Origin of the sequence: Fibrella rubiginis (genome assembly GCF_017353185.1) — a bacterium.
Taxonomy (GTDB): Bacteria; Bacteroidota; Bacteroidia; order Cytophagales; family Spirosomataceae; genus Fibrella; species Fibrella rubiginis.
This window is the reverse complement of sequence record NZ_JAFMYV010000006.1, coordinates 230,687-288,002: the sequence shown is the minus strand read 5'-3', so window position 1 is coordinate 288,002 and position 57,316 is coordinate 230,687. Positions and strand designations below refer to the sequence as shown.

At 52.9% G+C, this 57,316-nt stretch carries 51 protein-coding genes; 26 read left to right on the top strand and 25 right to left on the bottom strand.

Annotation, left to right across the window (positions count from 1 at the left end):
• The first annotated feature begins 181 nt into the window (after positions 1 to 181).
• Entirely contained in the window at positions 182 to 1,471 is a 1,290-nt protein-coding gene (locus J2I47_RS13805; protein ID WP_207365169.1) for an anthranilate phosphoribosyltransferase, read from the top strand.
• A 23-nt stretch (positions 1,472 to 1,494) separates the two neighbouring features.
• Here J2I47_RS13805 and J2I47_RS26880 read toward each other — a convergent pair whose 3' ends face one another.
• On the bottom strand, positions 1,495 to 3,627 hold the full coding sequence (locus J2I47_RS26880; protein WP_207365168.1) for a LysM peptidoglycan-binding domain-containing protein: 2,133 nt from the start codon (positions 3,625 to 3,627) through the stop codon (positions 1,495 to 1,497).
• A 298-nt stretch (positions 3,628 to 3,925) separates the two neighbouring features.
• On the opposite strand from J2I47_RS26880, the gene J2I47_RS13795 reads away from it, so the two are divergent.
• Entirely contained in the window at positions 3,926 to 4,948 is a 1,023-nt protein-coding gene (locus J2I47_RS13795) for a phosphotransferase (RefSeq protein ID WP_207365167.1), read from the top strand.
• A gap of 33 nt (positions 4,949 to 4,981) precedes the next feature.
• Positions 4,982 to 5,947: a nucleoside hydrolase gene (locus tag J2I47_RS13790; RefSeq protein WP_207365166.1), complete on the top strand. Its 966-nt coding sequence runs from the start codon at positions 4,982 to 4,984 to the stop codon at positions 5,945 to 5,947.
• Positions 5,948 to 6,045: 98 nt separating this feature from the next.
• Here the strand turns inward: J2I47_RS13790 and J2I47_RS13785 are convergent, their stop codons facing one another.
• Positions 6,046 to 7,722, bottom strand: coding sequence for a hypothetical protein (locus J2I47_RS13785; RefSeq protein WP_207365165.1), 1,677 nt, complete (start codon positions 7,720 to 7,722; stop codon positions 6,046 to 6,048).
• Positions 7,719 to 8,489 (bottom strand): ABC transporter ATP-binding protein, encoded by a 771-nt coding sequence (locus J2I47_RS13780; protein WP_207365164.1) that lies wholly within the window; start codon positions 8,487 to 8,489, stop codon positions 7,719 to 7,721. The genes J2I47_RS13785 and J2I47_RS13780 overlap by 4 nt, the downstream gene beginning before the upstream one ends.
• A 152-nt stretch (positions 8,490 to 8,641) precedes the next feature.
• Here J2I47_RS13780 and J2I47_RS13775 point away from each other — a divergent pair, with 152 nt between their 5' ends.
• Positions 8,642 to 9,778, top strand: coding sequence for an acyltransferase family protein (locus J2I47_RS13775; RefSeq protein ID WP_207365163.1), 1,137 nt, complete (start codon positions 8,642 to 8,644; stop codon positions 9,776 to 9,778).
• A 166-nt stretch (positions 9,779 to 9,944) separates the two neighbouring features.
• On the opposite strand, the gene J2I47_RS13770 is transcribed toward J2I47_RS13775, so the two are convergent.
• The 7 genes from J2I47_RS13770 to J2I47_RS13740 form a co-directional block, all read right to left on the bottom strand.
• Positions 9,945 to 11,090, bottom strand: a complete 1,146-nt coding sequence (locus J2I47_RS13770; protein WP_207365162.1) for a pyridoxal phosphate-dependent aminotransferase — start codon at positions 11,088 to 11,090, stop codon at positions 9,945 to 9,947.
• 255 nt (positions 11,091 to 11,345) lie between these two features.
• Positions 11,346 to 12,131: an ion transporter gene (locus J2I47_RS13765; RefSeq protein WP_374759908.1), complete on the bottom strand. Its 786-nt coding sequence runs from the start codon at positions 12,129 to 12,131 to the stop codon at positions 11,346 to 11,348.
• A gap of 312 nt (positions 12,132 to 12,443) precedes the next feature.
• Positions 12,444 to 13,175, bottom strand: coding sequence for an RluA family pseudouridine synthase (locus J2I47_RS13760; RefSeq protein ID WP_207365160.1), 732 nt, complete (start codon positions 13,173 to 13,175; stop codon positions 12,444 to 12,446).
• A 113-nt stretch (positions 13,176 to 13,288) separates the two neighbouring features.
• The gene (panB, locus tag J2I47_RS13755) at positions 13,289 to 14,107 is read right to left on the bottom strand and encodes a 3-methyl-2-oxobutanoate hydroxymethyltransferase (RefSeq protein ID WP_207365159.1); all 819 of its coding nucleotides are present in this window, start codon (positions 14,105 to 14,107) and stop codon (positions 13,289 to 13,291) included.
• Between the two features lie 122 nt (positions 14,108 to 14,229).
• Positions 14,230 to 15,594 (bottom strand): murein hydrolase activator EnvC family protein, encoded by a 1,365-nt coding sequence (locus J2I47_RS13750; protein ID WP_207365158.1) that lies wholly within the window; start codon positions 15,592 to 15,594, stop codon positions 14,230 to 14,232.
• Positions 15,595 to 15,600: 6 nt separating this feature from the next.
• On the bottom strand, positions 15,601 to 16,500 hold the full coding sequence (gene lolB1, locus J2I47_RS13745) for a lipoprotein insertase outer membrane protein LolB1 (RefSeq protein ID WP_207365157.1): 900 nt from the start codon (positions 16,498 to 16,500) through the stop codon (positions 15,601 to 15,603).
• Positions 16,493 to 18,325, bottom strand: coding sequence for a tetratricopeptide repeat protein (locus J2I47_RS13740; RefSeq protein ID WP_207365156.1), 1,833 nt, complete (start codon positions 18,323 to 18,325; stop codon positions 16,493 to 16,495). The genes lolB1 and J2I47_RS13740 overlap by 8 nt, the downstream gene beginning before the upstream one ends.
• A 179-nt stretch (positions 18,326 to 18,504) precedes the next feature.
• On the opposite strand from J2I47_RS13740, the gene J2I47_RS13735 reads away from it, so the two are divergent.
• Positions 18,505 to 18,918: an Ohr family peroxiredoxin gene (locus J2I47_RS13735; protein WP_207365155.1), complete on the top strand. Its 414-nt coding sequence runs from the start codon at positions 18,505 to 18,507 to the stop codon at positions 18,916 to 18,918.
• 165 nt (positions 18,919 to 19,083) lie between these two features.
• Here J2I47_RS13735 and mog read toward each other — a convergent pair whose 3' ends face one another.
• On the bottom strand, positions 19,084 to 19,629 hold the full coding sequence (gene mog, locus J2I47_RS13730; RefSeq protein WP_207365154.1) for a molybdopterin adenylyltransferase: 546 nt from the start codon (positions 19,627 to 19,629) through the stop codon (positions 19,084 to 19,086).
• 235 nt (positions 19,630 to 19,864) lie between these two features.
• Here mog and J2I47_RS13725 point away from each other — a divergent pair, with 235 nt between their 5' ends.
• Positions 19,865 to 21,334, top strand: a complete 1,470-nt coding sequence (locus J2I47_RS13725) for an ATP-binding protein (RefSeq protein ID WP_207365153.1) — start codon at positions 19,865 to 19,867, stop codon at positions 21,332 to 21,334.
• Between the two features lie 44 nt (positions 21,335 to 21,378).
• Here the strand turns inward: J2I47_RS13725 and J2I47_RS13720 are convergent, their stop codons facing one another.
• The 3 genes from J2I47_RS13720 to J2I47_RS13710 form a co-directional block, all read right to left on the bottom strand.
• Complete coding sequence (locus tag J2I47_RS13720) at positions 21,379 to 22,611, bottom strand: NADH-quinone oxidoreductase subunit D (protein ID WP_207365152.1); 1,233 nt, start codon at positions 22,609 to 22,611, stop codon at positions 21,379 to 21,381.
• Between the two features lie 103 nt (positions 22,612 to 22,714).
• Positions 22,715 to 23,437, bottom strand: a complete 723-nt coding sequence (locus J2I47_RS13715) for an outer membrane lipoprotein-sorting protein (RefSeq protein ID WP_207365151.1) — start codon at positions 23,435 to 23,437, stop codon at positions 22,715 to 22,717.
• Positions 23,438 to 23,474: 37 nt separating this feature from the next.
• Positions 23,475 to 26,048: a TonB-dependent receptor gene (locus J2I47_RS13710; protein ID WP_207365150.1), complete on the bottom strand. Its 2,574-nt coding sequence runs from the start codon at positions 26,046 to 26,048 to the stop codon at positions 23,475 to 23,477.
• A 187-nt stretch (positions 26,049 to 26,235) separates the two neighbouring features.
• On the opposite strand from J2I47_RS13710, the gene J2I47_RS13705 reads away from it, so the two are divergent.
• The gene (locus J2I47_RS13705; protein ID WP_207365149.1) at positions 26,236 to 26,979 is read left to right on the top strand and encodes a class I SAM-dependent methyltransferase; all 744 of its coding nucleotides are present in this window, start codon (positions 26,236 to 26,238) and stop codon (positions 26,977 to 26,979) included.
• Positions 26,980 to 27,093: 114 nt separating this feature from the next.
• Here J2I47_RS13705 and J2I47_RS13700 read toward each other — a convergent pair whose 3' ends face one another.
• The 3 genes from J2I47_RS13700 to J2I47_RS26875 form a co-directional block, all read right to left on the bottom strand.
• Entirely contained in the window at positions 27,094 to 28,104 is a 1,011-nt protein-coding gene (locus J2I47_RS13700; RefSeq protein WP_207365148.1) for a glycosyltransferase family 2 protein, read from the bottom strand.
• A gap of 95 nt (positions 28,105 to 28,199) precedes the next feature.
• The gene (locus tag J2I47_RS13695) at positions 28,200 to 28,562 is read right to left on the bottom strand and encodes a YbaB/EbfC family nucleoid-associated protein (RefSeq protein ID WP_207365147.1); all 363 of its coding nucleotides are present in this window, start codon (positions 28,560 to 28,562) and stop codon (positions 28,200 to 28,202) included.
• Between the two features lie 51 nt (positions 28,563 to 28,613).
• Positions 28,614 to 30,581, bottom strand: a complete 1,968-nt coding sequence (locus J2I47_RS26875; RefSeq protein ID WP_207365146.1) for a T9SS type B sorting domain-containing protein — start codon at positions 30,579 to 30,581, stop codon at positions 28,614 to 28,616.
• 191 nt (positions 30,582 to 30,772) lie between these two features.
• On the opposite strand from J2I47_RS26875, the gene J2I47_RS13685 reads away from it, so the two are divergent.
• Positions 30,773 to 32,011, top strand: a complete 1,239-nt coding sequence (locus J2I47_RS13685; RefSeq protein WP_207365145.1) for a bifunctional 3,4-dihydroxy-2-butanone-4-phosphate synthase/GTP cyclohydrolase II — start codon at positions 30,773 to 30,775, stop codon at positions 32,009 to 32,011.
• 165 nt (positions 32,012 to 32,176) lie between these two features.
• Here the strand turns inward: J2I47_RS13685 and J2I47_RS13680 are convergent, their stop codons facing one another.
• The gene (locus J2I47_RS13680) at positions 32,177 to 32,398 is read right to left on the bottom strand and encodes a DUF2795 domain-containing protein (RefSeq protein ID WP_207336174.1); all 222 of its coding nucleotides are present in this window, start codon (positions 32,396 to 32,398) and stop codon (positions 32,177 to 32,179) included.
• Positions 32,399 to 32,611: 213 nt separating this feature from the next.
• Between J2I47_RS13680 and J2I47_RS13675 the strand changes: the two genes are divergently transcribed.
• Entirely contained in the window at positions 32,612 to 33,484 is an 873-nt protein-coding gene (locus J2I47_RS13675) for an aldose 1-epimerase family protein (RefSeq protein ID WP_207365144.1), read from the top strand.
• Positions 33,485 to 33,541: 57 nt separating this feature from the next.
• Here J2I47_RS13675 and gldA read toward each other — a convergent pair whose 3' ends face one another.
• Complete coding sequence (gene gldA / locus J2I47_RS13670; RefSeq protein ID WP_207365143.1) at positions 33,542 to 34,456, bottom strand: gliding motility-associated ABC transporter ATP-binding subunit GldA; 915 nt, start codon at positions 34,454 to 34,456, stop codon at positions 33,542 to 33,544.
• A gap of 143 nt (positions 34,457 to 34,599) precedes the next feature.
• Here gldA and J2I47_RS13665 point away from each other — a divergent pair, with 143 nt between their 5' ends.
• The 4 genes from J2I47_RS13665 (at position 34,600) to J2I47_RS13650 (ending at position 38,141) form a co-directional block, all read left to right on the top strand.
• The gene (locus tag J2I47_RS13665; protein ID WP_207365142.1) at positions 34,600 to 36,264 is read left to right on the top strand and encodes an amino acid permease; all 1,665 of its coding nucleotides are present in this window, start codon (positions 34,600 to 34,602) and stop codon (positions 36,262 to 36,264) included.
• A gap of 37 nt (positions 36,265 to 36,301) precedes the next feature.
• Positions 36,302 to 36,517 (top strand): hypothetical protein, encoded by a 216-nt coding sequence (locus J2I47_RS13660; RefSeq protein ID WP_207365141.1) that lies wholly within the window; start codon positions 36,302 to 36,304, stop codon positions 36,515 to 36,517.
• A gap of 41 nt (positions 36,518 to 36,558) precedes the next feature.
• Positions 36,559 to 37,503 (top strand): polysaccharide deacetylase family protein, encoded by a 945-nt coding sequence (locus tag J2I47_RS13655; RefSeq protein ID WP_229374597.1) that lies wholly within the window; start codon positions 36,559 to 36,561, stop codon positions 37,501 to 37,503.
• A 122-nt stretch (positions 37,504 to 37,625) separates the two neighbouring features.
• Positions 37,626 to 38,141 (top strand): dihydrofolate reductase, encoded by a 516-nt coding sequence (locus J2I47_RS13650; RefSeq protein ID WP_207365139.1) that lies wholly within the window; start codon positions 37,626 to 37,628, stop codon positions 38,139 to 38,141.
• Positions 38,142 to 38,315: 174 nt separating this feature from the next.
• Here J2I47_RS13650 and greA read toward each other — a convergent pair whose 3' ends face one another.
• The gene (gene greA, locus J2I47_RS13645) at positions 38,316 to 38,789 is read right to left on the bottom strand and encodes a transcription elongation factor GreA (RefSeq protein ID WP_207365138.1); all 474 of its coding nucleotides are present in this window, start codon (positions 38,787 to 38,789) and stop codon (positions 38,316 to 38,318) included.
• 261 nt (positions 38,790 to 39,050) lie between these two features.
• Here greA and fmt point away from each other — a divergent pair, with 261 nt between their 5' ends.
• From fmt to J2I47_RS13630, 3 genes are all read left to right on the top strand, one after another.
• Positions 39,051 to 39,974, top strand: coding sequence for a methionyl-tRNA formyltransferase (gene fmt, locus J2I47_RS13640; protein WP_229374595.1), 924 nt, complete (start codon positions 39,051 to 39,053; stop codon positions 39,972 to 39,974).
• 204 nt (positions 39,975 to 40,178) lie between these two features.
• Positions 40,179 to 41,171 (top strand): NAD-dependent epimerase/dehydratase family protein, encoded by a 993-nt coding sequence (locus tag J2I47_RS13635; RefSeq protein WP_207365137.1) that lies wholly within the window; start codon positions 40,179 to 40,181, stop codon positions 41,169 to 41,171.
• Positions 41,155 to 42,039 carry an SDR family NAD(P)-dependent oxidoreductase gene (locus tag J2I47_RS13630; protein ID WP_207365136.1) on the top strand — a complete coding sequence of 295 codons (885 nt, stop codon included), beginning with the start codon at positions 41,155 to 41,157 and terminating at the stop codon, positions 42,037 to 42,039. The genes J2I47_RS13635 and J2I47_RS13630 overlap by 17 nt, the downstream gene beginning before the upstream one ends.
• Positions 42,040 to 42,140: 101 nt before the next feature.
• Here J2I47_RS13630 and J2I47_RS13625 read toward each other — a convergent pair whose 3' ends face one another.
• The gene (locus tag J2I47_RS13625) at positions 42,141 to 43,388 is read right to left on the bottom strand and encodes a TCR/Tet family MFS transporter (RefSeq protein WP_207365135.1); all 1,248 of its coding nucleotides are present in this window, start codon (positions 43,386 to 43,388) and stop codon (positions 42,141 to 42,143) included.
• A 190-nt stretch (positions 43,389 to 43,578) separates the two neighbouring features.
• Between J2I47_RS13625 and J2I47_RS13620 the strand changes: the two genes are divergently transcribed.
• The 3 genes from J2I47_RS13620 (at position 43,579) to J2I47_RS13610 (ending at position 45,771) form a co-directional block, all read left to right on the top strand.
• Positions 43,579 to 44,040 (top strand): DUF2721 domain-containing protein, encoded by a 462-nt coding sequence (locus J2I47_RS13620; RefSeq protein ID WP_207365134.1) that lies wholly within the window; start codon positions 43,579 to 43,581, stop codon positions 44,038 to 44,040.
• A 55-nt stretch (positions 44,041 to 44,095) separates the two neighbouring features.
• Positions 44,096 to 44,836 (top strand): proteasome-type protease, encoded by a 741-nt coding sequence (locus J2I47_RS13615; RefSeq protein WP_207365133.1) that lies wholly within the window; start codon positions 44,096 to 44,098, stop codon positions 44,834 to 44,836.
• Positions 44,837 to 44,925: 89 nt separating this feature from the next.
• Positions 44,926 to 45,771 (top strand): transglutaminase family protein, encoded by an 846-nt coding sequence (locus J2I47_RS13610; protein WP_207365132.1) that lies wholly within the window; start codon positions 44,926 to 44,928, stop codon positions 45,769 to 45,771.
• Positions 45,772 to 45,872: 101 nt separating this feature from the next.
• Here J2I47_RS13610 and J2I47_RS13605 read toward each other — a convergent pair whose 3' ends face one another.
• Both J2I47_RS13605 and J2I47_RS13600 read right to left on the bottom strand, forming a co-directional pair.
• Positions 45,873 to 46,208: a translation initiation factor gene (locus tag J2I47_RS13605; RefSeq protein ID WP_207365131.1), complete on the bottom strand. Its 336-nt coding sequence runs from the start codon at positions 46,206 to 46,208 to the stop codon at positions 45,873 to 45,875.
• A gap of 14 nt (positions 46,209 to 46,222) precedes the next feature.
• Complete coding sequence (locus J2I47_RS13600) at positions 46,223 to 47,101, bottom strand: diacylglycerol/lipid kinase family protein (RefSeq protein WP_310587668.1); 879 nt, start codon at positions 47,099 to 47,101, stop codon at positions 46,223 to 46,225.
• 138 nt (positions 47,102 to 47,239) lie between these two features.
• Here J2I47_RS13600 and J2I47_RS13595 point away from each other — a divergent pair, with 138 nt between their 5' ends.
• From J2I47_RS13595 to J2I47_RS13565, 7 genes are all read left to right on the top strand, one after another.
• Positions 47,240 to 47,671 (top strand): YybH family protein, encoded by a 432-nt coding sequence (locus tag J2I47_RS13595; RefSeq protein WP_207365130.1) that lies wholly within the window; start codon positions 47,240 to 47,242, stop codon positions 47,669 to 47,671.
• 36 nt (positions 47,672 to 47,707) lie between these two features.
• Entirely contained in the window at positions 47,708 to 49,819 is a 2,112-nt protein-coding gene (locus J2I47_RS13590; protein ID WP_207365129.1) for a BatA domain-containing protein, read from the top strand.
• 217 nt (positions 49,820 to 50,036) lie between these two features.
• A complete protein-coding gene (locus J2I47_RS13585; protein ID WP_207365128.1) occupies positions 50,037 to 50,855 on the top strand; it encodes a hypothetical protein in 819 nt (272 codons plus the stop codon).
• A gap of 48 nt (positions 50,856 to 50,903) precedes the next feature.
• Positions 50,904 to 51,887, top strand: coding sequence for a glycosyltransferase family 2 protein (locus J2I47_RS13580; protein WP_207365252.1), 984 nt, complete (start codon positions 50,904 to 50,906; stop codon positions 51,885 to 51,887).
• A gap of 56 nt (positions 51,888 to 51,943) precedes the next feature.
• Positions 51,944 to 52,750 (top strand): TauD/TfdA family dioxygenase, encoded by an 807-nt coding sequence (locus tag J2I47_RS13575; RefSeq protein ID WP_207365127.1) that lies wholly within the window; start codon positions 51,944 to 51,946, stop codon positions 52,748 to 52,750.
• Positions 52,747 to 53,721 carry an aldo/keto reductase gene (locus tag J2I47_RS13570; protein ID WP_207365126.1) on the top strand — a complete coding sequence of 325 codons (975 nt, stop codon included), beginning with the start codon at positions 52,747 to 52,749 and terminating at the stop codon, positions 53,719 to 53,721. Before J2I47_RS13575 ends, J2I47_RS13570 begins: the two co-directional genes overlap by 4 nt.
• An 11-nt stretch (positions 53,722 to 53,732) precedes the next feature.
• On the top strand, positions 53,733 to 54,497 hold the full coding sequence (locus J2I47_RS13565) for a glycosyltransferase family 2 protein (protein ID WP_207365125.1): 765 nt from the start codon (positions 53,733 to 53,735) through the stop codon (positions 54,495 to 54,497).
• Positions 54,498 to 54,810: 313 nt separating this feature from the next.
• On the opposite strand, the gene J2I47_RS27005 is transcribed toward J2I47_RS13565, so the two are convergent.
• Together J2I47_RS27005 and J2I47_RS26580 are read right to left on the bottom strand one after the other, a co-directional pair.
• Complete coding sequence (locus J2I47_RS27005; RefSeq protein WP_207365124.1) at positions 54,811 to 55,914, bottom strand: acyltransferase family protein; 1,104 nt, start codon at positions 55,912 to 55,914, stop codon at positions 54,811 to 54,813.
• 1,181 nt (positions 55,915 to 57,095) lie between these two features.
• Positions 57,096 to 57,191, bottom strand: a complete 96-nt coding sequence (locus J2I47_RS26580; protein WP_229374593.1) for a transposase — start codon at positions 57,189 to 57,191, stop codon at positions 57,096 to 57,098.
• Positions 57,192 to 57,316 lie beyond the last annotated feature (125 nt).

The window sequence follows — 57,316 nt, the reverse complement described above, 5'->3', positions numbered from 1 at the left end:
ATAACGGTGAAAAGAAGTTTCTGGACAAAAGAACTAAATAGGTCAATTTATCAAAATAAAATTCGGAAATACTGAGAAAAGCATTGTTAAAAGTTTGATATTTAATCAATAAGCCATTTTTTATGTAAGTTTCACGGTCAGTATCGCTTCCCTTTTAAACCACTCAACCTAACAGCCAGCCATGCAAACAGCCAACCTTCTTTCTCTTGCTCCAGGCGATACTCCACTTGGCCGCGGTATCAAGCTTATTGGGATTGGTAAGTATGGCAGTAAACCCCTACCGCCCGACCTGCTGGAAGAATGTCGAGTGTCATTGCTATCGGGTGAAGCAAACCCGCTTCAGGTGGGGGCGTTTATTGGTGCGTTGCTGACTAAGGGCCCTACCGACGCCGAGCGGACATTAGAGACTTGCTTTGGTCGTGATGCGTTTTCACATCCTACTTTTCTGGTCAATAAACTTTGCCCTGAACTACCCACGATCTTCCTGCCCATTGCTACTAAACTCATCCGGGGGCATCACCTGCAGATCAGCGAAGCCCGGCAGCTGGGCGATTACCTCTTTGGCGAACAAACCCGCGAAACCAGCTGCGAGACGTTTCGCGGACTGGCGGTAAGCATTCTGCGGGTACGCCACGAGTCGAACGATGAGTACCAGGGATTGTATCAGGCTGCTATGGCTACGCTGGCTCCTGGTTTTCAGAAAGCCCCGCCCGCTGTTGAGCAGCCTATTGTGCAGCTGGCCGAACCTTTCGATGGAGTGGAGCATTCGTACCTGATCACGCCCTTGCTGGCCCATTTTTTTCAACAGCGAAGCTACCAGCCGCTTTCGATGGTGGGGCGCACACCGGGGCCAAAACAGACGCTTAATGCCCACGATCTTTATCTGCATCTGGGCTGTTCGTTTTTGCAAAGCGCCCACGAGCTGGCCGAACCGCTGACACCCTACGGCTGGGTGCTGGACCAAAAAGCCCTGTCGCCCGCTCTCGACCGGTGGGTAGACCGGCGGCGGGTATTGCTGAAACGCCCCTTTTTGTCGACGCTGGAAAAGGTGTTAAATCCGGCCCGTGCCCATATCCTGGTGACGTCGGTGTTTCATATCACTTACCAGATGAAAATGGCTGAACTGGCACTGATGGCGGGTTTCGACGGGGCCATAGTGCTCAAACGGGGCCTGGAAGGCTCATTAGCTCCTGCCACGTCGCGGGCTACGGGTGTGCTCTGCGCCGTGCGTACAGCTACCAACCACCTGGCGTTCCAGAATTTCGACGCTGACCGGCCCGATTTTGCCAGGTTCCGCACCGAGAGTGAGGTTGACGTGCTGCAACCTCAGGCCGCTGACAATGCCCGGTTAGTGCGGCAGTTTTTAAGTTCAGGGCAAACCCCCAGTGCTGATTTTGATAACCGCGTCCAGTTCGCGCAGGCTCTCTACGGCCGTGGCCTGGATTGGATCGAGGGGCAGTTGGGGAAGTGAGTAGCAGTACTGCCTACTGCTACTCACTTTTTGATCAGGATCCGCTGGCCGATTTCAATTGTGTAGTTGCTAAGGTTGTTCCAGCGCATCACGTCGGCGACGCTGACTTTGTTGATCAGGGCAACCCGGTAAACCGTCTGGCCTGCCTGCACAATATGGTAGTAAGAATTGCCATTGACTTTAGGTGTTTCAACCCGCGCTTCGTTGACCAGCCGCTGACCTGGTTTGGTAGTAGTCGTAGCTGGTGACGTGGCAACGGGGGTTGGCCGTGTTGGCAACACAGGCCGGGGCGTATTATTTCTGGCTACTGTACCTGGATAAACTGTGGCAGGCTTTGTCGTGTTCGGGTTAGCTGGAGCAACGGGCTTCCGCTCAACGTCGACCACCGATTCTGCATATTCGCGGCTCTTGGCGGCTGGCCGGCCGGTATTAGCCGACGGCGACGATGGCGGCCCGGCCAAACGCGGCGGCGCGGCAGCACTGGTAGCAGCGGCCGGTGGCGTTGCTGCCGGTTCGGCACCAACAACTAACTGTTGGCCTACCACCAGGGGTTTGCTTGGCTGCCAGTTGTTCAACCGCAATAATTCGGGCACGGTAAGTCGATACCGTTGTGCAATGATGGTAAATGTGTCGCCGGGGCGCACCTCGTGCAAAAACGTACCCTTCACAGGCTCTGGTTCCTCTAGCGAAGGCACCGTGGGCTGAGGAGGCGTGGCCCTGATCGTGTCGGGTTTAGCCAGCACAGCGGTTGTGTTCGAGGTGGGCATATCGATCTGGGTTTCGTCGTCTTCGCGATTAAGCCCACGCTGGGCTACGCTGAGCTCAGGTTCGGGTAACAGATCGGGCATTTTCCGGTATTCAATAGGCTGGCTGGCGGGCCGTTTTTTTTGCATCCATAGAATCCGTCCCGACTGCACACGCTGGTTTGGCTCCATGTGGTTATAGTGCAACAAACGCTCGAGCCGTATTCCGTAAATAGACGATACGTCGCGCATGGTTTGGCCGTATTGCACCACATGAAAAGGTATTTTTGCCTTTTTCGCTTTGCGCTCCAGGTAATAAATCTCGCCGGGACGGACTGGATCACGCTCATTCAGATCGTTATAATCCAGAAATGATTTTACCGAAATCTTGCCGTAGTAAGCCAGTGTCACGGCGTTGTCGCAGGGTTGTGCCTGAATACCCTTTTGCTCGTTGATTTCGTAAAACTGAGCCGACACGCGGGTTAGTGCATCACGTGAGGTAGCAGCGGGCAACTTTTTCAGAATGGGAAAGCCCATGTCGGTTCGCTGAACAGCCTGGTTAGTTTGCCCCAGCTGACTAGACTGCACAATGCCATTTAGCTGACTTTTCACCCCCAGAAACTCACCCGGTGTAAGCCGCACCAGCACCGGATAAGCTTTGTCGAGGGGAATAACCCGGCCGCGCAACCATTCGTTGAACGGTACGAACCGGCTCTGGTCAATGCCCAGTTCGCGGGCAATGGTAGCCAGTGATTTGCCCTGGCTTTGCCGATAGTCGTAGAGTAGATAAGGCTCAATGGGCCGCACAAGAGGAGCTTCGCGTTCGTAAACAACCTTGCGGGCCAGCGTTGCCCACACAGCAACCGGCACGTCGGGTGTGAGGGTAATCTGTGTAGGAGCGGTATTGGCCGCCGTTGTGCCGCTACGGTAACCGCCATACTGCAACAGGGCCATTACCCAGTTAGGTTGGGTGGCGTGTAGCTGCGCCAATTCGGTCAGCACTGCTTCTGACGCAGAGGAAACGTTTAGTCGTTCGTCGATCTGATCATCTACGCGCAGGCCGAGTGATTTTGCTTTGGTAGCATTGTCGATCTGCCAGTAGCCACCGCCGGGTTGCGTGAGGGGCAGGCATAAATACCGGAAATCGTTGGGTACGTTGTGTTCTTCCAGCAGCGGTTCAATCACCGACTGCACATAACGCATCTGTTCGAGGGCATTGCGCAGGCTGGTACGGTCAGCATAGATCCGGGCTACTTCCTGCTGAAGGCGTTGTTGCGCTGGAGGCGTGAGCGATACGGAGACACCGGCAAATTCAAGCTCTGGCCCAACCACCGGAACACCTTGAGCAACACCGTAAAAAGGTATAAGCCAGACTAAAGAAAACAGTATCTGACAACAACGAATTATAGACACGGGCAATGATGATGAGAAATTGGTTGAGGTGTCACCTCTTGTAGACCAACATTTAAAGGTAAGGACTAAACCGAAACCATATGGTCCTACTAGTTAGACGTACACCATCTGTGGGCTGATATTGTTAGTGAACGGGGGTCACCCTTCGGTCAGTATACGGCTTGGTTTGGTTGCCAGGCTGTATATCAGGCATCCAGGTAACGTTGTTTGCCGTATTTTTTTGGTACTTCCTTTATCAAAAGAGTTATCGTTGCGGTGTTGTAACACGCCGAAACCTCACAATATAAATGCTTTTTGAATGCAATTCAATGCAAACCAGCCGCAAGACCTTCAAGTGTATCTGGCCCGCAACGGCTGGATAAGCACTGACGAAATACTGCTTTCGCTCACCAAACCGGGTGAGGGCAATATGAACTTTACCCTCCGTGTACGAACCAATGCCCGTTCGCTGATTGTAAAACAGGCTCGCCCCTACGTTGAAAAATACCCTTCCATCGCCGCGCCCGTTGAACGGGCTGTTATTGAAGGGCAATTCTACCGACGTATTGCCCGCAACCCAACCCTGCGTGCAGCCATGCCCGAATTGTTGGGTGCTGACAGTGACGAAGCCGTGCTTGTGTTGGAAGACCTGGGTGAGTCGAGTGACTACACGTATCTCTATCAGGGCAGCGCGGGCCATCCTGATCACACACTTAGCCCCGACGAGTTGCAGGAGTTAGTCCGGTTTATATCGTTGCTACACAATCAGTTTCGCACTGCTCTGCCTGATCCTGCCTTTGCCAATCAGGCTATGCGTACGCTCAACGCAGAACATTTATTCAACTACCCGTTTTTGGTCGACAATGGATTTGATCTGGACACCGTTCAGCCTGGTTTGCAGGCTCTGGCTTTGACCTACAAACAGGACATTGCCTTAAAAAGAATTGTTGCCAGGCTTGCTGACCAGTATACCAGCAATAACCATGCTGGATTATACTCACTGTTGCATGGCGATTATTATCCGGGTAGTTGGCTGCGTACACAGGCAGGTACACGCGTAATCGACCCCGAATTTTGTTTCTATGGTCCACCCGAATTTGACCTTGGAGTCATGCTGGCACACCTGCATATGGCCCGGCAGCCTGAGACCGTTTTGGCGCAGGTTATGCAGCTTTATGACCGGCCCGACGGGTTCAGCGAAAACCTGCTTCGGCAGTTTACGGGTGTTGAAATCATGCGTCGGCTGATTGGGTTGGCGCAGTTACCACTTAGCCTGTCGCTCGCTGAAAAGGAAACCCTGCTGGCCCATGCCGCCCAACTAGTAGTGTCGGCAGCAGACTAAGCCGAATAGCCTGATTTTTCTGTTTACCAACGAATGAAACAAGTCCTCCTATTCGTGCTGCTTCCGCTGTTGGGGGTAGCCCAATCCACTTCGCCAGCACCCAAGCGCATCTGGCTCGACACCGACATCATGGTGGGTATGCCCGACAAGCAGGGTGCCCGCGAAGTGGATGATGCCATTGCGCTGATGATGGCCCTGCGCCACAGCGACAAAGTTCAGCTGGTGGGGATCAGCACCGTTACCTACGTCAACTATGGCCACGACGTAACCCAAAAGCTGCTGGGTTACTATAACAAGACGGGTCGCACCATTCCCGTTTACCGCGGGTCTGATACCCTCCGCGACGCGGGACGTGAAACTGACGCCAGCCGCGCTATGGCCGAGGCACTCCGGAAAGAACGAATGCCGATCCTGGCCATTGGCCCCCTTACCAACGTGGCCACGGTGCTGAAAAACCATCCCGAACTGGCTAAACAGATCGAATCGGTCATTGTCTGTGCCGGACGTACGCCGGGTTTACCCTTTCGGCCGGGCCTGGAGAAAATCACCGTCGGTGATTATAACTTCGAGATGGACCCTGCAGCCTTTCGCATTCTGTTCGATTCGGGCGTGAAGGTGGTACTGTCTGGTTACGAGTGCAGCGTCTATACTTTTCTGGGCCGCACGGACCTCGATTTTCTGGCGCAGGGTTCGGCAGGAGACCAGTGGCTGAGCAAGACACTCCGCCCTTGGCAGTTGCTCAATAAGACGCTTTTTGGCGTCGACGGTTTTGTGCCCTGGGACACTACACCGCTGGGCTATCTGACTCACCCCAATTATTTCAAGTACTACGAAAACATCCCCGTACGCATCAACACCCGCAAGGCCGACACGGGCGGTACAGGTCAAAAGCCCTATCTCGAAGTCTCCTACGACTACAAAGACACGCCCTGGCGGGCTACCTACGCCTACAAAACCTTGCCGGGTTTTGAAGAAATTGTGCTGGAAAGCATGAAGTAGCAGAAATAAGAAGTGAGAGATAAGAGCCAAGAAGCAAGAACTATGGATGCGTCAACCTCTTGCTTCTTGGCTCTTATCTCTCACTTCTTGTCTCCCCTCTAACTGATCTCTCCCCATGCGGTTTGGCGGAAAGCGCGGAAGAGAAGCCAGACAAAGCCGGCCATGACCGGAAGCGCTACGATGGTGCCGTAGGGGATGTAGGTGGTGAGGCCCCAATGCAGAAAACCAATCAGGCCGAAGACGGGGAGGATAATGAAACTGCGGGCGGTCATGTTCCGCTTCAGCGCATCCTGCGAAGCAGAAAAAGGCAATGAACGCTTCTGAAAAAACTCACTGATAAGCAGCAGAGCCAGCGAATTGACGAAGGCTAAAATCACGTCCAGCACCACGCCGGGGCCTTTTAGGTAAAAAACGTAGGCCGTCAGTAAGGTATAGTAAGGCAGCATCAACTTCACCACGACGGCTTTGAACCGCCCCGCCAGCAGGTCGCCGGGGCGGGTGACGGGGGCAGACGTGTATACCCACGCGGCTTTAAACTGATCCGATACGGCGGTCAGGCTCATGGCGGCCATCATGAAGAGCACGCCCATATACAGAATCAACAGGTGGTTAGTTGCCGCACCCTGGCTGCCCGACTCGAAAATACCTCGCCTGGTCAGGGTCGTGAAGAGTACAAAGGCCAGTCCGTAGCCCAGTTGAGGGTATGCCCGCAGCTTAAACTGCCGGTCGCGGTCGCTGATGTGCCAGACAAACGAGAAGGCGGCCCGTTCCAGTGCGCTGGTGGAGAGCCACGTGCCCAACCGGTCGGCCAGCGATGAGGCAGGGATTGCTGACTTGGCCGAGACAGCCTGCTCCGGGGCATTGGCTTCGGCATCGAGGCCGCCCAACTTGCGGTTAAAGGCCGGGGCCAGCACCCGCGCCATGAGCCACAGCCCGGCAAAGGGCATGGTGGTAATCAGCCCAAAAACAAGCAGGTGCGGGCCATCTATCCGATGGTTGATCACCATATCGAGGCTTCCCGCGCTCCAATAGGGCGGCAGCAGATAATGCCACCATGTCCAGGTAAATGGTTGTGCCGCAAAACTGCCTTTGTCAATCAGCCGGGGCATGATCTGGAAGCCGGCGTAGAAAACGATGGCCGTAATGATCTGTACGTAGTTGATCAGTTCGCGGAGTTTGCTTTCGCTCGTAAACTGCATCAGGCCCAGGTACAACACGTTGGTAATGAACACCATCAGTATGGCCGTCAGCAGGCTCAGCAGCAGCGTCAGCAGCCCCGCCCCCACACCAAACCGGACGCCGATAACCAGGATGCCAGTAATGGATATAGCCAGCGTGAGCGTGAACAAGTAGCTGACAACGTGTACGATGCGGGCAATCAGCGTGGTGCGCCCGTCGACGGGTCGGAACAGCATGATCTGGTTGTCAGACGTGTCGAGTATTACCGACGAGAAATCGTTGATGAGCGTGAGCGCGCAAATGACCATCACATAGCCAAAGAAGAACACCCCCGCTGGCACAATGGCGGGGGGCGGTACCAGCGCCAGCATAACGGCGGCAAAAATGCCCATGAACGCATAGATGCCCAAGCTGACGTAAAAGCTGTAGTTGCTCTCGGTCTCTTTCTGGTTCCAGCGTTGAAAAGCCGTGGCCGGACGGCGATTGTCGAGCGTGAGTTTTACACCCAAAATAGCCCGCAACTGGGGGTAGTTAACGCCCAGTGCCCGCCACAAAAATGGCAGCCGGTCAATAAGCCAGAGGGTAGTGGTTTTCATTGATTTAGGGCCTGAATAAATGCCTCGGCGGTGGCGGTTTGGGTGTCGTTGCCGGTGAGCCGACCGAAAAGCTGCTCCAGCGATGTGTCGCGGGTGGCTTGTAATTCGGCGAAGGTGCCGTCGGCAATGATCTGGCCGCCGTTGATAATGATGATCCGGTCCGAAAGCTTTTCCACCACGTCCATGATGTGTGAACTGTAGAAGACGGTCTTACCCGAATCGGCCAGTTGGCGAATAATCTGCTTGACCAATACCACCGTGTTGGCGTCGAGACCCGACAGCGGTTCGTCGAGGAAAACCAGGTCGGGGTTGTGCAACAGGCCCGAAATGAGCAGCACTTTCTGGCGCATTCCCTTCGAAAAGGTGCTCATGCGGTTGTTGGCGTGCTGCGTCAGGTCGAACAGGTGGAGCAGATCGGCGGCTTTTTTATCGACCAGCGTAGCGTCGAGTTCGTAGAGCTGACCTACAAAGCGGAGGTATTCCGTGGGGGTGAGCAGGTCGTAGAGCACCGCGTTTTCGGGCACGTAGCCAATGCGCCGCTTCACATCCATGGCCTGCGTGCGGAGGTCAAGCCCCAACACCGATACCTCGCCCTGAAAGTCGGGGAGGAGGCCAATAAGGGTTTTGATGGTGGTCGATTTGCCCGCGCCGTTGGGGCCGATGTAGCCCACCACCTGGCCGGGGGCTACGGTGAGATTAATACCTTTCAGAATTTCGGTGGCACCGTAGAACTGATGAAGGTTGTGGATAGCAATGACAGGTGTCATCTGGTTTTCTGGGGTAAGCGGGTGCAAAAGGCACTGGTCAACTTTGTAGTAAACCAATTAAAACTACACACAGTCCGAAGGAAAGGTTTGTATTTTTGGACAATTGGCAATGCGTCACCATGAGTGGCTATTCCTGAACCTTACCCATACGTATGCGCCTTCGTTCGCTCGATGCTTTTCGCGGTATTACCGTCGCCGCCATGATCCTGGTCAATAACCCCGGCGATTGGGCACACATTTACGCGCCGCTGGAACACGCCCCCTGGAACGGCTGGACCCCCACCGACCTTATTTTTCCGTTTTTCCTCTTTATTGTGGGCGTGTCCATCACCTTTGCGCTACGTGGTCATGAACCGTGGGGAAGGCAACCTGTAGCGTCGGCACCGGGAATTCAGGGCAAAATCATTCGCCGCGGGCTTACGCTGTTTGCCCTGGGCTTTTTCCTGAACCTGTTTCCCCGCTTCGACTTCGCCAACGTGCGCATTCCCGGCGTGTTGCAACGCATCGGGCTGGTCTACATCGCCTGTTCGCTGTTGTTTTTGCACACCACCCCCCGCCGACAGATGGGACTGACTGCCCTGATTTTGCTGGGCTATTACCTGCTGATGACCCTGGTGCCGGTACCTGGCATTGGCTACGCCAACCTGGAACCCGAAACGAATTTTGCCGCCTGGTTCGACTACACGTTGCTCACGCCCCCGCACCTATACCGGGCTACGCGCGTCTGGGATCCGGAAGGTATCCTGAGCACCCTGCCCGCCGTGGGAACAGGGTTACTGGGCCTTCTCACGGGCCGTTGGTTGCAGGACAGCACCTACGGGTCGGTGGCGCGGCAGAGCTATAAAGCCCTGTTTTTATTCCTGGCCGGGGCCTGGCTGGCCGTGGTGGGTACACTACTCAGCGGCGTTTTTCCCATTAATAAAGGCTTGTGGACCAGCACGTTCGTGTTGCTGGCTGGTGGGCTGGCCATGTGTGGTTTAGCCATCTGCTACTACCTGATTGACGTGCGGCAACACCGAAGCTGGAGCGGCCTGTTTGTGGCGTTTGGCGTCAATGCCATCACCGTCTTTTTCCTGTCGGGTCTCATTCCGCGCATCATGAACATGATCACGCTGCCCAAACCCGACGGCGGCACCTGGGGCCTGAAAGAATACCTTTACCAGTCGTTTATTGTCCCGTTCGTACCCGATCCTACGCTGGCATCGCTGGTTGGCGCGCTCACCTTTGTCGGCATCTGGGCCGTGATCTTGTGGGTGATGTATAAACGGAAGGTGATTATTAAGGTGTAAGACGAGTTTAACGTTGTATCTGGCGTGGCTTCGCGCTTGTGGCCCTTCGACAGGCTCAGGGTGACACTAAACTTGAATCAACTCAAGAACCTGTCTTATTTGCCTGTCACCCTGAGCCTGTCGAAGGGCCACAAGCGCGAAGCCACGCCAGATACAACCTCAACCTTTATGAAATCGTTTTCAGCCCGTCGGCGAAGGCTTGCATCTGGGGCATGGTGCCCAGGCTGACGCGGCACCAGTATTGCCCGTCGAATTTCCACTGGCGGATACCCACTCCCTGATCCATCATTTTGGCAACGAAATCTTCGCCCTTCATCCGGATCGGGAACATCACAAAATTAGCCGATGAGGGCAGGGGCGTGTAGCCGTTGGCTTTTAGTGTTTTGTCCAGAAATGCCTTCGACTCCGCCGTTTTGCCCAGCGACCATTCAATGAAGGCTTTGTCGGGCATGCTGACCAGCGCGGCGCGTAACGAGGTCATACTCAGGCCCCCGCCGTTGGGCGAGAAGGGCGCGATCTGGGCAATCAACTCTGGTTTGGCCAGCAGGTAGCCAATGCGCAGGCCCGCAAAACCATGTACTTTCGAAAACGTCCGGCTGATGATCACGTTCTGCCCCTGCCGTACCAGATCAACCATGCTTGCCGCTTTCGGATCGGCCACGTAGTCGATATAGGCTTCGTCGACGAAGACGGGGGTTTTGGTGGCCGTGGCCGAAATAAACTGCCGCAACTTGGCCGGATCGGTCAGGATGGCCGTGGGGTTGTTGGGATTGCAGAGGTAGACAAGGCTGGTTTTGCCCGTAACCCGGTCGCTGAGTTTCTGGAGGTTCTGATCGTAGCCATCGGCCGCCACCAGAGGTACTTTTTCGGCAATCATGCCGTGCTTGATGGCCGCGCGGGGCAGGGCATCAAACGTAGGATCGGGGTAAACGAAATTGTTGCCAGCGGGGGTTTTGTAGGCGAAATACATGGCCGTAGCGTTGAGCAACTCCCCCGAACCGGCACCCAGCAACACGCACTCTTCGGGGACACCCTCTTCCTTGGCCACCATTGCCTTGAAGGCTTTGGCGTATTCCATGGCGTAGAGATAGCCATCGGGCGCAGCCTCGTTGATGGTTTTCAGCACGGCGGGCGAAGGGCCATAGGGGTTTTCGTTGGCCAGCAGACGGGCTTTCAGAGCCGATTTTTTGGTTGGGTCATCCGGGCGAAGTGGCTTATCGAGCCACGGTTCACAGTAGGCGGCGGGGGCAGTGGCGGCGCCAACACCCGCAAGCAGACCAGCCCGGAGCCAGTCACGACGGTTGAGTTGCATAAGGTAACGTTGTTATCAGGTTGTATTCCGTTTATAGCAAACTCACAGGCACTGGTAGAACGTGGTCTTGTTGTTAAACAAATATAAGGATTACGCTAATTTTTGCCGAATGGTAATTGGCAAAAAGCTGATTTCTGGCAATTATATTCTGTTGAATTTCACGGCGACAGAATATTATCTATTGTAGTCTTCACATAATACAATGCGTCGTAACACGGACTTCAGTCCGTTTTTGCATACGGACTGAAGTCCGTGTTACGACAGTTCCTTGCCACAATGCGGACAGCGGCGAGGGGCTTTCTGATAACGGATATGTTCAGTGAAACCAGAGACGAGAATACCGGTTGGCAGTGCAAAGAGGGCAATGCCCAACACCGCCGATAGACCCGCCAGTAGTTTGCCCAGGGGCGTGATGGGGTGAATGTCGCCATAGCCCACGGTAGCCATCGCGTTGATGCCCCACCACATTGTGGCCGGAATGCTCGAAAACACTGTGGGTTGGGCGGGGTGCTCCACGTAATACATAACGCTGGAAATAATGATGAGCATGAAACCCACCATCGTGAGGCTCAAAATTAGTTCCTCTTTCTTGTCGCGCACCACCTGCAAAATCATCCGATACGCATGTGAATACCGCGACACCCGGAACAGCCGGAAGATGCGAAACAGCCTCAGAATACGCACAATGGCCAAATCGGTGGCAAACAGGGTGACATAAAAGGGTAGAATTGCCAGCAAATCAATAATCGCCGAAGCCGACAGCAGGTATTTTACCCTTCCCCAGAATGGATGTTGATACCGGTCATTTTCGACGCAAACCCACGCCCGCAAGGCATATTCGATGGTAAAAAATACAACCGAAAAGAGCTCAAAATCGTAGAAAAGCCGGGCATACTGTCGGTTGTAGGCGGGCACCGTATGCAGCACAATGGCGATAGCATTGAGTGTGATGATGGTGATGAGCACCACGTTAAACAGCAAACTAACCCCCCGCCGATTCCCCGCCGAGGTTTCCATAATTCGGTAGACAGTACGACGAATGTTTTTCAAAGCAGGGTAGGGTTAACATGCCCTGCTAAAATAAGGAGAGTTGTGAATTAGTAGGGATGGGGATATGAGTCTGCGTGGATGTGTACGTGTGGCTTCGCGCTCTCAGCCCTTCGACAAGCTCAGGGTGACAACGACCTTGAATTAACTCAGTGAACTTGATTCAAGTTTCCTGTCACCCTGAGCTTGTCGAAGGGCTGAGAGCGCGAAGCCACACGTACACATCCACGCCAGTTTCCGATTTTGTCTTACACAAAAACGGGTCGTAAATCAGATGATTTGCGACCCGTCTTTGTGTACTTCCTCCTAGTAAATAAAATCGAGGTTTTTGTCTTTGAACTCTTCGTCGTCAAGCTCCAGAAACTCTTCCCAGAACGGATCGGGTGGGAGGCCGGCGCGGAGGATGAGGGGTTCCTTTTTAACGGGGTGAATGAAGTACAGCCGCCGGGCGTGAAGGTAAATTTTCTTGTCGGGCACCTCACGGTCGTAGCCGTATTTGGCATCACCACGGATGGGGCAACCCATAGCGGCCAACTGCGCCCGAATCTGATGCGGACGGCCCGTAATGGGCTCAACTTCGAGCAGATAGTGCTCATTGATTTTCCCCAACAGCCGGTAGGTCAGCTCGGCGCGTTGCGAACCAGGCACCTCGTCGTCGTAGGTCGTTACCTGATTTTTGGCTTCGTCTTTGATCAGGTAATGCACCAGCCGCCCTTTTTTCTCGGTAGGATGTTTCCGTACCACGGCCCAGTAGGTCTTCTGTACCAGCCGCTTACGGAAAATCTCGGCCATGCGCTCGGTTGCCTTTGAGGTACGGCCAAACACCACTAACCCACTTACGGGCCGGTCGAGGCGGTGAATAGGGTTGAGGAAAACGTCGCCGGGCTTGTTGTACTTTTCTTTGATGTAATCTTTCAAAATTTCCGTCAGCGACGGGTCACCCGTGCGGTCGCTTTGGACCAGCACACCCGGATCTTTATTAACAATCAACAGGTGATTGTCTTCGTAGACAACGGAATATGGTAAGCGCTTCTTCATCTGTACTTAATGTATGATGTACAATGAATAATGTACAATGCATAGGAGCTACAGTTTAACCACAGCAAAGGCATTATACATTGTACATTATTCATTGTACATTCTTTTCCAACTTAGTACGCCTCGGATTCGTTCGGGAAGTCGTTGGTCTTCACGTCGTCGACGTAGTGGGCAATGGCCTCCAGCATGACCGTGTGGAGATCGGCGTAGCGGCGCAGAAAACGGGGTTTGAACTCTTTGTTGATGCCCAGCATATCGTGGATGACCAGAATCTGCCCGTCGGCGTCGGGGCCAGCCCCGATACCAATGGTGGGAATCTGCAGTTGTTCCGACACCTGTTTGGTCAGCGTGGCGGGGATTTTCTCAAGTACAATGCCGAAGCAGCCAATTTCCTGTAACAACAGGGCGTCGCTGATAAGCTTCTGGGCTTCGGCGTCTTCTTTGGCCCGCACGGCATAGGTACCAAACTTGTAAATCGACTGCGGCGTAAGGCCCAGATGCCCCATCACAGGTACCCCCGCGCTAAGCACCCGCACGACCGACTCGCGGATTTCCTGTCCGCCTTCCATCTTCACGGCGTGGGCACCCGACTCTTTCATAATCCGAATCGCCGACCGTAGCGCCTCTGACGAATTGCCCTGGTACGACCCAAACGGCAGATCGACCACCACCAGCGCCCGCTTCACCGCCCGCACCACCGACCCTGCATGGTAGATCATCTGATCGAGCGTAATGGGTAGCGTTGTTTCGTGCCCCGCCATGACGTTCGAGGCCGAATCACCTACCAAAATGACTTCTACTCCGGCAGCATCAACCACGCGGGCCATCGAATAATCGTAGGCCGTGAGGGCCGAAATCTTCTCGCCCCGGCTTTTCAGCTCCTGGAGCGTATGCGTCGTAACGCGCTTAATATCAGGGTTGTGTACAGACATGTTGATTTACGAGCGGTCCGCCGCTGCGGCTACGATTGACAAATTACGATTTGTTGCTTACGCGTCAGCTTACGCACAAGCAAGCTGACGCGTAAGCAACAAATCGTAATTCGTCAATCAGTTCACCGCGGTGCCAGCCAGGCTTCGGGGTTCATTTTGGCGAATTCTTTCCAGATCTGGAATTGTAGTTCCGAGTTGCCCCGTCCGTCGGTACCTACGGCGCCGATGGTTTCGCGGGCTTTCACTTTTTCACCTACTTTCACGCGGACGCTTTTCAGCTTGGCGTAGATCGTGTAGTAGTCGCCATGCTGAATGGCCACCACGTTTTGGCTGCCCATCACAAACTCTACGTTCATGACTACGCCGTCGTAGATGGCCCGGACGGCTTCACCCGCATTGGTCTGAATGTCGATGCCGGGGTTCGATACTTTCAGGCCCTTAAGCACCGGGTGAGGGTGCACGCCAAACCGTTCCGACACGAAACCGTGCTGCACCGGCCACGGCAACCGCGCCCGTGATGCCGCAAACGACGACCCCAGGGCCAGTTCTTCACGGTTGAGGTTACTGGCCGTGCGCGTATTGTCTGACTTGGCAACGGCTTCTTCCGGTTCAGCAATAACCACCGGCGGTGGGGCGGGTTTGCCTTCCTCTTCCGCTTTTTTGGCTGCAATGGCCCGTTCACGTTCGGCCTCACGGCGGCGGGCGGCTTCGGCTTTGGCTATGCGAATCCGTTCGGCGCGTTCGCGGGCGGCACGGGCAGCGCGTTCGCGGGCCTCACGGGCAATGATGGCCGTGATCATATTTTCCAGGCGGCTAATAGACCGGCGGCTTTCGACCAGTTCAGCACGCAGTTGCCCCTCTTTCTGGCTCAGCTGTTTTACTGTCTTGTTCTGCTCCTGTTGCAGTCCCTCCAGCTTAGTCGACTCACGCACTTTGGTAGTCAGCACTACTTTTTGCTGTTGCCTTTTCTGCTCAGTGGCGGTGCGCTTACCAGTTAGTTCCTGCTGTACACTTTCCATTTGCCGTTTCTGGGTCTGCCGGGCGTTGGCATACTGCTTCAGGTATCGGTAGCGAGCCACTAGTTGATTGTAGTTCTCCGACGAAAACAAAAAGCCCAGCGGGTTAAGCTGTTGCCGGCGTTTGTCGGCAGCATAGATCATGGTGGCGTACTCAGCCCGGAGTTTTTCGAGGTCCTTGTTCAGGGCCTGGCTAGCCTGCCGCAATTCGCTGATCTCCGCCTCGCTCATGCGGATATCATCCGACAGCAAGTTGATCTGTTTCGTCTGCGCCTCAATCTGTTCATTGAGTGCTTTCAACTGCGTAATAGACACTTCTTTTTCGTTGGCCGTACGCTGTAATACGGCCCTGATTTCCTTCATCCGTTCGAGGTTCTGCCGTTTTTCACGCTCTAGCGTCTGCCGATCCCGTTTTTGGGCCAGCAACGGAAACGACATTAACAGGGCAAGAAAGAGAAAGACGTGGCGCATGGGGTACTATTTCCGCTGGTACTTACCAGGAATGGTGAATGGGAAGCCGGGATCTTTCTCCACTAGCTCTACTTTGTTATGTTTTATACGAATCAGGGTCTGATAAAACTGTCCGTCGGCTTTCGATTTATAGTCGACGGTGACGAGGCTGGAGTAGGGAAACAAAAACGTATTCAACGCCGTAAAATCTTCGTAATCAAGACGAAGAGCGTTTTTAGTAGGCTGTTCTGTTACCATTAGCCGCTTCAGTTTACGGTCGTTTTCGCCAATGTAATTATCAACCAGCACCTTGCCTTCGCTTTGGCGGAGCAGCAAATAATCACGCTCGTTTTTTACCTTCTGAGCGGGCCGCTTGGGTAGGGGCAGGTTGCCTACAATCAAGGCCTGCAAGAGATCGAAGTTGAGGTCGAAATTAAATTGCCGGCTCAGCGTGGGAAAATCATAGACCATATACTGCTTCTCGATTTTGTCCATGATCGTGACCGAATCGCGGGTGATGAGCACGCGGGCCGCTTCAATACCAACCTTCGAAATGCTCATCCAGATCAGGCTGTCTTTGCGTACCCGCAGGTGCAGACTGGCGTTGCTGATGTCCTGGTCTTTGTTTTTAAACGATAACTTCGATTTAGCCGTCAGGTACCGGAAATCAATCTCGGCCACGTTGGCGCGGGCTTCGTCAATGCCGGGTCGTGGGCGGGCTGGTGCTGTGGCTGTGCCCGACACTACGGTGCTGGTGGTGGGTTGACTGACCGAAGCGGGCTGGCTTTTGACCAGCGTATCGGAACGGGTACCGGCCGTTCCGGTAGCTGAGCCGGGCGAAGTAGCGGAAGTGGCGGGCGGGCGGCGACAACTGATTTGCCCCAGCGCAAGAATGAGCAACAGGCTGTATAAGAGTACGCTATTCATATAGTTTACCGGCGGCAATCTTCCGTTCGAGTCGCTCGCTGGTTTCGCCTTTTTGTTTTGCTAATTTCCACTGTATCAACGCTTTGTCTTTTTCGCCAAGTTGAAATAATGCGTCGCCGTAGTGTTCTAAAATTGTACTGCTCACATTGTTGGGGTCCGACTGAACGGCTTTTTCCAGAAACTTCTTCGCCCCGGCATAGTCTTTCATCACATACAATACCCAGGCGTGCGTGTCGAGGTAGGTAGCGTTAGTGGGATGCCGTTCGGCCAGCAGCGTCGACATGGCGCGTGCCTTGGTCAGATTCTCTTTCCGCAGTGATAGGAAGTAGCTATAGTTGTTCAGGACGTGGTCGTCGTTGGGGTTAGCCTTCAACGCCACTTCATACGCCTCATTCGAGCGCTGATGATCACCCAAACCGTTATAAGCGTCGCCTAGCTGTCCCTGCAGTTCGGCCGATTTAAAGGCGGGGTTGGTGGTGAGCAGTTTACGAGCTTCGTCGAGGGCGTCAACAGCTTGCTGGTAATGGCGTTTGTAGAGATGTGCCGAACCGTTGGCGTACCACATCATCCCCTGCGAAGGAAACACCTCCAGGGCTTTTTCGCTGTGCGCCAAAATGCTGTCTACCTGCGATAGCTCACCGTCGAGCTGAATGATGGCCTCCCATACCTGATAAACAGACGGATCAACTTTCGCAGCTTTCACATACGCGTTGCGGGCTTCTGCTTTCTGGCCCTGCTGCGCCAGCAGATCAGCCAACATCACCTGCGCTTTGGCGTCGTTGGGGCTTTGCGTCACCAGGGCCTGCGCCATTTTCAAGGCATCCTGCTTGGCAGTGGGCCTATCACCCGATACGCCCATGTAGCTCGACAGAATCCGGGCTTTCAAACCCGCTTCAAGGTTCGGGTTGTCAAATACCTTCTGCAACTCCTGCCCCGATTTATCGAGGTTACCCTGTTTCCGGTACACGTCGGCCAGCAGCATGTGCGCCTGCGGGTCGTCGGGGTTGAGTTTCAGGGCGCGTTCCAGCCAGGTGACGGCCAGGGGTACGCGTTCGTTGGCAATAAGCAGTTCAGCACCTTCAATCAAGAATTCCGGATCGGCGGGTTCCGAGGCAATTAACCGTTCGGCCTCTTCGATGGCCTTGTCTATCTTGTTCTGTTTGAGGTAGATGCGCTGTTTCTGACGGGTGATTTCTTCGTTCAGCCCCATCGCTTTTTCCACGCGGTCGTAGGTGGCAAGGGCTTTGTCGGGCTTATCGTCGAAGAGATAGATAGCGGCTAGTTCCACGCCGTATTCCATGCTTTCCTGCCCCTGACTTAGCAGTTCTTCATAGAGCGCTTCGGCGTCGGCGTAGCGTTTTTGTTTCACATACAACTCCGCTACCTGAAGCAGGTAATAAGCATTAGTCCGGTTTAGCTGATACGCTTTCTGCGCATATGGAAAAGCTTCGGTAATTTTCCCTGACTTGACCAGGGCCGAGGCCAGCGCATAATTAACGGCGGCGTTGGTTGGGTTTTTCTGGAGTATCTTCTCCATTGCCGTGATGGCTTTGGTTGGCTCATCGACCAGCAAAAACCGGTAGGCGTCGGTAAACTCGGTCTCTTCCTCTACCGTTTTGGTTGACTTCTGGGTGGGCTGCGCAATAGCCCCGTTGTCAATCAGACTAGCCGAAACTGGCTTGTCGGGCACGGTACGGGGCTTTTTCTGCGCCAGACCGTTCAGCGGCAGGGCCAGCCACACCACCACCGGCAGGGCCAACAACCAGCCAGACTGCTTCGTTGCAGAACAGTCAAACTCAGAGATGTGGGTGGAAAATAGTGGCATAACGAGTAAATACACTAACAACGCCCGTTGCGGCACCGTATTGCCAATTTAGGGCGTTCTGCGGTATGAACAAATGTACTGCAAAATGGCATAAGGCGGGTTGGCGGGCCTATAACCTTAGCGTGGAGTTTGCGGTTTATCGTTTTCGGCAATAGACCGCTGAAAACGATAAACGGAATATGGAAACGATATATACTGCCACCGTCGAAAACGAAGGTGGGCGCGAAGGAACCATCCGGTCGACGGACGGCATACTGAACCTGGACATCAAACGTCCGGTAGAAATGGATGGTGAAGGGGGCGCGGCCAACCCCGAAATGTTGTTTGCCGCCGCCTACAGTGCCTGTTACAACGGGGCATTGAAAACCGTAGCCAGCCGCCGCGAGATCATTCTGCCCGACCATACTGTCACGGTCAGCATTTCGCTCAATAAAGATGGAAACAACCTGTTCCTGTCGGGCAGGATTTTGGTTGATGCCCCCGGTATGGATCAGGCAGAATTACAGAAGCTGGCCAATACAGCCCACGCCGTATGCCCCTACTCCAAGGCCGTGAAAGGCAACATGGACATGACGGTGGAGGTTAGTGGATAGGTGTCTCTATTTTTTGCCCTGCAACCCGTTATTTTTTAATTATGGATCCAGCGCAACTATTAATTTTAACTAGTGCGTACTTATACTAGATAAAAAACATATTTTCTGGTATAAGTACTCATTTATTAAGATTTTATCATACGAATTAAGGGTTACGGCTAACAGTCAATTTTTAGGCCGGAATACAGGCATTATTGTTGAGTTGGTTTCTAAAAAAGGACCCTCGATAAGATCAATACAGTAGGGTATGGCCGGAAACACCACCGACAGGCATTGGCCAATGGCCTTAGGTTTACCCGGAAGATTAAGGATCAACGTTTGGTTGCGGATTCCCGCCGTTTGGCGCGATAAAATGGCTGTGGGCACGTATTTGAGGCTTTCCTGACGCATCAGTTCGCCGAAACCGGGCATCATTTTCTGGCAAACGGCCTCTGTAGCTTCAGGAGTGACGTCGCGGAGAGCGGGGCCGGTGCCACCGGTGGTTACGATCAGGCAGCAACCTTCGTAATCGGCCATATGCATCAGGGCGGCGGCTATCTGGTCTTTTTCGTCGGGAATGACGCGGTAAACAGGCTCCCAGGGGCTGGAAAGCCATTCTGTGAGCAATGCTACCACGGCCTTACCAGGAATATCTTCATAGATGCCTGCGCTGGCACGATCCGATACGTTGATGATGCCAATGCGAGCCGGCGGGGTTGGTTGGGTATTCATGGCATAAAAATAGCTGCATCCATGCTAACACTATCGATGTGTACACAATGGATGTCAACAATCACAAAAATCGGATACAGAATAGTTTAGTATTAAAAATGATTAATTTGGTCGTTCAATTTGGCTTATTGACAAAAAGACAGAATAGCATAAAGCGCATCGTTCATCATACCTTTTTATCCGTTAACTAGCCGATAACCTTAACGCCATTGACTACACTTTTATAAACTGGCTCATGCTGACAAAACGCTTTACGTTCTGGTATCAACTAGCACTGACACTGGTAGCTTGCCTTAGTTTGGCTGGTTGCCTTTTCGTACAACGTCAGCTTAAAGCGCAAGAAAACGACTCGTGGCTAATTAATAATGCTGGTCGGCAACGGTTTCAGAGTCAGTTAATTGTGAAAGATGTACTCCTGCTCACCACGTCAACCAATCAGGCTAATGCAAAGGCTGTCCGGGATGAACTGGCCAACGTGCTTGGCCGCTGGGAGACCTCTCAGAGAAACCTGCGCGTTGGTAAACTGCCCGCCGGTGATACCCGCGTTGCCAATAGCCCCGAAATCAGCGCTTTGTTTGCTGCGGCCCAGCCGCATATGGCCGTTATCAGCCAGCAAACGCGCTCTTTGCTAAACCAGCCACTGCCCACACCCGCTTCAAAAAAAGCCGTAGTGGCCGCTGCCGTTGACCAGATACTGACTAATGAAAAGCCTTACCTGAAAACAATGGATAGGCTGGTGGAGCAGTATGAACTAGAGTCGCAGCAAAAAAATGGGCAGCTGTCGGGTACTGAATGGTTGCTGCTGGGATTAACGTTGCTGGTACTGGCCATGGAAGCCCAGCTCCTCTTTAAGCCGGCAGTGCGCGCCCTAGATCAATCGGTGCGGCAGTTGAATCGGGCCAATGGCGAAACCCAACTGGCCAACATGGCTTTGCAGGAAACCAATCAAACCCTGCAGGAAACGCAGGATAAACTGCTGCGCGAGTCAGCGCTGCGGCATCAGCAGCAACTTAATGAACAGATTGTGCGCATGGCCGCGCTTATGCAAGGGCAGGAAGACGAACGCAAACGCCTTTCCTACGACCTTCACGACGGCATTGGTCAGATGCTGACCGGCCAGAAGCTCCTGGTTGAACACCTGCGGTCAGTACACTTACTCCCTGAGAAAGAACAAAACACGTATGCAAGCCTGAAAGAGTTGATTCTGAAGACAATACAGGAAGTACGCAATGTGTCGAACAACCTGATGCCCCCCGTACTGAGTGATTTCGGTCTTGAGCCGGCGTTGCGGCAACTGGTAGAACAGCAGTCGCGGCAAACCGGATTAGCCATGCAGGTGCACGCTAATCAGGCCGACATGCGGCTGGACAAGGCCATCGAAATCGGGGTGTATCGCATTGCGCAGGAGGCCATTAATAACGCCATCAAACACGCTCAGGCCAATGAAATTGATATTGATTTGCGCCTCAGCGATAGCCGGTTGCTGCTGGCAGTGAGTGATAACGGGCAGGGACTTACTAATGCCGCTACCAAGGGTATTCTGAACGGCCACGGCCTGCACAACATGCGCGAACGGGCCCGACTGCTGAACGGTGTGTTTCGGCTGGCCTCGGAGCCAAATGAGGGAACCCGAGTAACCGTCACCATTCCGCTTAATATGGTTGAAGCGCCTACCCTGGAGACGATGAAAAAGGAGGTGGTTTGAGTGTACGGTGTAGTGCCCTCGCATCGGCCGCAGCCTGCATTCTTTCACCTGTCTACTTCGCCCATGACTAAATCCAGAGAGCCGATGATAGCTACCAGGTCGGCTAGCATAGCTCCCTTGCTGATGTCGGCAATGACCGACAGGTTATGAAACGAACATGACCGGGCATGGCAGCGTACGGGTATGTCTGACCGACCGTCGGTACGGAAAAAGAAGCCCAACTCGCCCTTCGCGCTTTCGCCCCGGAAGTAAAAGTCGCCTGCTTTTGGCCGAATTTTCTTGGGCACAAACTCATGCGGGTCGTAGTCGCGGGTGCGGGCCAGGTCGGTGGTGAGGCGGGCCAGGCACTGCTCAATGATAGATACCGATTGCCAGCATTCCTGCACCCGCACGTTGGTTCGGTCCCAGCAGTCGCCGAGGGTACCCATCTCGCCCGTGCCAATCGGAATATCGAAATCAAGTTCGGGGTAAACCGAGTAGGCATCCACCCGGCGGAGGTCATACCGCAGCCCCGAACCGCGCAGTACCGGCCCCGTGCAACCAAAATCGATGGCGACGGGCAACGGTAACACGCCCACATTGGCGGTGCGTTTAATAAAGATTTCGTTGCTGATCAGCACCTCCTGAAGCTCTGTCAGCTTGGGTTTCAGGTAGGTAATAAACTCGCGGCAGCGTTCCTCGAAACCCACAGGCAGGTCGTAGAACACGCCACCAATCCAGATGTAGTTGTAGAGCATCCGGGCACCGCTTACCCATTCCAGCATGCGTTGAATATGCTCGCGGTCGCGCATAACCCAGAGAAAAGGTGTGAACGCGCCGATGTCGATGCCATAGGTGCCCACCGCCACAAAGTGGGAGGCAATGCGGTTCAGTTCGGCCACTAGCACCCGGATATACTCGGTACGCCGTCCACCAGGGCTGTTTTTCATGTCGGCATCAATCCCCAGCATTTTTTCCACGGCCATAGCCCAGATGTGTTCGCCGTTCATAGCGGCCAGGTAATCAAGCCGATCTACAAACGGAATGCCCTGATTGAACGGCACTTGCTGCGTGTGAGCTTCGAAACAACGGTGCAGATAACCCAGGTGCGGCACCACATCGGTAATGATTTCGCCGTCGGTGATGATCTCCAGTCGTAACACGCCGTGGGTGCTGGGGTGCTGCGGACCCATGTTCAGCAGCATCTCGCCCTCGGCTAGTTGGGCGGGGTCATAAACGGTTGGCTCTGAGGCGTGGAAGTGGCCGGGGCTATACTCGTACTGGATGGTGCTGGTCATGAGCTAAAAGAGGCAAGAAACAGGAGGCTTGCGCAAAGGTACAGCCGTTGTCCTTCGCGCAAGCCTCCTGTTTCTTGCCTCTCTTCTCTTGCTTCTTATCGCCTTACTTCGCTGGCTTCTTGAAGATGCTCGCGTCGATTTGCGGGTTGATTCGGGTTTTGTTAGTTGTCATGGTCAGCGTACCCATCTGCGGATTGGCGATTTCCATGGTATTGGCGAATTTGATGCCGTCAACGTCTTTGTAGTCAGAGAAGGCAATTTCACCGTCCTGTCCGCCCATGCTCGTTTTGATTTTGCTTAACAGGTAGGTGGTGGCGTCGAGGTATTCATCAATAGCGTTACCTTCTTTGGTTGTCACCTTGAGGTGATACGCGTCTTTGCCATCTACTTTCTCTTTGCCAACCAGTTCTACCTTGTTGCCTTTGTCTTTGTAGTTCATCAACGGCCCAAACGGGTCGAGCTGACCAACCTGTTGTTTCAGCTGATCGGCGGGCATGTCTTCGGGTTCGCCGGTCCCCTGCATCATGGCGGGTTTGATCATCCAGCCTGTGCTGCCGCTACCATCAACCACCTGGATCATGGAGTTACCCATAATGGTCGATTCGCTCCGCATCGACTTGCCCACGACCACAGTCGTGATCGTCGGGATCTCCATACCCTGCACTGATAATGACCGTTCGGTGATCAGCGAGGTTACGCCTTTCAGCTTGTCGGCACCACCCATGGCGGCAATGTGTTTGTCAACAATTTCGTCTACGGTTTGGGCCGATGCGCTTACCGAGACCAGCAGGGCCACCGCAGCAGCCAGGATGTGATTCGTTTTCATTGGTAGGTTTTTTTACGTGTTAAAGTTAAGGATTTACTCACTGTCTTGGCGCACCACCAGGTGCACCACCCGTTGGGGCAGCCCCGCCGCCTGTACCGTCTGATTTCACGTCGTCGTTGTTGACCGAGCGGGCTTTTTTGCGGGGCGCTTCGGCGGTGACCTTACCCAGCTTCAGCGTAAAGGTTAGCCGGATGCCGCGGTTGTAGAGGTAGACGTCGTTGACCTGGTTAAACAGGGGTGAATTGAGCACGGTATGGATGTTGAATCGCTCCTGGAGGAAGTTCTCTGCTGCCAGACCCAGACTGGCTTTTTTGTTGGCAAATTCTTTTTTCACGCCCACCGTGTAGAACGCAAAACCACCCTGCGTACCCTGCAACTGAATGGTATTGCCCTGCATGAAGCCGAAGGCCTGCACACCCCAGCCGTGCTTGAACTGTGCCTGCACAAATGACCCACCGCTGACGTTGAAGCCCGTATTGGTTAACTCCGACGTAAGACCGTCTCGGCCCGTAACCTGCCCGCTCAGGCTGGTATAGAAGGCATTCAGAAACACGCCCACGTTGATTTTTGATGTTGCCGCCACGTTGATAAACGCGTTGGTACCATACGCATATTGGCGGCCAATATTTTGATACTGACTCACAATAGCGCCCGCCAGGCTATCAGAAGGACGGCTGACCTGCACAATCGCGTTGTTGGTTACGCGCCCGAAGAACGTGGCGTTAACAAACGTTTTCTTGATGGTTCTGCTCACGCCCAGTTCAAAGTTATTAGTTAGTTCAGGCCGTAGTTGAGGATTGCCAATAGTGATGTTCTGCGGGTTGGCGGCGTTGAAGTTGGGGTTCAACTGCTGCAAACCGGGCCGCTGAATACGGCGGTTGAAGCCAAGCTTGAACGTGGTGCCGCTGAACGTTTTAGACGCATTGACGCTGGGCACCAACACGCCGTAGTCGCCCACGCCGAGGCTGCCTTTCTCGGCCGTGCTGGCGTCGATGAAGGTGTGTTCGTAGCGTAACCCTCCCTTAAACGTGTATCGTTTTTTGGTCGTGTACGTGTAAGATGTATACGTGGCTGCAATATTCTGATGATACAGCAATGCCCCCTGCGTGCCGTTTTGGGCCGTCACCAGTTCGCCCGTAGACCCCCCGATGAGGTAGCGGTAGTCGCTGTTTACTTCCCGGAAAATGGCTTTCGCACCAAACTCAATCTGCTGATTTTTTTTAATAGGCGTCTGATAATCAGTCTGCAACGTAAATTCCTGATTGACGTTTTTATTCAGATTTTGCTGTCGGCCTGTTAGTGTGCCCGCGCTGCTGATCAGGTCCGCATTGAAATTGTTGGTTAGGTCGGTGCGGCTGTAAAGAGTCGATATGCTCCATTCCTGCTGGGGTTTGAACGTGTGCAGGTAATCGACGTTCATGTCTACTGTGCCCGACAGGTTTTTGGTATCTACATACCGGTTTTGCGCAAAGCTCTGTACGTTGTTGGTAAACAGTTGAGTAAGCAAGTTCTGCTGGTTAACAAAGTTGCGCACCCCGTAGCGTACCCCCGCCGTCAGGCTCTGGTTTTTGGCCAGGTCATAGTCGAAACCAGCATTGTACTGCCCAAACAGGCCCTGACTGTGCCCATCGCCACCCTGCCGGGTTAACGTGGTCACGTTGTTAACCACGCTCGACTGATCGAGGTTGGTGCGCGTGATGGTGTTGTAGATACCCCGGCCAAACCCGCCAATAGTGAACCCCGCCTTTCCCTTGCGGTAAGTGCCATTGAGCGCCAGACTGGACCCCCGGTTGCCCACCCCCGAATCGATGTTCAGGTTCAGACCCTGTAAACTGTTTTTCTTCGTAATAATGTTAATAATACCCCCCGATCCTTCGGCATCGTACTTCGCCGATGGACTGGTGATCACTTCTACCGTTTTGATCTGATCCGCGGGTATTTGCTTCAGGGCGTCGGCCACGCTGCTGGCCACGATGGTGCTGGGCTTGTTGTTGATCAGCACCCGGATATTCTGGTTGCCGCGTAGACTCACGTTCCCGTCGAGGTCTACGGTGAGTAGGGGCACTTTTCGCAGCACGTCGGTGGCATCACCGCCTTTAGCCAGGATGTCTTTGTCGGCGTTGTATACCAGCCGGTCTACTTTTTCTTCAATAATAGCCGCCTGCCCGGTCACGGTTACTTCAGCCAAGGTCTTCACGCTGGTAGGCAGTTTGATAACACCCAAATCCAGCGTCTGCCCGTTGGTAACCGTCAGACTGTCAATGGTTTTGCTGCGAAACCCGACAAACGAAATTAAGATTCTGTAGTTACCGGCCACTAGTTTGGCTAACGTGAATTTGCCCTTGTCGTCAGCCACGGTACCGTCGACGGCCTTACCGGTGGCGCGGTTGTAAAGGGCAATGCTGGCAAATTCCACGGCTTTGGTGATAGCCGAGTCGACCACATAACCCGTGATTTTGGCGGTGCCTTTGGGACTATTGTCGCCAGCGGTGCCGGGGAGTGCTTTGGGCTGTGCTGCGCCGCCGCCCATGCCAAACTGAGCCTGTGCGGTGGTTGTGATAATCGTGAGCAGTAGTAATAAGGCAATAGAGAGTAAACGTTTCGATTCCATGGCGGTTGTGTTGAACGCAACAAAGGTGAAACGGCATTCTCATGACTAAAACGAAAACAGGACAAACCCGGTAATTGACCGGATGGATATTAGTTTATCGCCGACGAACGGATAGGCCCCCCGCCAATTGCCCTAAAACAAGCCGTTGAATCAATACGTTACATTGGAAACATCAACACCAACAACTATGTCGGCTCGTTCAATAGGGTTCGTTGCGCTCATTTTCCTGTCGGGATGCGGTCGGGGGCAGAATACCCGTCAGGCTGAAACGGCCACTACCGGCGCAGACTCAGGTACCGCTTATACCGCCAAAAATCCTGCCTACGATGGCACCGGACGGGTGTATATGGGTCGCGAAATTGCGCAGGTGATGGGTCATTTGGGTGCCGACTGGCTCGAACGCCCCGAACGGCAGCAGGAAGAGCGGACAGATCTGCTGCTGACGGCGCTGGCCCTGAAACCCACCGACGTGGTGGCCGATATTGGCGCGGGAACAGGCTTTTTCAGTTTTCCCATGGCGCGGGTGGTATCACAGGGCAAAGTGCTGGCCGTTGATATTCAGCCCGAAATGATCGAATACCTCAATGCCAACAAGGCAAAAAATAAAGCTCCCAATGTGGTTCCTGTGCTGGGCACCATCACCGATCCCAAACTGCCCGCCAACGGTGTAGACCTGGCCCTGATGATTGACGCCTACCACGAGTTTTCCAATCCCCGCGAAATGGGTGAGGCCCTGGTGCGGTCGCTGAAACCGGGAGGGCGTATTGTACTGGTTGAATACCGCGGTGAAGACCCGAAGGTGCCCATTAAGGAACACCATAAAATGACCGAAGCGCAGGCCGTGAAAGAAATGAAAGCGCTGGGCCTGAAACTGCTGAAGAACGATAGCCGCCTACCTCAGCAGCACATTCTGATTTTTGGAAAAGGGTAATGGATCACCCGTAGGGGCTGCCCATCGTGGCCGCCCGACGTGCGTCAGCAATTGCGCCTATTGCATTTACTACATCATTGCTGGCGCATGTCGGGCGGCCACGATGGGCAGCCCCTACAAGTCTGAAAATTTTCGCTTGCCTTCGGCAAAATAAGCCCAGATAATGCTCTTTGGGTAGAGCGAAACGGGTGCGGTGGCTGTGGCGCTCAGGGCTTTGCGTTTAGGTGAAAAACGGCTCACCAGCCCGTAAAAGGCAAAATGCGCCCGCAGAATAGCCCAGATCGACGACCATTGGCCCCGCAACAGCAGCGGCCCCGCCGACAGGCCATCGACCACCAGCCGAAGCAGCAGCAATGGCCAGGGGTTTTCATCAGGAAGATTTTTGTACAGCATCAGCAGGCTGTTACGGTAGTTCAGGTATGTCTTGTGCGGATTGGTTTTGTCCAGCGTACCCCCACCCACATGATGTACCGTTGCCTGTCCACACGTCCAGATTTCGTGGCCTATTCGCTGTACGCGCCAGCACCAGTCGATCTCTTCCATGTGCGCGAAAAAATCGGCGTCGAAGCCACCCGTTTCATGGAAAACCCGCGCCCGCACAAACAGGCACGCACCCGTGGCCCAGAACACCCGCCGGTTGTCGTTATACTGCCCATGGTCTGTTTCAACAGTGTCGAACAGGCGTCCCCGGCAGAACGCAAACCCCAGCCAGTCGAGATAGCCCCCGGCGGCACCAGCATATTCAAATGTTGTTGGCTGATGGTAGGCCAGAATCTTGGGCTGACAGGCCACGGCGGCGGGGTGCGCCTCGAACAGATTCATAACAGGCTCTATCCAGCCGGGCGTAACGGCCACGTCGGAGTTCAGCAGACAGTAATATTCGGCATCGATCTGTTGCAGGGCGGCATTGTAGCCCCCAGCATAGCCTTCGTTGGTGGGTAGTTCCAGGATCCAGACGCTGGGAAAATCGCTCCGCAACATGGCCACTGACCCATCCGTGCTGCCATTATCGGCTACCCAAACTGTGGCTCCGTTGGCGTTTTCCAGTACCGACGGCAAAAAACGCGACAGAAACGACTGCCCGTTGTAGTTCAGGATTACGATAGCAAGGTCAGGAGAGGTCATCGGTTACGGCGATTAGTCATTAGACTTTAAATATCAGCCTTTGGTCATTCGTCTTTACAAACGACCACCACTCAATGACACAAAGCGGGTGAACATTACCCCATCAGGCTTCCCAGATCCATGCCCGGAATGTTAGGCAGCATGCCCTCCGTGGCTTTGCGGATGTGCTCTTTGATGAGTGGCTCAACGTTGTCCATCGCTTTGTTGGTAGCCGCCACAATCAGGTCCTGCAGCATCTCCCGGTCGTCGGCAGGATTGTCGCCGGTTTTCAACAGGTCGGGGTCAATCTGCAGTTTGACGAGCTGCTTTGTGCCGTTGACGGTGGCCTGCACCAGCCCCGCCCCCGATTCGCCCGTGGCCGAAATGGTGTTCAATGTGTCCTGGGCGTCTTTCATGCGGGATTGAATTTCCTTCATTTTCCCCATCATACCCATCATATCTCCTAGGTTACCAAACATGGTCTGTCGTCTTGTTTTTTAGCACAACACGCCGTTGGTCGGGCATGTTTCCTACCGGATCAAAAGTACGCGGCCTGTGCGAACGTAGGTTTGTCCTTTTAAATCTTTGATCTCCACGCGGTAAGGGTAATACCCCATCGGCGCCGGCGATCCGTTCGACAGCAGGCCACTCCACCCTGTCGATTTGGGATCTGTCGTATTAAACACTACGTCGCCCCACCGGCTGTAGATAGTCATTGAAAACGTGTCCCAGAAAGCCCCCTTAGCCATAAACGCGTCGTTGTTGCTGTCTCCGTTGGGCGAAAACGCGTCGGGCATAAACAGTTTGGGGGCCAGCAGCACCAGAATGGGGTTGGAATAACTTTCTACACCATTGATGTCGTAGGCCACAATCTGGTACGTGTAGGTCTGGGTGTCGGTCTGGTTAGGGTCCGGCTCCCATCGTGTGTTGCTGCCCACGTCAATTTTGTCGGAGAGACCCGTAGTGGGGTCAATCTTAATGACCTGATACCCGGCCACGGCACTACCCGAAAACGGCGAAAAGGCCGTCCAGGTCAGAGCATTATTGTCGGGGGTTGTCAGGTGAACAGTGCAGGCCGGAGCCGTGTAGTCAGACGTGATGCCGCAGTTGTTCTGAATCGCCGTGCGGTAACAGTAGCCCTGCGTAGCAGAATTGGCCGTTTTGTCGGTGTAACTCCGGTCGGCGCTGACCTGGGCAAGGGGCGTAAACGGTCCGCCGGGGCCATCAGCGCGGGTAATAAGCAGGGTGTAGGTGCTGGGGGCCGTCGCGGTTAGTGATGCCTGTAGTTTCACGCCGTCGGCTTCTACCGACACAAAGGCCTTGATGGGTGGTTTGGGCGGCTCGTTGTTTATGCCCACCACACAAACCGGTGCCGAATAGACCATCGTGCCCGTATTATTGTCAAGTCTTAGGGAAACGTCGTAGCAATAGTTAACACCACACTGGATATTGGCGGCGTCGACGAAGGGGGCTGATGAGGGCCGGCTACCAACCGGGCTTCCGTTGCTGTTAATCCGATAAATACGAATGGGGTCCGTCCCACCATAAACAGGCCAGGTGACAGTGTTCTGTTTATCGCCGGGTGATACGCTCACGGGAATACTGCACACCCCCGCCGACCGTAACTCCGTGCCTCCGCAGGCATCCTGTACGCCCACCTGAAAGCAGTTGACATTGGTGGAAGGCACCCCGTTAATAGTAAACACCCCACTGCCTGTCGACGTGGCCGTTTGCCCGGTTGGGTTGTAATTGCCCGACCCATCGCGCTGATACAAGGTTACCACTGCCCCAGCCGATGAACCGTATTTCAAGGCCACGCTGGTTGCCGATGAGGTAAGTTCCGCAATAGATACGGCTGGTGCCGGAATATTCTGTACCAGCACTTGTTTCGGATTAGCGGGACCAACGCAGGCTCCAAGATATGACCCCACTACATTAATAACGGGGTTGCCAGGACCGGGGTAGGTATGCACGGGTGCTATGAAACTGCCTGTATTGCCCGAAAGCGGCACCTCCGTGGGGGGCAGACCGTCGCCCCAGTTAATTGTAATTTTGTCGTATCGGGCTGTTTCGGCATCTAATGCGTAGGTCAACGTGGCTTTCCGTCCGGGGCAAACTACCACGCTATAGGCAACTGGTTTTACAGGTAGCACATCAATGACCTTACAGGCCACCGCATTGGTGCCGCCGCTACTGCCCACCTGTAAAATGGTGTACGAACCTGGCTTTGAGTAGGTCCACTTTGTGGACTGCGAAAACTGCTGTCCGCTGGCCAGTGGCTTGCCATCGTACTCGAAAACGTAGCCTACGTTGGTTAGAGTAGCTACTGTATTCACTACTGTAACTGGCCCGCTAAGGCAGGCGCGGGCAGGTGCAGTGAAACCTCCTCCTTGTGTGGCTCGGTCGCAGACACTTTGCGAACGAACAGGTAACGTGTTGATTACCAGATAAGCCCAGCAGAAAAGGAGGGGCAGTAGCCGGTTCCGGGAAAGTAGCACGGAAGGTATCAGTGTTTCGTATGTAAGAATTGAATGGTCTGACTGACTAACGCAAAACCCGCCGTTTTAGCATCCGACGAAACGTATCTTCGCCGGAAGGAGTTTTACACCAAACGTCGCCTCCGGCTAGCTAACGGATAATTATAGGCAAAAAAAGGGCCAGTTCCGAAACCGTCCGACGTGCATACGCTATGAACAAAGATACTGCGATAATCCGCTTAGACCGGGTTGAAGACGCTATTGCCGATATACGTGCTGGGAAAATTGTGCTGGTGGTTGACGACGAAGATCGCGAAAATGAAGGCGATATGGTCTGTGCCGCCGAACTGGTAACCGCCGAAATGGTCAATTTTATGACCAAAGAAGGTCGCGGCCTGATGTGTGCCCCCCTCACCAACGAACGCTGTCATGAGTTGGGACTGGACATGATGGTAGGCAACAACACATCAGTGCATACCACACCATTCACCGTTTCGGTCGACTTACTGGGCCACGGCTGCACCACGGGTATTTCGGCTTCTGACCGGGCCAAAACCATTCTGGCCCTTGCCGACCCCACCACCACACCCGAAGACCTGGGCCGCCCGGGCCATATTTTTCCTCTCCGGGCCGTAGACGGGGGCGTGATCCGGCGGGCGGGGCATACCGAAGCAACCGTTGATCTGGCGCGGCTGGCGGGCCTGAAACCAGCGGGCGTGCTGATTGAGGTGCTTAATGAAGACGGCACGATGGCGCGCCTGCCCCAGCTACGCAACATTGCCGACAAGTTTGGCATGAAACTGATTAGTATTCAGGATCTTATCAGTTATCGGTTACAGAAAGAAAGCCTGATTCGTCGTGAAATTGGCGTGGATATGCCCACCGACTACGGCCATTTCGACTTGATTGCTTATAAACAAAAAGACACTGACGACACCCACCTTGCCCTCGTAAAAGGTACCTGGTCCCCCGACGAACCGGTGCTGGTACGCGTACACTCGTCATGTGTGACGGGCGACATCTTTGGCTCGTGCCGCTGCGACTGTGGCGGTCAGCTTCACGCCTCCATGCAGATGGTAGAGAAAGAAGGCAAGGGTGTAGTGCTGTACATGTTTCAGGAAGGGCGTGGCATTGGGTTGATTAATAAGCTCAAAGCCTACAAACTTCAGGAAATGGGCCGCGACACCGTGGAGGCCAACCTGGAACTGGGCCTGCCGATGGATGCCCGCGATTATGGTGTGGGAGCGCAAATCCTCCGCGACCTGGGCATCCGCAAACTCCGGCTGATCTCGAACAACCCCAAAAAACGCGCTGGTCTCATGGGTTACGGTCTCGAGATTGTCGACACCGTACCGATGGAAATAGCCTCCAACCCGCACAACCTTAAGTACTTACAAACCAAGCGCGACAAAATGGGGCATACCATTCTGAACGAAGAGCAGGGAGTGTAAGTGAGTTTAAGGTCTAATGTCCAAGGTTGCTTCGCTCATCGACTTGCTCTAATTAGCGAAGCAACCTTGGACATTAGACCTTAAACCTTAAACCCGTTTAGCCTTGAAACGCAAAAAGCCCCATTCACGCTGTGAATGGGGCTTTTTGCGTTTCAAGGCTAAACGTTAGTATTCGTCTTCGTTGAAGAAAAAATCGTCTTTGGTAGGGTAATCGGGCCAGATCTCTTCGATGCTTTCGTAGGGCTGACCGTCGTCTTCCAGTTCGTGTAGATTTTCGACCACTTCCAGCGGGGCACCCGACCGGACAGAAAAGTCAATTAGTTCATCTTTGGTGGCGGGCCAAGGGGCATCTTCGAGGTAGGATGCTAATTCAAGTGTCCAGTACATAGTAGACTCAGATCTGATTAAATGTCTTTTTTTCGAGGCTGCAAAAGTATAAAAATTTGCTTTCGCAATACGTTGCTCCGTTTCTTTTTGGGAGGCTGTCTTTTAGCAGGTTAAGCCATAAACGGTTGCCTAGGGGCAATGTTATAAAAACTAACCATATTTTGTACAGTTAACCGATAAACAGGTACCAAAACCCCGCTTAGGCCCTTCGTTATGAAACAAGTTCTTAAGAATGAACACATCCGTTTAGTCATTAATCATCAGGGTGCTGAGATGACCTCGCTGATAAACCTGGCCACGCAGACCGAACACCTCTGGCAGGGCGACCCGGCTATCTGGCCCTGGCACGCGCCTAATCTGTTTCCGGTGGTGGGCGGGCAGACTAATGACCAAATTGTTGTCGATGGGCAGGCTTATCCTATGAAGCGGCACGGTTTCGCCCGAAACTCGGAGTTTATCAATACCGAATGCACGCCTACCTACGCCTCCTTTGAACTACGGTCGTCGCCCGAAACAAAGGCGATGTATCCTTACGATTTTATTTTTGAAATCATCTATGAACTCGACGGGCCGGATGTGATCATTGAATATAAGGTACGCAACCTGTCGGAGACCAACATGTTTTTGTCGCTGGGGGCGCACCCGGCGTTCAACGTGCCTTTTGCCCCCGGCGAAGACTACACCGATTACTACATTGAGTTTGATCGAGACGGGTCCCTGGAAACCAGCCTGCTGGGTCCCGACGGGCTACTTTCGGGCGAAAAGGGGCGTATTCATTTGGAAGAACGCCAACTGAACCTGACCCCTAATCTGTTCGATAATGACGCGCTGGTACTGCTGAGCCTGAAATCGCGCAAAGTGAGTTTGTGCAGTCGCAAAAACGACCACCGCATCACCCTCGAATTCGGCATGTTTCCTTATCTGGGCCTTTGGGCCAAGCCCGGTGCGCCCTTTGTCTGCATCGAACCCTGGCTCGGTGTGGCCGATACCGCCAACCGCCCCATGCCCATCGAAGGCAAACAGGGTATTCACCGCGTTACGCCCAAAACCAGTTTTATTGCGCACTATTATTTGGGTGTTGTCTGACGGAGCGATTTGCTCCGTTCGTTTCAGTAGAACGGAGCAAATCGCTCCGTCAGACAGCTACTGCGTCAACTCCTTAAACAACGCTTCCAATGAGGCTTCCTGCTGGCGCAAACCAATGAGGGTCAGGCCTTTGTCGGCGGCGAGGCGGAATAGCGCGGCACGGATGTCGGTGTTGGGCAGTGCAGTAAGGCGGTATTGCCCTGAGCCAACAGGCGTTACCGACGTAATACCGGGTAGCGTAGTCAGGATAGATGAATTGGGCAGGTCGGTTTCAAACTCGGCCAGAAGGGTAAGCTCCCCGGCCTGTTGAGTACGGAGTTCGGCCAGCGAACTGTTAGCGACTAGTTGCCCTTTGTTGATAATCACTACCCGGTCGCAGAGGGCTTCTACTTCCTGCATGATGTGCGTGGAAAACAGCACCGTTTTATCCTTACCCACTTCCCGGATCACCGCCCGAATGTCGGCTAACTGATTGGGGTCCAGTCCCGTAGTGGGTTCGTCGAGAATAAGTACGGGCGGATTGTGCAGAAATGCCTGCGCCAGCCCCACCCGCTGCCGGTAGCCTTTGGAGAGTTGCCCGATGCGTTTATTCCGTTCGGTTCCAAGACCTACCAGATCAACTACGTCGTTGATGCGCTGCGTGAGTGTTCGCCCTCCCATGCCGTGTAGTGACCCGGCAAATTGCAAAAACTCAGTCACGTACATATCCAGGTAAAGCGGGTTATGTTCGGGCAGGTAACCTACGCTCCGGCGCACGGCCATGGGATCGGTCAGGATATCGTGACCTGCCACGGTGGCCGTGCCGCTGCTGGGCGTGAGGTAGCCCGTCAGCATTTTCATCGTAGTCGATTTGCCTGCGCCATTTGGTCCCAGAAAACCCACGATCTCGCCCGGCTGCACCACGAAAGAAATGGCATCGACGGCCCGCTGTGCTTCATAGGTTTTACTCAGCGCTTGTACCTGAATAGACATATATTGGATGGGCGGAAGTGACCCCGCTGTTGGTCTGACTGTGGAGAAAGTGCGTGTGGACGAGGGGCAAAAAACCGCAAACTCTACCTATTTTTAACGATTCATTGTCAAAAAAAGTCGGTAGTCACCCACCTTCCCGTTTCATGAGCGATTCTCTTTTCCGTAAAAAGACCGTATCCCAAATTCTCGACGATGCCGCCACTGGCGAATCCAGCAAGCTCGTAAAAACGCTGGGTGTGCGTGACCTGACATCATTCGGTATTGCGGCCATTATTGGAGCGGGTATTTTCAGTACCATTGGCCTGGCGAGTTATAATGGGGGTCCGGCGGTGTCGCTGCTGTTTGTGTTTACGGCTGTCGCCTGCGTGTTTACAGCCCTCAGCTACGCGCAGTTTGCCTCTACGGTACCCGTCAGCGGCAGTGCCTATACCTACGCCTATGTGGCCTTCGGCGAAATTTTTGCCTGGGTCATCGGCTGGGCGCTCATCCTCGAATATGCCGTTTCCAACATGGTGGTGGCCATTTCGTGGTCCGAATACTTCACGTCGATGCTGAGTGGGTTTGGTATCACGTTCCCCAAATACTTTGCCACCGACTACGGGTCGGCCCACCGCGCCTGGGAGTTAGTGCAACAAACGAAGCAGGCAGGCACCGCCCTCAGCACCCTGCCCGAAAACACGCAACTGCTGGCTAAAGCCTGGGCTGATGCGCCTACCATGGGTGGCCTGCACCTTATTGCCAACCTGCCCGCCGGGGCCATTACGGTGCTCATTACGGCGCTGGTGTATGTGGGCATCAAAGAATCGCGCACGGCGAGTAATATTTTAGTGGTGCTGAAACTAGCCGTGATTGGACTGGTCATTGGCGTGGGAGCGTTCTACGTGAAACCCGCCAACTGGAGTCCGTTTGCCCCCAATGGCATGGCGGGCGTACTCAGCGGCGTGGCGTCGGTGTTCTTCGCCTTCATCGGTTTCGACTCCATTTCCACCACTGCCGAGGAGTGCAAAAACCCCCAGCGCGACCTGCCCCGCGCCATGCTCTATTGTCTGGCTATCTGCACCGTATTATACGTATTAATCACCCTTGTGCTCACGGGCATGGTGAATTATAAGGAGTTAGGGGTGAGTGACCCGCTGGCCTATGTGTTTCAGAAAGTAAACCTGGATTTTGTGGCAGGCGTTATCTCGGTCAGTGCGGTGGTGGCCATCACGAGCGCACTGCTGGTGTACCAGCTTGGGCAGCCCCGCATCTGGATGACCATGAGCCGCGATGGCCTGCTCTGGAAACGTTTCTCCACGATTCACCCCAAATACAAAACGCCTTCCTTTGCAACTATCGTGACGGGTTTTCTGGTGGCCCTGCCGTCGTTGTTTATGGACCTGAAATTCTTCGTAGACCTCACCAGCGTAGGTACGTTCTTCGCGTTTATCATGGTCTGCGGCGGAATCCTGTTTCTAGACGCCAAAGGCCTCACGGCTCAGTCGAAGTTTAAGGTGCCCTACATCAACGGCAAGTACATCATCGGCGTTGCCTTTGTCGTAGCGTTTGCTTATGCGCACGGGCTGCACATTGCTGAAATGGCCAACGAAAAGCCCCTGTTGATCGTTTTTTGGGCTATCTGGCTGGTGTTGGCGGTGCAGGGATTCCGCTACAATTTCTCGCTGTTGCCTGTCATCGGCGTATTAACAAACCTGTACCTGATGACTGAACTCGGTGCCAGTAACTGGCAAATATTTGGTATCTGGCTCATCATCGGCTTGGCCATCTATTTCTCCTACGGCTACCGCAAAAGCAAGCTGGCTAGATAGCGTTTACTGTTCAATGTCCAAGGTTCAATAAGACATTATGAAAACCACTATACAAACGGATGATCCTGAAGAAATGAACCAACTCATTAGCTGGCTGAGTGAAAGTAGACTTTTTCCGAAAATTTCATTGTCAGCTAGTTTGGATGAGTTGAGAACCATCCTTCAAAAAAATAGCCAGATTAATCCATCCGAGTTGTTTGGTGTTTGGGTAAATCAAACCTGTACACAAGAAGATTTAATAAAGCATCTATGAAATCAACTTGCCTTTTTCTAGCCCTCTCTTTCTTCATCACTATGCCCACTTTTGCTCAAGACACGACATACGCTGAGCGGCTGGGCTTCCCGCGAGGCAAAAAAGTGATTGTGCTCCACGTCGACGATGCGGGCATGAGCTACGAATCGAACCGGGGTGCCATACGGGCCACCGAGGAAGGCATCGCTAACTCTACGAGCGTGATGATGCCCTGCGCGTGGGTGCCTCAGTTTATGACCTACGTGAAAGCCCACCCCAAACTCGACGTGGGTATTCACCTGACCATGACCAGCGAATGGCCCAGCTACCGCTGGTCGCCGCTGATTGGGCAGCCCGCTGGCAAAGGTCTGATTGATGCGCAGGGGGCGTTTTGGCCGTCCGTTGCCGAAACCGTTGCCCACGCCAGCCCCGACGAAGTAGAAGCCGAAATGCGGGCGCAGATTGCCCGGTTCCGGGCGTTTGGCGTGGAGCCTACCCATATGGATTCGCACATGGGTACGTTGTTTCAGGTCAAATTTCTGATGCGCTACGTGAAAGTGGCCATCGAAGAAAAGATCCCGGCCCTGTTTCCGGGTGGGCATGCGGCGCTGGTGTCGGCCGACATGAAACTGCCCGACAGTCAGCGGCAACTGGCCCGGCAGGTGGGGAAACAGCTCTGGAATGCCGGATTGCCCGTTTTCGATGACCTCGACGGCAGTAGCTACGGCTGGACGCTACCTAACAACGGCACTGACCCCACCGCCCTGCGGAAGATGAAGACCGAGAAATTCATCGACCTGCTGAACCGCGCCCAGCCCGGCCTGACCTACGTGATCATGCACTGTACCGAACCGTCGGCCAACTTTGCGCAGATCAGTAACTCCGGCCCTACCCGCCATGGCGATCTGCTTGCGATGCTCGATCCAACGCTGAAAGCGTACATTCAAAAAGAAGGTATTATCCTCACCACCTGCCGCGAACTGATGGAGCGGCGGAGGGGGAAATAATGAACAATGAATAATGTACAATGAACAATGGCTTCGCCGGTCCGCCGATGCGGCTTGACCATTCCAGCGCGAAGCCATTGTTCATTGTACATTATTCATTGTTCATTATTTACATAAAACATATGAAAATCAGCCTTATAGCCGCGATGGCGCAGAATCGGGTAATCGGAAAAGACAACGATCTGCCCTGGCACTTGCCCGACGATTTTGCTTATTTCAAGCAGAAAACAGGTGGCCACGTTATCGTCATGGGTCGGAAATCGTTTGAGGCGCTGGGGAAACCGCTACCCAAACGGACCAACATCGTCATTACCCGGCAGGCCGATTTCCGGGCCGGGGGCATCACCGTAGTTCCCTCATTGGAGGCCGCGCTGGATGTGGCCCGGCTTATTGAAGCAAAGGCCGAACAGACCGGGGAAGGGACAGCCGAAATTTTTGTCATTGGCGGGGCGGAAATTTACACCCTCGCCCTACCCGTGGCTGATCGGATTTACCTGACCGAAGTACAAAAAGCCTATGACGGCGATACTCGTTTTCCGGAATTCGACCGCACCATCTGGCACGAAACTTCCCGCCAGCATCACCCCGCCGACGACCGCCACGAAACAGCGTTCGATTTTGTCGTGTATGACAAGTAGGGGCGGCCCATAGTGGCCGCCCGGCACGCGTAAGCAATGAACTGCCTGTTGCCTGATCGTCAGTAACCAACAAAATGAGGCATTGCTACTGTTTTAGCAATGCCTCATTTTGCGTACGAAAGCGGGCGGCCACTGACGTGTCCGAGAGTGGGCGGCCACGAGGGGCCGCCCCTACTACCGGCTTATCTCCAGTACTTCGAATTCGATTTTTCCGGCGGGAATCGTGATTTCGGCGGAATCGCCTACTTTCTTGCCCAGCAAGCCCTTACCGATAGGTGAACCTACCGAGATACGGCCCATCTTCAGGTCGGCCTCTTCTTCAGACACCAGCGTGTAGGTTACCTCCATACCGGTTTTCTTATTTTTAATCTTCACCTTCGACAACACTGATACCTGCGACGTGTCGATAGATGACTCGTCGAGCAGGCGGGCATTGGCAACGACTTCTTCCAGTTTCGAAATTTTCAGTTCGTGCAAACCCTGGGCGTCTTTGGCGGCGTCATATTCGGCGTTTTCGCTCAGGTCACCTTTGTCGCGGGCCTCGGCAATCTGGTGGGCAATGGCAGTACGACCTTTGGTTTTAAGCTCGTTCAATTCGGCCTTGAGGCGCGCGAGGCCCTCTTCGGTGTAATAATTAATCTTCGACATATTGAGTTGGTGTCAGGAATTTGATGTACGGCTGGGGCATAAAAAAAGAACGGCACACCAGCCGTTCTGCAAGCAATTTAGTTTGTTTTGCAGCCCAGTCAGGATGACCGACGAATCATGGTGTTAACAGTCCGTTTTCGCATGTGATCGGATGGTGTATAGACAAATGTACAACTTTCGATGAGCTTTTGTCAATGCCCGCGCAGCCCTCTGAGCGAATGGCCAACCTAAACCAGTTACCTTAAAACAACTACCATACGCATGAACAGTCAGCTACGTATCATCTTTATGGGCACCCCCGATTTTGCAGTGGCATCGCTCCGGAAACTGCTTCAGGGTGGCTGCCATGTAGTAGCTGTAGTAACCGCTCCTAACCGGCCTTCGGGTCGGGGCCTCACACTGACGGCCTCGCCGGTGAAACAGGCCGCCGTGGCCGCAGGCATCCCCGTGTTGCAACCCGAAAAGCTGCGCGATCCGGCTTTTTTAACCGAATTAGCCAGTTTTGAAGCTGATTTGCAGGTAGTGGTGGCTTTTCGGATGTTGCCCGAAGTGGTCTGGGCCATGCCGCGTGTGGGGACCTTTAATCTGCATGGGTCTAAGCTGCCGCAATACCGGGGGGCCGCACCGATCAACTGGGCGATCATCAACGGCGAAATCGAGACGGGTGTGACCACTTTTTTCATCGAAAAAGAGATCGATACCGGGCAGATGATTTTCCAGGAAACCGAGCCCATCCACCCCGACGATACCGCCGGGACGTTGCACGACCGGTTGATGGAGTTGGGTGCGGGGCTGGTGCTGAAAACGGTTGAGGCCATCGAAGCGGGACAGTATCCACGCACTCCACAGCCTGAAAGTGCCGAGCTAAAACCAGCCCCTAAACTCCACCGGGACACCACCGAAATCAACTGGAACCAGCCCGCCCACAACATCCGCAATTTTGTGCGTGGACTATCACCCTACCCAACCGCGTGGACGGTGATCAACGGCAAAACATACAAAATCTACGCTGCCGCTATTGCTAACGAAAGTCCCATGCCCGCCGAGCCGGGACAAGCCTTCACCGATCACAAAACCAAGCTCCTGGTCCGCGCCGAAGATGGCTGGCTGTCTATTACTGAATTACAAGCTGAAGGTAAACGCCGTATGGCCATCGGCGATTTTCTGCGGGGAAACACGATTTAGTTTTCCGTTTGCTGTCTTCTGTTGCTACGCGCTGTGGTGAGCTACGCGCTCTAGGCCCTTCGACAAGCTCAGGGTGACAGGCCATCTAATGCAGTTCAGGTACTTGATTCTAGTTGCCTGTCACCCTGAGCTTGTCGAAGGGCCATGCGTCAGCAACCTACCGCGCGTAGCAACAGCAAACGGAAAACTCTAAACTACCTTCAGATGCCAACAACGATACTCCTAACCGGCGCTAACGGGTTTTTGGGTAGCCACATTGCCCGCGAGCTGCTCAACCGGCGGTATGTTGTGCGGGCGTTGGTGCGGCCCGGCAGCAACCGAAAAACCCTGCCCGACTTGCCCATCGAGATCGTGGAAGGTGATTTACTACACCCTGCTGACGTATTGCGGGCGTCAATCGGCTGCAAAGCAGTAATTCATGCGGCAGCGCTGGCCCAGGTGAATCCAGCCCGAAACCCACAGGTATGGGCGGTAAACAAGACCGGTACTGAGAATGTGCTGGCAGCTATAAAACAGGCTGATCTTAAACGGTTGGTTTACGTTGGAACGGCCAACGTGTTTGGTTTTGGCACGAAAGAGCAGCCCGGTAACGAATTGACGCCCTATTCAGGGGCAGTTTACGGAGTTGACTATATGGACAGCAAAGTGGCCGCTACCGACCTGGTTCGCCAGGCTGCTTACCGCGATGAAGTGGCTGCTATTATGGTTCATCCCACGTTTTTGCTCGGCCCGCTGGATAGCAAACCTACGTCGGGAGCGATGCTGCTGGCGGTGGCTAAAAAGCAATTGCCCGGTTACCCGGCGGGTGGTAAAAACTACGTCCACGTGCGCGACGCGGCCATTGCTACCGTCAATGCCCTTACTATGGGCCGGTTAGGCGAATCCTATATTTTGGGCAATGAGAACTTAACGTATCAGGAAGCCTTTACACTCATGGCGAATGTAGCTGGAGTATCACCACCTCGCTTTCTGCTACCACCAGCGGCAGCCCGGCTCTATGCCCAGTTTAGTGACTGGCTGGCTAACATCCGTGGTCGCGTTCCCACCGTAAATGTGCCTATGGCAATGATTGCCAACGACGGTCATTATTTTTCATCGGAAAAGGCGGTGCGCGAACTTAACTTACCCCAAACACCCATTCGGGAGGCTATTCAGGATGCCTACGACTGGTTTTTAGCGAATGGATACTTACGTTAACAAGATAAATACCCCATCTACCCACCAGCCGACTCAGATTTCCGAATCAACATCGACACAACCATTCACCGGAAAAGTTTTTCTGGTAACTGGTTCAGAATCAGGCATTGGTCGTGAAACAGCTCGTGAGTTAGCCCGACAGGGGGCGGCAGTGATGCTCAATGGTCTGCGCCCCGACCGGCTTCTGGAAACTCATCGGCTGTTTGCTGAAGAGGGGTTGCTGGTCGATACCTGCGTTGCTGACGTTACTAACTGGGACGATTGCCAGCGACTGGTCGACACTACAATGCTGGCCTTCGGGCGACTCGACGGGCTAATTACCAACGCCAGCGTATCCATGCGGGCCTATTTCAACGACCTTGACATCGACGTGTTTCGCACTGTTTGCGACAGTAATATCTACGGTACGGTGTATCCGCTTAAGGCTGCGTTGCCCTATCTGAAGGCCTCGCGGGGGTCAGTTACGTTTATCTCATCGGTGTCGGCACTGAATGGATTACCCAGTGGATCAGCCTATTGCGCCGGAAAAGCCGCCGTGAGCAACCTGGCCCACACCCTGCGGCTGGAGTGGCACGACACCGGCATGCACATTGGCGTGGTGCACATTGGTTTTACCCGAAACGACCCTGATAAACGTGTTTTTGATGCGGGCGGTCAGCCCGTACCCATTGCTCACCGGCCACCTAATCTGCAGATGACCCAGCCCCAGGTAGCGCAACGCATTGCCCGTCACATTCGTCAACGCCGCCAGATCACGGTACTCACCGGCACGGGCCGCCTCAATGCGTTCATGAGCCGCTACTTCCCCCACCTCGCTGACCGCATTCTGCTCTGGAGCATGCGCCGCTGGCCAAGAATGTATGAGTGAAAGGGATTTGGGATTGTGGATTTGGGATTTCGGATCGGGCTAACGCATGAGTACGCTTGCGTTAGCCCGATCCGAAATCCCAAATCCACAATCCCAAATCCCTACGCTTCCTCCTTCACCACGGGCACTACTGCCGGCTGCACGTAGGTTTTCAGGGCCGACGCGGTGATGATAATGGCGATGATGGTGAATACGCCGCCTGCCAGGTAGGGCGCACCGGGAAAATAGATGGGTGCGCCGGGCCTGGTAAAATAGGCAAACAGATTGGTCATCAGCACTGGGCTGAAAATGGCGGTCAGGCTCATCAGGCTGGTTAGTGCCCCCTGTAACTCGCCCTGCTCGTTAGGAGGCACCTGCCCCGAAATAATGCCCTGAATAGCCGGACCCGTGATGCCCGCAAAAGCGTAGGGCGCAATCAAAGCCAGTGCCATCCAGCCTTTGCTGGCGAAAGTGAAGCCAATAAAGGCAAACACATATACGATCATGCCCAGAAATACAGCTCGCTTCTGTCCAATCTTTGGAATAATGATTCGGATAAGTCCGCCCTGCACAATGGCCACGGCTAGTCCTACTAGGGCCAGCGAAATGCCTACCAGCTTTGTATCCCATCCGTAGCGGAGCATGGTAAAATACCCCCAAACGGACTGCATAACCTGTCCGGCGATGTATAGAAATGCCAGCGCAGCAATCAACCCAACCAGCGATTTATAGCGCTGGAGCGCTTTAAACGAACCAATGGCATTGGCCCGCCGCCAGTCGAAGGGGCGGCGATTGTCGAGAGACAGGGATTCGGGCAGGACGAAGTAGCCGTAGAGGCAATTGCAGAGTGATAAGGCTGCCGCCGCCAGAAACGGTGCCCGCGTGCCGTAGCTGCTCAGCAGGCCACCCATGCTGGGACCAATGATAAACCCTAGTCCGAAGGCCGCGCCAACCAGCCCGAAATTCTGTGCCCGTTTTTCGGGAGTACTGATATCGGCGATATAGGCACTGGCGGTGGTGAAACTGGCCCCACACATACCCGCAAACACCCGGACCACAAACAACCAGGTGATGGTGGGAGTAAAGGCAGAGACAAAGAAGTCGACACCCAGACCGAATAAAGACAGCAGCAACACCGGGCGGCGGCCATATTGGTCACTGAGGCCACCCATGACAGGGGCAAACAAAAACTGCATGGCGGCATAGGCAAATGTGAGCCAGCCGCCATATTGTGCTGCCGCGCTGAGGCCTTCGCCCGTGAGTTCTTCAATAAGTTTGGGCACCACCGGCACAATCAGGCCAATGCCGATACAATCGACAAGGATGGTGATGAAAATGAAAATGAGTGCGGGGTTACGTTTCTCGGCCATGAGGAAGCAAGTTGCGGAGGCAGGTTCTATTTTGTTGCAAGTTACGACCTTCCCAACCGATACCCTTTCCGAACTACGCAACAGGGCAGGGGGTTTATGGTGTAGTCTGTTCATGAGGGCGTTTGCCATCTACAGCGCGAAGTAACTGAAGACAGAAAACCCCTTCACGAACACACTAAACTGAAGCAATATGGAACTCACCATCAGTACGCCGGCCTTACTGTTCTCAACGGTTTCGCTGTTGATGATTGCCTTCACCAACCGGTTTTTGGCTATTTCCAGTCTCATTCGTGACCTGCACGACAAGTTTAGAACCAACCCCGAAGATGTGTACGTAAATCAGATCAAGAACCTGCACCAGCGGCTCCGGCTTATTCGCAATATCCAGGTGCTGGCCGTGCTTAGCCTGTTGCTTAGTGCAATCTGCATGTTTGCTATCTTCCAGAATAACCAGCTCATTGCCAGGTATTTGTTTGGCTTTGCGCTGTTGCTGCAAATCGCTGCACTGCTGATTTCCGTCTGGGAAATATCCATTTCTATCAACGCGTTGCGCATTGAACTGAGCGATATGGAAAAGGAATTGGGCCACCGTCGGTTCGATCTCTTCGCCCTGCGTTCTCGCCTGGGAGGGCCGGAGGCAGAACAAGATTAACCCCGCCCTGCTGCCTATCTTTGTCCACTGTACGTTTTACTAATTTCCGCTGCCAATGACCTATTGCTTAGGTATCAAAGTGAAGTCCGGACTAGTTGCCATTGCCGATACCCGCCTGACCTCAGGCACTGAAGTATCAACAAACCGGAAAATCACCGTCCATGAAGTCAAGAACCATTCGCTGTTCATTATGACGTCGGGCCTTCGCTCGGTCCGGGATAAAGCCATCACGTATTTCCGCGAAGTGCTGGCCGAACAGGACCAGAGTTTCAACAAGCTGTACAAAGCCGTAAATGCGTTTGGCGAGCAGGTGAAGCGCGTGGCTGCTGAAGATAAAGCGTCTATTCTGGCGGCAGGGATGAGTTTCAATCTGCACGCTATTGTGGGTGGGCAATTACAGGACGACGACGAACATAAGCTCTTTCTGCTCTATCCGGAAGGCAACTGGGTAGAAGTCGATTCAGGATCGTTGTTTAAAATAATCGGTAATGCGAATTATGGTAAACCGTTGTTATTCAGAAACCTAACGTATGAATCCACTTTGCAGGAAGCCCTGAAAATTGGTTTCCTGGCTTTCGATGCTACCCGCGTCAGTGCCAATGACGTAGACTACCCTCTCGACGTGGTGATCTATAACAAAGACTCGTTTCACATGACCGAACACCGGTTGGAGAAAGAGGACATGGATGAAATATCGCATCAGTGGAGTGCCCTGCTCAACAATTCCGTTCGCCGCCTGCCCACCTATTGGATGGATCCCATTTTTGATAAAATGAGTTTAAAGTCCAACGTTTAAAGTCTAACGTTAAAATGCTCAACCTAAGTCGTAAAATGGCTATTCCGCAGGCAGCATAACATTAAATTTTAGACGTTAAACATACCCTCATGCACCTCTCCGTTTGGCATCAGTTGCGGTACCGGTACGACCAGCCCGTTGTGCTTAATCCGCACATGGTGTACCTGTACCCACGTACATACCCCTATCAGCGCTTGCAACAGTACGATTTGCAGATTGACCCGATGCCCTCTAAGGTGGTGCGGAATGTGGACGTGGAAGGTAATGTGCAGCAGATCATCTACTTCGCCGGGCCAACTGACCACCTGACCATTACAGCCGAACTAACTGTCGATTCGGACCCATTTAACTCGCTGGATTTTGTCTTGTTTCCGTTTGACACACAGCGCGTTCCGTTTAATTATGCGGCTGATCTGCGTCCATTGCTCACGCCCTATCTGGTGCGCGACGGCGTAACAAATGCCGTAGAAGCCTGGGCGCGGCAGATCGCCACGGACGTGTCGTGGCAAACGGTACCGTTCCTGCTGGCCCTGAGCGACACCATCCGGCAGTTTGTCTATGTGGTCCGCGAAGAGGGTGCTCCGCTCTTACCCGAACAAACCCTGCTTGACCGTTGTGGTTCGTGCCGCGACTACACTACGCTCTACATGGCCGCCTGCCGGAGCCTGGGCCTTGCTGCTCGCTTTGTGAGTGGCTACCTCTTTGGCTCCGCCCAGCAGGAGCATCAACTCCACGCCTGGGCTGAGGTCTACCTCCCTGGTGCGGGTTGGCGTGGCTTCGACCCCACCGAAAACACGGTTGTGGTCAATAAGCATGTTTTCTTAGCTTCTTCAGCCCGCGCCGAACTCACCGCCCCTGTCAGCGGTACCTTCACCGGTCAGGCCAACTCAATGCTCGAAGCAGACGTGAGGATAAAAGGGAATGAGGAGTGCTGAGTGATAAATGGTAAGTGATGAGTTTGCTTACGCTAAAGTAATTGGCTGACGTAACCAAACTCATCACTTACCATTTATCACCCAGCGCTCCTCACCCCCTTTTATCCCCCCGCTTTTTTGGCTCCGTACTTCTTGCCGGTCAGAAACGTCAGAACTTTATCGCGGTGATCTCCCTGAATTTGTACCTCGCCGTCTTTAACGGTGCCACCCGTGCCGCAGGCATTCTTGAGGGCTTTACCCAGCTCCGCTAAATCAGCTTCAGTACCTACAAACCCCCGTATGGCAGTCACAACTTTGCCGCCGCTCCGCCGCTCTAACCATACTTTAAGTTGCTGCTGCTGAGGGGGTAGCGTGTGGGCTTCCGGTTCGTTGTTGCTTTGGTATTCGTGATCGGGATTCGTTGAGTAAACAATCCCCGTGTAGTTTTTCTTGCTCATTGAATGAAGGAGGCTTAGAGTAACACCGATAAACTCCCCGGCAGCACCCGCACCGTGCAGGTGTTGCCGGCTAATAGTATAGGTTCACCGTCGGCGTGGGCCAGGAGAGGGGCATCGCTTTCGATGGTGGTCTGCTGCAACCGCTGACTTTGCCAATAGGCCGACGTGTTTAATGATTTGTTGAAAAGTCGCCAGCCAATTAATCCCGCCATCCGGGCCGGGAAAGGCCTGATCTGGCAGAGGTCCAGCTGTCCATCGGCGATGTTGGCGAGTGGAGCAATCCAGGCGTTGTTACCAAACTGTGCTGCATTGGCAATCGTTAGTGAAAACAGCGGCCCGGTCTCTTGTCCATCAACTAGATAACTGGCCGGTTTGTAGCTCCAGAAGGCCCGGTAAGCCGTTTTCACGTAGGTCTGCAAACCCCGGGTAGGTTGGTTGGCAAATTCGTGAGCCACGTAGGCTTCGAACCCTAGGCCAGCCGTGCAAAAGAAAGGTAGGTCGTTGATCTCGCCGCTATCAATGAGTACAGGTTTGCCCGAAAGTGCGCGTTGGGTAGCTTTTTGCGGGTTCATGGGCAACCCCATGTGCCGCGCCAGCCCATTGCCCGACCCCATCGGTATAATGCCCAGCGCCGTTGCTGTTTTGCGCAACGCCCGCGCCGCTTCGTTGATTGTGCCGTCGCCGCCTACAACCAGCACCCGCCGAATACCCGTTTGGGCAGCTTGCGCGGCCAATTCGGTAGCATGGCCCGCATGGGTGGTCATGATAAGTTCGGGCTGGAATCCCTGCCGCTGGGCTTCAGTAGCGATAAACAGGCGGAGGCTCTCTTTTTGCGCTAGCGGCATCGTCCCCGACAGCGGATTGATGATTACCAGAAGGTCGGTTTTGGGCATCAACTTAGGCGAAAAAGAGGAACAGAAGGGCAATGAACACGACAATGAAAACATAATACCAGCCGTCAGAGAAGACGTAAGGCTTATATTCCCGGTAAAAATCACGTAACCGTTTCATAACACGAAGTTCGCCCAAAAATGAGACATATCCTGTTGCTACTCACCTTCCTCACGCTGGCTGGCACAGCCAACGCACAAACCGCCGCTGATCGTAAAGCTATTCTGGGCATTCTGAAACGCCAGAACGCCGACTGGAACGCCGGGCGTGTGGAGCAGTTTATGGTTGGCTACTGGCCTTCCGATTCACTCACGTTTGTAGGTAAAGGCGGCATCACGTATGGTTACCAGCCCACCCTGGCTAATTACAGAAAACGGTACCCCGACCGGGCGTCGATGGGTACGTTGGCATTCACAATCCTGAAAACAGAATTCCCGGGGCCTAATGTGGCATACGTAATTGGTAAGTGGCACCTCACCCGTCCGCAGATTGGCGATGTGGGAGGGCATTTTACCTTGCTATGGCGCAAAATGGCGGGCCGCTGGGTTATCATCAGTGACCATTCGTCGTAATTCGCCTAAATTCGGGCTACCAAGCGTTACTCGTTCATGAGTTTTCTGTATCCGTCTTTTTTGTGGGGATTGCTCGCCCTCTCGGTGCCGGTAGCCATTCACTTATTCAACTTTCGGCGCACGCGTCGGGTCTTCTTCACCAACGTTGCCCTGTTGCAGACGGTACAAACCACCACCCGGTCGTTTCGGCGGCTGCGGCATTGGCTTATTCTGGCAGCGCGGTGCCTGTTTCTGGCGTGTCTGGTATTGGCCTTTGCGCAACCGTTTTTGCCTTCCAAAAGTCGCCTGGGCCTGTCGCCGCAGGGAATAGTTAGTTTCTACGTCGACAATTCGTATAGCATGCAGAATGAGTCGGCGGCCAACCGGCGCTACATCGACATGGCCACAGGTAAGCTCGATGAACTGCTTACACTCTTTCGCAACGCCACTGATCTGCACCTGCTGACCAACGATTTTTCGGCCGACGAACAGCAATCCGGTACTGCCGAGGCTATTCGCGACCGGGTTCGGTCTATCCGGCTTGCCCAAACGCCCCGGTCGTTGGAGAGCGTATACCGGCGGCAACGCAACCTGCTGGCCGGCGACGGACGTGCGGGTAAACACCAGCTATTCTGGTTTTCCGATTTTCAGAAAAGTACCGTCGGCGATTTGTCTCGTTTAAAAATCGATACTACGGATCAACTTTTTCTGGCTCCGCTCAATGCCTCGGCGTTGCGTAATGTGGCCGTCGATTCAGTTTGGCTTAGCACACCGTTTGTGCGCGAAATGCAGAACAACAGCCTGCATGTTCGGCTGCGCAACAGTGGCCGCGAAGGCGTCCGCAACCTGCCCGTCAAACTTTACCTTGATGATATTCAGGCCTCTACGGCCTCGGTGAGCATTCCGGCAAATGGTACCGGCGATGTGCTGATGACGATCAACGTGACTAAGAGCGGTTTCCATCGGGGAAGGGTGGTATTTGACGATTTCCCGATCACCTTCGACAATGAATATTACTTTGTCATCGAGGCTTCGCCACCCATTCGAATCGTACATCTATTCGGTCAGAAAAGCCCCACCGATTACGTAAAGGCCGTTTTCGACAATGACAGCCTGTTCAATTTTCGCCAATTTTCGGCTCAGAATTTCGACGTGGGTCAGCTGAAAGGCATTGATCTGGTAGTGCTGGAAGGGGTGAGTGTTGTAGGCGGTACACTCCGCACTGAACTGGAACAATACACCCGGCAGGGGGGAAGTTTGCTTGTGATTCCTCCATCGCAACCCGACGCTGCCAGTTATAGTCCGTTTCTCAGTAGCCTGGGTACCGGGTCGGTGCAGGTGCAGTCCAATGCTACGCCCTTACCCGTAGCTGACCCTGACCGTCGCAACCCGTTTTTTGTCGATGTGTTCCAGCAAAATTTCCAGCAGGAGGCACTCAATATGCCCTCTGCAGCCCCCGTTTGGCAGTGGACTGGCGGCGAACGGCTGTTGAGCCTGCGTAGTGGTCAGCCCTTTTTAACCCAGTTGCCGGTGCGGGGTGGAGCCAGGGTTGGTACTGGTACCGGACAACTGTACATACTGGGCAGCCCGTTGCTGGAGAGCTACGGCAATCTGGCGCAGCATGCCCTCTTTGTGCCGGTGATGTACAAAATGGCGGCCCTCAGTGTGCGCCCCCAACGTACAGCCTACACGTTTGACGAAAGCGTGTTGACGTTTCCAATCCGGATCGATGCCGGGCAGGCGTCGGATAAGGCGGTTTATCGGCTGAAGCATAATAAGCTGGAGATTATACCTGTACAACGGGTAGTGGGTAGCCAGCTTATTCTAGAGTTGCCTAAAAACAATCAACTTAATGCCGGTCAGTCGCTCGACGCTGGCTATTATGAATTGCAACGGACCACGGCCAACGGCAACGCCCAAACCGAACGGCTGTTGGCTATCAATAGTGGTCGCGCCGAATCACAAATGGCTTTTTATACCCCCGCCGAACTCCGTCAAGCCTTTGCCAACCAGCCTAACGTAGCCGTCTTCGACGATTTAAAGGATGGTGATTTCGTGCGTGAACTAGAGAAGGATAATCTTGGCACCAACCTCTGGCCCTATTTTCTTATCGCTGCCTTGGGCTTTGTGTTGGTTGAGATTGCTCTGATTCGCTTTATGCGGGGGTAAAAGGCCAGTAGCTCGAAAAATCAACTCGCTACCTGATTCGTGTCATAATTGGCACGGAGCGTGAGCCGGATGTTTGTAAAACAACCTGACCACAGCCGTGGTCACAGCCGTTTGGCGAATTTTGGGAACAGTCCCTTCACGAACTTGGTTTGGTTTTTCAGGGAGTGGGGCGGTACTTTGTCCGTTCTCCCGTTGTGATAAAGAGCCACGCACTGCTATGAAAGAGCTTGCCAAATACCTGATCCGCGTCGATGCCAGCTTTGTTGACGGGCAAATTGTGCCTGAAATAGCCCCCAGCGAAGTGATGCGTTTAGTAAATGAACCTAACATCGTTATTGTCCGCACGGGCATACCCGGCCAGATGTTGCGTGATGTAATTGATACCACGCGGGCCTGGGCTGCTACCGTGCCTGTGAGCGAGGAGGCTGATACATTCGACAATAACCAGCATAAAAAGCGGTTGCACATTGCCAAAATTCAGCAGGCACCGCAGCTCTTCCATGACCATACTTTCGATGCCATCATGGACCTCGACGAGGCCCACCGCCAGACACTATTGGCCGTTTTCGACCCTATACGGCAGTTTTGGAATAGCCTGACGGGCAACAACGAATCATTCGGCATCAAAAAAGGGCAGCCTTACTTTCACCCCCAGGTGACGCACTACCCACTGGGCGGCAGCTTTTTTGGGCGGCACTGGCACCCCCTGAACCCCCAAAAAGTAGGTACGATTCTTGCCCTGAATCAGTACGGCGAAGACTACCACTCAGGTGGTACAGGTTACGTTATTAATGACCATATTGTTGAAACCGAAGGCTTTCAGGATCAGGGTGATATGATTTTGTTTCGCTATGACCTGCCGCACTGGGTAAGTCCATCCAGCTTTGCCGACCGCTTTAGCTGGGATGACCCGCGTGGTCGCTGGGTGTCGATTCTGCCCTTCTATGACCCCTGGGGCGCCCCTGCCGACAACAAAGAGCCGCAGGGTTGGAAAGAACAGATCAAAGTGGCAAACCCCGACAAGGTGGTTGCCTAAATCAGGTCATCAGCCATTTGTGCATGGCAAAAAATGGCTCTCTACCAGATGAATTTAATCAGCGTTCTCATCATCACCTATAACCAGGAGCGGTTTATCCGACAGGCCATTGATTCGGTACTGGCGCAGGAAACCACGTTCCCGGTCGAAATTCTGGTGGGCGATGACTTTTCGACGGATAGTACCCGCGCCATCATTCAACAGTACGAGCGCGACTATCCGGGTCGGGTTATTGGCGTGTTGCATCCGCGTAACATGGGTAAAAACGGAGGCATCAACTTTCTCGAAACCCTCAAACATGCCAAAGGGCGCTATTATGCGCTTATGGACGGTGACGACTACTGGACCGATAACCAGAAATTGCAGCGGCAGGTAGAGTTTCTGGATGCCCACCCGGAGTGCTCAATGGTATTTCACAATGCGCTGATCACCTACGAAGACGGGTCGCCACCGCATACGCTCAACGGTGCTGATATGAAGGCTGTTTATACCGCTGCCGATCTGATTGGTGAGGAAGATCATGACATCTGGTTTATGGCTACGTCAAGCACCATGTACCGGAACACGATCAAGGAGTATCCTGCCTGGTTCAGCGACTCGGTTAGCGGCGACATTCCCCGGCTGTTGCTATACGCCAAACAGGGCAACATCGGCTACCTGCCTGAGGTAATGTCGGTGTACCGAAAAAACAATAACGGTACCAGTTTCACCGACAAGTGGGACGACATTGTTTTCCTGCGAAACCGCTTTGCCATGTACAGCAACATCAATCGTGAGCTGGACTACGCGTTTGATAAATCGTACCGGAAAAAGCTGGCCAGCATTGTTCGGTTGATGATTAAGAGCCGACAGTACAGAAACAAATTTGGTGGACGGCTTCGTTTTCTGGCTAAATACGTACGGATGGCCAAGCCGTCGATGGAAGAGTTGAAAGTCCTGTTGCGCGATGAGGTACTGCCGCGCAAATGGGTGGGCCGCTACAGTAAAGTGGCCATCAAATCGCACCGGGTGCTAAATGGTGAGGCTTCATAGCAGACAAAAACAACATTATTCGCTACTTTAACTGACGGAATAACGTCATTGACCTTATGAATTTCTTCGCTAAAGTTGATTACACCACGCTGGACGACACGATTCAGCAGGTAAAGCAGGCTGTGTTGTCGAACCGGGTAGTGCACCTGGCCAACTTTAAGCCCGATCTGCCCGTCCACGAATTCTACAGCCGACTGTCGGAGACCATTGGCAAAATTCACGCCGCCGGCGAAGATATGTCAACGGGAAAACAGACCGAAAACCGGTGGATTGACATTACATACAACCCTGAAATTCCTGATCGTTACCGGTCAAGTAACACTCGTCAGCCCCTCCATACCGACGACTCGTATGTGGAGCTATATGACGAAGTGGCCGTCAACTTCTTCTACTGTGCCTCACGGGCTAAACTCGGTGGTGCCACTACGTACATTGACCTTCAGATGGTGGTTGAATGCCTGAAGTTAGATGGCGAAAATGACCTGCTCAACGAGTTAATGAGCACCGATGTGGTGTTCTCAAAAGGGGGGAGCCGTAAGGTGCGTAAGTGCCTCGATCAGGACGCAGAGGGCTATCTGGCCAACTGGAACTACTTCTGCATCGACCGCACCGAAAACTCAGCTGAAGTGCTCGATCTGTGCGAACGCTGGCACAAATTTCTCGAAACGCGCATTATGGAAGCTGGTATTGTTATGCCGCTTCAACTTCAGGAAGGTGAATGCGTATTCTTCCACGATGATCGTGTCATGCATGGTCGCAACGCGTTCTTCGCCGAATATCCAGGACAGCGCAGCCTTATTAAAGGTAAAATCATTCTTGAATCGGCCAACGAACCGGCTGCTACGTCTTCTGTTGCGGCATGAGTAAGCCGGATGGCGCAAAAACAGTAGCCCAGTTAGGCATTGGCACCTGGCAGTTTGGTGGACCCAACTATCAGGGCGACAAACCCACCGGTTGGGGCGAAATAGACGAAAGTACGGCCATCAGGACCCTGATAACGGCCATTGATGGTGGTGTTCGATTTATCGACACCGCCGATTCATACGGAGCTGGTCAGTCCGAAACCTGGGTTGGTAATGCCCTGCGTCAGTCAACGGCGCAGGGCATTACCGTTTGTACCAAGTTTGGTAACCGCCGCGATGCCACGGGGCTGTCTGTTCAGGATTACAGCCCGGCTTACCTGGTCGAAGCTGTTGACGCCAGCCTTCGCCGTCTTCAGCGAGATACCCTCGACGTTCTCCTGCTCCATAGTCCACCCGACAACTTCGACTGGGCTACATACGACCCGCAACCTTATGAGGCATTGAAGCAGGCCGGAAAAATTGGCGCATATGGGGTTAGTTCACGGTCGGTATATGGAGCCAAACGAGTCATGGAGGCTGGCTTCGGCTCGGTACTGGAAGTAATCTACAATGCGCTTGACCGCCGTGCCGAAGATATACTTTGGGCTGATCCCCGCGCCGACGCCTACCGGTTCATTGCTCGTGTACCCTTGGCGTCTGGTTTTTTGAGCAGCCGTTACCTGCATGAAGAACCTGTATTTCCCATCGATCAGTATCGGCATTATCTGCCCGACCGCGACCGTAACTGGTTGTTAAACAGTTCACGTCAACTACAGTTTTTAGATAAACTGGATGGCGGTCTGTCGGTATCAGCGTTGCGTTTTTGCTTGTCTAATTCGGCAGTTTCTGCAGTTATTCCAGGCGCCCGCAACGTTGATCAGGTGCAGAAACAAGCTTTGGCAGCTAAATTAGGGCCTTTGCCCATCGAGATTATTAACCAAATCCGGCAGGCCGTTCCCGACGTGCCTGCTCAATGGAAACCTGCTTTTTAATTCACTAGCCTATGAAACTCAGTGTCGTCATTCCGGCCTACAATGAGGAAGAATCTATTTCGCAGACGCTACGGTCATTATACCAGACGCTGGCTAAGCATGGCATTGACCACGAGATCTGCGTAACCAACGACAACTCGAAAGACAATACCCTGGCCGTGTTGCAGCAATTGCAACAGGAGATCCCTTCGCTGGTGGTCTTCACCAATCTGGGGCCTAACGGGTTCGGCTATGCTGTGCGATATGGCCTCGAACGCTTCTCGGGCGACTGCGTAGCCGTTTTCATGGCCGACATGTCTGATGACCCAGAGGATTTGGTCAAGTATTACCATAAAATGCAGGAGACAGGCGCTGATGCTGTTTTTGGCTCCCGCTGGCAGAAAGGCGGGCGTGTAGTAGACTACCCGGCAGTGAAAAAAGTGGTTAACCGCATAGCCAACATGATTATCCGGCTCATGATGGGTATCCGCTACGACGATACGACCAACGCATTCAAACTTTACCGCCGCGAAACGATGGAAGGTATCAAGCCCTTCCTGTCGCCGCATTTCAACCTCACCGTTGAGCTACCGTTGAAGGCGATGGTACGCGGTTACAGTTACGAAGTAGTACCTAACAGCTGGACCAACCGCAAATACGGCGAATCAAAATTGAAAATTAAGGAGATGGGTAGCCGGTATTTTTTCATTCTGCTCTACTGCCTTATTGAGAAGCACTTCTCGCGCGGTGATTTCAAAAAGAAGACCGCTAAACCCGCCGCCGTGGTAAGTCGGTAGCTAGTCATTTTAAATTCACACATGCTGATCTAATCAGCGCTTTCTAGGCCAATGTTTGGGAGATATCTTGACGACAACAGTCAGCGCGTTAGGCTGATCCGGCCCTCGATTAAACTTAAAATTTAGCAAATTTTTGCATGGGGCCAGTTTACTCTTTAAGTGGGGTGATGTAACGCCGTTGTAACAGCTCTCAGTCAGCGGAAGAGTAACTGGCTATATTGCTGATAGACAGTATCCCAACAGATTTAATTATGTGTCAGTAAGGCCGAACTGTTAAAACTTATATACCTTCTCAAAGAGAAATCAAAATCGTTCAGTTTTCGTTAACTTGTTGAGCTTTTTTTGCAACACTTTGATTTTTTATTAGGTTTCGGCCTAATTTTTGAAAAGGAAGTTCTATGAGTCTATAAGAGATAGAAGAAAATATTATTGTGAGCAAGAGCACAACTGCAAAGTTGACTATATATATATATATGTTATTTTCATTGAAAAAAAGCCCGCTTTTTATTTTTTGAATGTGGCCTATTACGACGAAATGTATAAGATACATACTAAAGCTAATTTTTCCGATGTAATTAATTATAAAATTGTCAAAAAGAAACACTCTATATAAACTCAGGGACACGCTAAAAACCACGAAAAATAGTCCAAACAGAATGTGCTCGGGAAACAGAAGATTTGTCCTTGTAAATAACTGAATGAGTATCAATACACTTAGCATTAACAAAGGTTTCCCTGTTTTAACCGTCACATTATTACGTTCATACAATACAAAGTACATAATTATACCTAAAGCAAAAATTGGTAGTTGATTTATAAAATACATGTACATGTATTCATTTATAATAGCCGTTTTATTAAATACAAAGTAGTTATTAAACAAGAAATTTATTAGAGAATTCAATAATATACTAAATATAAATAAATATATTGATTGACGTAAATCTGCTATTTTGGGAAACAGAAACGGAAAAATAGAGTAAAAAATAACCTCAACACCTACCGACCAACCTCCTGGGATTAGACTATTTATCCAATACGGATTAAAAGCGTGAATAAATAAAAAATTTGCCAATCCTTTTATCAAAAGTTCGGTATTCATAAAAATATTTTCATAACTCAATCCATTTAGATACAAATAATATATAATACCAATGTAATATAAAGGGGCTATCCTGAAAAATCTCCTCAAGAAAAAATTCTTTTTGGTATGTATTTCTTCTTTCCTATTTTTAAAAGACAGACATAATGTGAAAGAACTAGCCAGATAGAATAATTGTACGCCCCTAGAACCATTTTGCACTATTTGATTCATAACATGCGGTAGAATTATCGGATCATTTAAGTTTACATGAACCATTATGACACCCAAAATCGCGATTCCCCGTAATGAATCAATGTAACTCAACTTAGTCATACCTTGTTTTTTACTAGGCTACAAAACATATTGGTCAATTAAGAAAAATTAAGTTAAAACCGAGTTAGCAATTAAGAATACTAATTCACAATAGGTACTGAAGAGCGACTTTGAGTAATATGTGTTCGACTCATTATTGAGGCTGATAGCTTATTTGCTGTCTAATTGGTTGTTGATACTAATTATATAGGTAACCGGCTGGAAAAAGTTTATAGTCACAGGGCCTGCGGTAGCAATTTACTGATGAGCTATTTTAGGAGAGTGCGTTTTTGAACGAGCTTTCTGTCCGAATACAGAACGCTATGTTTTTTCCCTCAATTGCTAAGCGTTGAATCATCAAAGATTATGAGTAGAAGTTATCCTCAACAGTTAGTCCGTGGAGCGCAACTAATATTTAATCCATTATGGATCTGACATAAATATCTATTTGTCAGTTAGTTAACGAGATTTTCTCGCGTTTTCGGCAGGATAGACGTGACATCTGTTTTCAACAAAGATAGGGTTGTTTGTCTTGCTAGTACTAAGTCCACAAATAATATACTAGTTTATAGAACAGAATTTGATTGTAATCACTGAACAGTTGTATCCACTAAGAGTTATTTAGCATACTAGACAAACGTCAACAATTTATCGAAGAAAGGCAACCTTTTGGTAAAAGCATAGTGGGGACTTAAAAAGGGTGGCAGATAGACAGACTATCTGGTTGCCAGGTTATAAAGGGGTAGCCAAGCAGGTTACTGATCTCACTGTTAGAATGTGTTGAGAAATTATGTTTGGTGATTGGACTCCATTTGTTGTAGCATAATCTGAATAGTAACCAGATGTAGCCAGCTTACCGAAGAAGCTAGCGCATACTCATAGTCCTTCACGATGCGACGGAAAAAATTAGTCCAAGCGATGGCCCTTTTAATAACCCAGCGCTTGGCTACTGGTACAAACCCACGAGTCGATTCAGGCCGCGCCACGGGGGGCGCGAGGCTTTCTCAAACTTGATCGCACCGGCGCCCCGGCCCCAACGATCCAGTTCGCGGGCGAATGTCCCATTATAAGCTTGGTCACCAAAGACTTTCTCCACTCCTCGACCAACTTGCCACAATAGGTCGCCCACTAAATCGATGGCGGCGGGGCCATCACCTTGCCCGGCGGCATGCACACCTACTATTCAAATTCGCACTTGGGTATCAACGAGATAATACAGGGCTAGCGTACCAGTAGACGGCTTTCCAGTGGGGCCACTGTGGTAGTAAGTTGCGCCATTGACAGCCAGTACGAAGCAACCAAAAGATAGCATTTACGACAGGCCATAAATTGTGTTTACGCTTACGCTTAAGGTCAAAGAAAGGTGAACCGGAACACCGACCGATTAGCCCACTGGTGGTCGGTCAGTGGCTTCCACTGCTTG

What these genes read in the sequence shown, in the direction of transcription:
- J2I47_RS13805 (WP_207365169.1), top strand. Translation starts at nt 182, where the DNA reads ATGCAAACAGCCAACCTTCTTTCTCTTGCTCCAGGCGATACTCCACTT.
- J2I47_RS13795 (WP_207365167.1), top strand. Translation starts at nt 3,926, where the DNA reads ATGCAATTCAATGCAAACCAGCCGCAAGACCTTCAAGTGTATCTGGCC.
- J2I47_RS13790 (WP_207365166.1), top strand. Translation starts at nt 4,982, where the DNA reads ATGAAACAAGTCCTCCTATTCGTGCTGCTTCCGCTGTTGGGGGTAGCC.
- J2I47_RS13785 (WP_207365165.1), bottom strand. Translation starts at nt 7,722, where the DNA reads ATGAAAACCACTACCCTCTGGCTTATTGACCGGCTGCCATTTTTGTGG.
- J2I47_RS13780 (WP_207365164.1), bottom strand. Translation starts at nt 8,489, where the DNA reads ATGACACCTGTCATTGCTATCCACAACCTTCATCAGTTCTACGGTGCC.
- J2I47_RS13775 (WP_207365163.1), top strand. Translation starts at nt 8,642, where the DNA reads ATGCGCCTTCGTTCGCTCGATGCTTTTCGCGGTATTACCGTCGCCGCC.
- J2I47_RS13770 (WP_207365162.1), bottom strand. Translation starts at nt 11,090, where the DNA reads ATGCAACTCAACCGTCGTGACTGGCTCCGGGCTGGTCTGCTTGCGGGT.
- J2I47_RS13760 (WP_207365160.1), bottom strand. Translation starts at nt 13,175, where the DNA reads ATGAAGAAGCGCTTACCATATTCCGTTGTCTACGAAGACAATCACCTG.
- panB (WP_207365159.1), bottom strand. Translation starts at nt 14,107, where the DNA reads ATGTCTGTACACAACCCTGATATTAAGCGCGTTACGACGCATACGCTC.
- J2I47_RS13750 (WP_207365158.1), bottom strand. Translation starts at nt 15,594, where the DNA reads ATGCGCCACGTCTTTCTCTTTCTTGCCCTGTTAATGTCGTTTCCGTTG.
- lolB1 (WP_207365157.1), bottom strand. Translation starts at nt 16,500, where the DNA reads ATGAATAGCGTACTCTTATACAGCCTGTTGCTCATTCTTGCGCTGGGG.
- J2I47_RS13740 (WP_207365156.1), bottom strand. Translation starts at nt 18,325, where the DNA reads ATGCCACTATTTTCCACCCACATCTCTGAGTTTGACTGTTCTGCAACG.
- J2I47_RS13735 (WP_207365155.1), top strand. Translation starts at nt 18,505, where the DNA reads ATGGAAACGATATATACTGCCACCGTCGAAAACGAAGGTGGGCGCGAA.
- mog (WP_207365154.1), bottom strand. Translation starts at nt 19,629, where the DNA reads ATGAATACCCAACCAACCCCGCCGGCTCGCATTGGCATCATCAACGTA.
- J2I47_RS13725 (WP_207365153.1), top strand. Translation starts at nt 19,865, where the DNA reads ATGCTGACAAAACGCTTTACGTTCTGGTATCAACTAGCACTGACACTG.
- J2I47_RS13720 (WP_207365152.1), bottom strand. Translation starts at nt 22,611, where the DNA reads ATGACCAGCACCATCCAGTACGAGTATAGCCCCGGCCACTTCCACGCC.
- J2I47_RS13715 (WP_207365151.1), bottom strand. Translation starts at nt 23,437, where the DNA reads ATGAAAACGAATCACATCCTGGCTGCTGCGGTGGCCCTGCTGGTCTCG.
- J2I47_RS13710 (WP_207365150.1), bottom strand. Translation starts at nt 26,048, where the DNA reads ATGGAATCGAAACGTTTACTCTCTATTGCCTTATTACTACTGCTCACG.
- J2I47_RS13705 (WP_207365149.1), top strand. Translation starts at nt 26,236, where the DNA reads ATGTCGGCTCGTTCAATAGGGTTCGTTGCGCTCATTTTCCTGTCGGGA.
- J2I47_RS13700 (WP_207365148.1), bottom strand. Translation starts at nt 28,104, where the DNA reads ATGACCTCTCCTGACCTTGCTATCGTAATCCTGAACTACAACGGGCAG.
- J2I47_RS13695 (WP_207365147.1), bottom strand. Translation starts at nt 28,562, where the DNA reads ATGTTTGGTAACCTAGGAGATATGATGGGTATGATGGGGAAAATGAAG.
- J2I47_RS13685 (WP_207365145.1), top strand. Translation starts at nt 30,773, where the DNA reads ATGAACAAAGATACTGCGATAATCCGCTTAGACCGGGTTGAAGACGCT.
- J2I47_RS13680 (WP_207336174.1), bottom strand. Translation starts at nt 32,398, where the DNA reads ATGTACTGGACACTTGAATTAGCATCCTACCTCGAAGATGCCCCTTGG.
- J2I47_RS13675 (WP_207365144.1), top strand. Translation starts at nt 32,612, where the DNA reads ATGAAACAAGTTCTTAAGAATGAACACATCCGTTTAGTCATTAATCAT.
- gldA (WP_207365143.1), bottom strand. Translation starts at nt 34,456, where the DNA reads ATGTCTATTCAGGTACAAGCGCTGAGTAAAACCTATGAAGCACAGCGG.
- J2I47_RS13665 (WP_207365142.1), top strand. Translation starts at nt 34,600, where the DNA reads ATGAGCGATTCTCTTTTCCGTAAAAAGACCGTATCCCAAATTCTCGAC.
- J2I47_RS13660 (WP_207365141.1), top strand. Translation starts at nt 36,302, where the DNA reads ATGAAAACCACTATACAAACGGATGATCCTGAAGAAATGAACCAACTC.
- J2I47_RS13655 (WP_229374597.1), top strand. Translation starts at nt 36,559, where the DNA reads ATGCCCACTTTTGCTCAAGACACGACATACGCTGAGCGGCTGGGCTTC.
- J2I47_RS13650 (WP_207365139.1), top strand. Translation starts at nt 37,626, where the DNA reads ATGAAAATCAGCCTTATAGCCGCGATGGCGCAGAATCGGGTAATCGGA.
- greA (WP_207365138.1), bottom strand. Translation starts at nt 38,789, where the DNA reads ATGTCGAAGATTAATTATTACACCGAAGAGGGCCTCGCGCGCCTCAAG.
- fmt (WP_229374595.1), top strand. Translation starts at nt 39,051, where the DNA reads ATGAACAGTCAGCTACGTATCATCTTTATGGGCACCCCCGATTTTGCA.
- J2I47_RS13635 (WP_207365137.1), top strand. Translation starts at nt 40,179, where the DNA reads ATGCCAACAACGATACTCCTAACCGGCGCTAACGGGTTTTTGGGTAGC.
- J2I47_RS13630 (WP_207365136.1), top strand. Translation starts at nt 41,155, where the DNA reads ATGGATACTTACGTTAACAAGATAAATACCCCATCTACCCACCAGCCG.
- J2I47_RS13625 (WP_207365135.1), bottom strand. Translation starts at nt 43,388, where the DNA reads ATGGCCGAGAAACGTAACCCCGCACTCATTTTCATTTTCATCACCATC.
- J2I47_RS13620 (WP_207365134.1), top strand. Translation starts at nt 43,579, where the DNA reads ATGGAACTCACCATCAGTACGCCGGCCTTACTGTTCTCAACGGTTTCG.
- J2I47_RS13615 (WP_207365133.1), top strand. Translation starts at nt 44,096, where the DNA reads ATGACCTATTGCTTAGGTATCAAAGTGAAGTCCGGACTAGTTGCCATT.
- J2I47_RS13610 (WP_207365132.1), top strand. Translation starts at nt 44,926, where the DNA reads ATGCACCTCTCCGTTTGGCATCAGTTGCGGTACCGGTACGACCAGCCC.
- J2I47_RS13605 (WP_207365131.1), bottom strand. Translation starts at nt 46,208, where the DNA reads ATGAGCAAGAAAAACTACACGGGGATTGTTTACTCAACGAATCCCGAT.
- J2I47_RS13600 (WP_310587668.1), bottom strand. Translation starts at nt 47,101, where the DNA reads ATGCCCAAAACCGACCTTCTGGTAATCATCAATCCGCTGTCGGGGACG.
- J2I47_RS13595 (WP_207365130.1), top strand. Translation starts at nt 47,240, where the DNA reads ATGAGACATATCCTGTTGCTACTCACCTTCCTCACGCTGGCTGGCACA.
- J2I47_RS13590 (WP_207365129.1), top strand. Translation starts at nt 47,708, where the DNA reads ATGAGTTTTCTGTATCCGTCTTTTTTGTGGGGATTGCTCGCCCTCTCG.
- J2I47_RS13585 (WP_207365128.1), top strand. Translation starts at nt 50,037, where the DNA reads ATGAAAGAGCTTGCCAAATACCTGATCCGCGTCGATGCCAGCTTTGTT.
- J2I47_RS13580 (WP_207365252.1), top strand. Translation starts at nt 50,904, where the DNA reads ATGAATTTAATCAGCGTTCTCATCATCACCTATAACCAGGAGCGGTTT.
- J2I47_RS13575 (WP_207365127.1), top strand. Translation starts at nt 51,944, where the DNA reads ATGAATTTCTTCGCTAAAGTTGATTACACCACGCTGGACGACACGATT.
- J2I47_RS13570 (WP_207365126.1), top strand. Translation starts at nt 52,747, where the DNA reads ATGAGTAAGCCGGATGGCGCAAAAACAGTAGCCCAGTTAGGCATTGGC.
- J2I47_RS13565 (WP_207365125.1), top strand. Translation starts at nt 53,733, where the DNA reads ATGAAACTCAGTGTCGTCATTCCGGCCTACAATGAGGAAGAATCTATT.
- J2I47_RS27005 (WP_207365124.1), bottom strand. Translation starts at nt 55,914, where the DNA reads ATGACTAAGTTGAGTTACATTGATTCATTACGGGGAATCGCGATTTTG.